37 protein-coding genes are annotated in these 42,987 nt (G+C 66.8%); 24 read left to right on the plus strand and 13 right to left on the minus strand.

Annotated features, from left to right (window positions below):
* The 3 genes from B1964_RS05195 to B1964_RS05205 form a co-directional block, all read right to left on the minus strand.
* Window positions 1–1,100 (minus strand): D-arabinono-1,4-lactone oxidase (locus B1964_RS05195; RefSeq protein WP_079929099.1); only part of this gene is annotated, 1,100 nt, incomplete at its 3' end.
* Entirely contained in the window at window positions 1,097–2,353 is a 1,257-nt protein-coding gene (locus B1964_RS05200) for an alanine racemase (RefSeq protein ID WP_079929100.1), read from the minus strand. The genes B1964_RS05200 and B1964_RS05195, both read right to left, overlap by 4 nt.
* Window positions 2,350–2,976 carry a TetR family transcriptional regulator gene (locus B1964_RS05205; protein ID WP_079929101.1) on the minus strand — a complete coding sequence of 209 codons (627 nt, stop codon included), beginning with the start codon at window positions 2,974–2,976 and terminating at the stop codon, window positions 2,350–2,352. Before B1964_RS05205 ends, B1964_RS05200 begins: the two co-directional genes overlap by 4 nt.
* Before the next feature lie 142 nt (window positions 2,977–3,118).
* On the opposite strand from B1964_RS05205, the gene B1964_RS05210 reads away from it, so the two are divergent.
* From B1964_RS05210 to B1964_RS05220, 3 genes are all read left to right on the plus strand, one after another.
* Window positions 3,119–4,300 carry an MBL fold metallo-hydrolase gene (locus tag B1964_RS05210; protein ID WP_079929102.1) on the plus strand — a complete coding sequence of 394 codons (1,182 nt, stop codon included), beginning with the start codon at window positions 3,119–3,121 and terminating at the stop codon, window positions 4,298–4,300.
* Window positions 4,297–6,810, plus strand: a complete 2,514-nt coding sequence (locus B1964_RS05215; RefSeq protein WP_079929129.1) for an HAD-IC family P-type ATPase — start codon at window positions 4,297–4,299, stop codon at window positions 6,808–6,810. The genes B1964_RS05210 and B1964_RS05215 overlap by 4 nt, the downstream gene beginning before the upstream one ends.
* A 90-nt stretch (window positions 6,811–6,900) precedes the next feature.
* On the plus strand, window positions 6,901–7,149 hold the full coding sequence (locus tag B1964_RS05220; RefSeq protein WP_014361220.1) for an antitoxin: 249 nt from the start codon (window positions 6,901–6,903) through the stop codon (window positions 7,147–7,149).
* Here B1964_RS05220 and B1964_RS05225 read toward each other — a convergent pair.
* Complete coding sequence (locus B1964_RS05225; RefSeq protein ID WP_139765633.1) at window positions 7,146–7,799, minus strand: DNA-3-methyladenine glycosylase; 654 nt, start codon at window positions 7,797–7,799, stop codon at window positions 7,146–7,148. The genes B1964_RS05220 and B1964_RS05225 overlap by 4 nt on opposite strands.
* A 21-nt stretch (window positions 7,800–7,820) precedes the next feature.
* Here B1964_RS05225 and B1964_RS05230 point away from each other — a divergent pair, with 21 nt between their 5' ends.
* From B1964_RS05230 to B1964_RS05250, 5 genes are all read left to right on the plus strand, one after another.
* On the plus strand, window positions 7,821–8,258 hold the full coding sequence (locus B1964_RS05230) for an SRPBCC family protein (protein WP_006368257.1): 438 nt from the start codon (window positions 7,821–7,823) through the stop codon (window positions 8,256–8,258).
* 107 nt (window positions 8,259–8,365) lie between these two features.
* Window positions 8,366–10,093, plus strand: a complete 1,728-nt coding sequence (locus B1964_RS05235) for a VWA domain-containing protein (protein WP_079929103.1) — start codon at window positions 8,366–8,368, stop codon at window positions 10,091–10,093.
* Window positions 10,094–10,200: 107 nt separating this feature from the next.
* A complete protein-coding gene (locus tag B1964_RS05240) occupies window positions 10,201–10,701 on the plus strand; it encodes an FMN-binding protein (RefSeq protein ID WP_079929104.1) in 501 nt (166 codons plus the stop codon).
* 4 nt (window positions 10,702–10,705) lie between these two features.
* A complete protein-coding gene (locus B1964_RS05245) occupies window positions 10,706–11,647 on the plus strand; it encodes an FAD:protein FMN transferase (protein WP_079929105.1) in 942 nt (313 codons plus the stop codon).
* On the plus strand, window positions 11,644–13,230 hold the full coding sequence (locus tag B1964_RS05250; RefSeq protein ID WP_079929106.1) for an FAD-dependent oxidoreductase: 1,587 nt from the start codon (window positions 11,644–11,646) through the stop codon (window positions 13,228–13,230). Before B1964_RS05245 ends, B1964_RS05250 begins: the two co-directional genes overlap by 4 nt.
* Window positions 13,231–13,278: 48 nt before the next feature.
* Here the strand turns inward: B1964_RS05250 and B1964_RS05255 are convergent, their stop codons facing one another.
* Complete coding sequence (locus tag B1964_RS05255; RefSeq protein WP_079929107.1) at window positions 13,279–14,169, minus strand: LysR substrate-binding domain-containing protein; 891 nt, start codon at window positions 14,167–14,169, stop codon at window positions 13,279–13,281.
* Between the two features lie 93 nt (window positions 14,170–14,262).
* Between B1964_RS05255 and B1964_RS05260 the strand changes: the two genes are divergently transcribed.
* From B1964_RS05260 to B1964_RS05275, 4 genes are read left to right on the plus strand one after another with little or no spacing between them, the layout of a single operon-like run.
* A complete protein-coding gene (locus B1964_RS05260; RefSeq protein ID WP_035727117.1) occupies window positions 14,263–15,504 on the plus strand; it encodes an acetyl-CoA C-acetyltransferase in 1,242 nt (413 codons plus the stop codon).
* Entirely contained in the window at window positions 15,501–16,277 is a 777-nt protein-coding gene (gene pcaD / locus B1964_RS05265; RefSeq protein WP_079929108.1) for a 3-oxoadipate enol-lactonase, read from the plus strand. Before B1964_RS05260 ends, pcaD begins: the two co-directional genes overlap by 4 nt.
* Window positions 16,274–17,056: a CoA transferase subunit A gene (locus tag B1964_RS05270; protein ID WP_079929109.1), complete on the plus strand. Its 783-nt coding sequence runs from the start codon at window positions 16,274–16,276 to the stop codon at window positions 17,054–17,056. Before pcaD ends, B1964_RS05270 begins: the two co-directional genes overlap by 4 nt.
* 52 nt (window positions 17,057–17,108) lie before the next feature.
* Entirely contained in the window at window positions 17,109–17,807 is a 699-nt protein-coding gene (locus tag B1964_RS05275; protein WP_006368266.1) for a CoA transferase subunit B, read from the plus strand.
* Here the strand turns inward: B1964_RS05275 and B1964_RS05280 are convergent.
* From B1964_RS05280 to benA, 5 genes are all read right to left on the minus strand, one after another.
* Window positions 17,753–20,275 carry a LuxR C-terminal-related transcriptional regulator gene (locus B1964_RS05280; RefSeq protein ID WP_079929110.1) on the minus strand — a complete coding sequence of 841 codons (2,523 nt, stop codon included), beginning with the start codon at window positions 20,273–20,275 and terminating at the stop codon, window positions 17,753–17,755. The two genes, B1964_RS05275 and B1964_RS05280, sit on opposite strands and share 55 nt — an antisense overlap.
* Window positions 20,276–20,502: 227 nt before the next feature.
* Window positions 20,503–22,161, minus strand: a complete 1,659-nt coding sequence (locus B1964_RS05285; RefSeq protein ID WP_079929111.1) for an HNH endonuclease signature motif containing protein — start codon at window positions 22,159–22,161, stop codon at window positions 20,503–20,505.
* 543 nt (window positions 22,162–22,704) lie between these two features.
* Window positions 22,705–25,479 (minus strand): benzoate 1,2-dioxygenase electron transfer component BenC, encoded by a 2,775-nt coding sequence (gene benC / locus B1964_RS05290; RefSeq protein WP_079929112.1) that lies wholly within the window; start codon window positions 25,477–25,479, stop codon window positions 22,705–22,707.
* A gap of 16 nt (window positions 25,480–25,495) precedes the next feature.
* Window positions 25,496–26,038 (minus strand): benzoate 1,2-dioxygenase small subunit, encoded by a 543-nt coding sequence (gene benB, locus B1964_RS05295; protein WP_079929113.1) that lies wholly within the window; start codon window positions 26,036–26,038, stop codon window positions 25,496–25,498.
* 50 nt (window positions 26,039–26,088) lie between these two features.
* Window positions 26,089–27,513 carry a benzoate 1,2-dioxygenase large subunit gene (benA, locus tag B1964_RS05300; protein ID WP_079929114.1) on the minus strand — a complete coding sequence of 475 codons (1,425 nt, stop codon included), beginning with the start codon at window positions 27,511–27,513 and terminating at the stop codon, window positions 26,089–26,091.
* Window positions 27,514–27,747: 234 nt separating this feature from the next.
* Between benA and B1964_RS05305 the strand changes: the two genes are divergently transcribed.
* The 6 genes from B1964_RS05305 to B1964_RS05330 all read left to right on the plus strand — a co-directional run bounded on the left by B1964_RS05305 (window position 27,748) and on the right by B1964_RS05330 (window position 33,214).
* Window positions 27,748–28,671 (plus strand): LysR substrate-binding domain-containing protein, encoded by a 924-nt coding sequence (locus tag B1964_RS05305; protein WP_079929115.1) that lies wholly within the window; start codon window positions 27,748–27,750, stop codon window positions 28,669–28,671.
* Window positions 28,668–29,771, plus strand: coding sequence for an enolase C-terminal domain-like protein (locus B1964_RS05310; RefSeq protein WP_079929116.1), 1,104 nt, complete (start codon window positions 28,668–28,670; stop codon window positions 29,769–29,771). Before B1964_RS05305 ends, B1964_RS05310 begins: the two co-directional genes overlap by 4 nt.
* A gap of 9 nt (window positions 29,772–29,780) precedes the next feature.
* Window positions 29,781–30,065 (plus strand): muconolactone Delta-isomerase, encoded by a 285-nt coding sequence (gene catC, locus B1964_RS05315; RefSeq protein ID WP_006368274.1) that lies wholly within the window; start codon window positions 29,781–29,783, stop codon window positions 30,063–30,065.
* Between the two features lie 70 nt (window positions 30,066–30,135).
* A complete protein-coding gene (gene catA / locus B1964_RS05320; RefSeq protein WP_079929117.1) occupies window positions 30,136–31,011 on the plus strand; it encodes a catechol 1,2-dioxygenase in 876 nt (291 codons plus the stop codon).
* A 45-nt stretch (window positions 31,012–31,056) separates the two neighbouring features.
* Window positions 31,057–32,640, plus strand: a complete 1,584-nt coding sequence (locus B1964_RS05325) for an ATP-binding protein (RefSeq protein WP_079929118.1) — start codon at window positions 31,057–31,059, stop codon at window positions 32,638–32,640.
* Window positions 32,641–32,671: 31 nt separating this feature from the next.
* A complete protein-coding gene (locus B1964_RS05330; RefSeq protein ID WP_079929119.1) occupies window positions 32,672–33,214 on the plus strand; it encodes a molybdenum cofactor biosysynthesis protein in 543 nt (180 codons plus the stop codon).
* 3 nt (window positions 33,215–33,217) lie between these two features.
* Here the strand turns inward: B1964_RS05330 and B1964_RS05335 are convergent, their stop codons facing one another.
* The gene (locus B1964_RS05335; RefSeq protein ID WP_079929120.1) at window positions 33,218–33,874 is read right to left on the minus strand and encodes a TetR/AcrR family transcriptional regulator; all 657 of its coding nucleotides are present in this window, start codon (window positions 33,872–33,874) and stop codon (window positions 33,218–33,220) included.
* Window positions 33,875–34,004: 130 nt separating this feature from the next.
* Here B1964_RS05335 and B1964_RS05340 point away from each other — a divergent pair, with 130 nt between their 5' ends.
* From B1964_RS05340 to B1964_RS05365, 6 genes are all read left to right on the plus strand, one after another.
* The gene (locus B1964_RS05340) at window positions 34,005–35,156 is read left to right on the plus strand and encodes a saccharopine dehydrogenase NADP-binding domain-containing protein (protein ID WP_079929121.1); all 1,152 of its coding nucleotides are present in this window, start codon (window positions 34,005–34,007) and stop codon (window positions 35,154–35,156) included.
* Window positions 35,156–36,697: a class I adenylate-forming enzyme family protein gene (locus B1964_RS05345; protein ID WP_079929122.1), complete on the plus strand. Its 1,542-nt coding sequence runs from the start codon at window positions 35,156–35,158 to the stop codon at window positions 36,695–36,697. Before B1964_RS05340 ends, B1964_RS05345 begins: the two co-directional genes overlap by 1 nt.
* 24 nt (window positions 36,698–36,721) lie before the next feature.
* Complete coding sequence (locus tag B1964_RS05350; RefSeq protein ID WP_079929123.1) at window positions 36,722–37,840, plus strand: Zn-dependent alcohol dehydrogenase; 1,119 nt, start codon at window positions 36,722–36,724, stop codon at window positions 37,838–37,840.
* A gap of 33 nt (window positions 37,841–37,873) precedes the next feature.
* Window positions 37,874–38,527 (plus strand): DUF1345 domain-containing protein, encoded by a 654-nt coding sequence (locus B1964_RS05355; protein WP_079929124.1) that lies wholly within the window; start codon window positions 37,874–37,876, stop codon window positions 38,525–38,527.
* Between the two features lie 129 nt (window positions 38,528–38,656).
* Window positions 38,657–39,343 (plus strand): transporter, encoded by a 687-nt coding sequence (locus tag B1964_RS05360; protein WP_079929125.1) that lies wholly within the window; start codon window positions 38,657–38,659, stop codon window positions 39,341–39,343.
* Between the two features lie 138 nt (window positions 39,344–39,481).
* Complete coding sequence (locus B1964_RS05365) at window positions 39,482–40,366, plus strand: NAD(P)-binding domain-containing protein (RefSeq protein WP_079929126.1); 885 nt, start codon at window positions 39,482–39,484, stop codon at window positions 40,364–40,366.
* A 131-nt stretch (window positions 40,367–40,497) separates the two neighbouring features.
* Here B1964_RS05365 and B1964_RS05370 read toward each other — a convergent pair whose 3' ends face one another.
* Complete coding sequence (locus B1964_RS05370; protein ID WP_079929127.1) at window positions 40,498–41,985, minus strand: MFS transporter; 1,488 nt, start codon at window positions 41,983–41,985, stop codon at window positions 40,498–40,500.
* Between the two features lie 78 nt (window positions 41,986–42,063).
* Window positions 42,064–42,987, minus strand: a 924-nt coding sequence (locus B1964_RS05375; RefSeq protein WP_079929128.1) for a helix-turn-helix domain-containing protein, incomplete at its 5' end; no start/stop codon positions are given.

Here is a 42,987-nt window from a genome sequence, read left to right on the forward strand (position 1 = left end):
TCGTCGTGGTGGTATCGGTGCACGGCGATGTACCCCCGTGGTCCACCGGATGCGGTCGAGAGCATCAGATCGTCGCCTGCGGCGGCGCGGACCTCGACGGGGAAGCTCACCCGATAGCGCTTGCGGTCGATCATCTTTCGCAGCTCGCGCAGTGCCGACGGGGTCGCCTCGAGCGGGACCGCGTACTCCATCTCCCGGAAGCGGACCGTGCGGGAGGAGACGAACACCTTGTCCGAACGGTCGGTGAACGTGCGGGCCGACAGCACTCGCCCGGACAGCTGACTCATCGCGGGAACCACTGCGGGCAGAAGGGAGCCGAGCGCGCACACGGCGCCGTACACGCGGTTGGAGAGGATCTCGTCATCGATGTAGCGGCGCACCGCGCCGGTACCCGACGGCTCGACCAGGCCGTCGAGTCGGGTGTTGGTCTTCGCCAGCGCGCAGTTGGTGTGCGGGAACCAGTAGAACTCGTGATGATCCTGTGTATCAACGCGTTCGAGGAAGCCGTCGATCGCGTCATCGGCGTCGAGCGGGTATTCCTCGGCCCGAATGGAGAACGCGGGAACGCACGCGATGGTCAGGTCGACGAGGATGCCGACCGCGCCGAGGCCCAACGCGACGGCGGCCAGGTCGGGATCGTCCTCGGACACGGTGACGACCTCACCGGTCCCCGACACGAGGGTCGCGCCGACGATCTGGGTGCTGATGCCGCCGAAAGCGATTCCGGTGCCGTGGGTTCCGGTCGAGGTGGCCCCGGAGATGGTTTGCCGGTCCACGTCGCCGAGGTTCGTCATGGCCAGACCGTGCTCACCGAGCAGGGCGGGTAGCTCGTGCAGATGGGTGCCCGCACGCAGCGTGACGCGCCGGGCGGCGGCGTCGACGTCGACGAGTCCGCGCAACCCGGACATGACCAATTGATGCTGCGGCGCCACCGCAATGGGGGAGAAGCTGTGGCCCGCCCCGACGGCCTTGACCGTCGAATGTGTCTGCGCGGCACGCTCGACCAGCGCGACGACGTCGTCGATCCGGGCGGGGGAGTGCACGGCGTCCGGTGTGCACTGCGCCGTCCCGCCCCAGTTGCGCCAACTCGCCACGGTCACAGGAAGCACTTCCCTTCTCCACGGTAGGTGGGTACCAGCTCGTGGACCCGGGCCGTCCCGTCGGCAGTTCGTGCGATCCGCGCGACTCGCGACGACCGTTCGCACACCTCGCCGGATTTGGTGTGACGGAACCAGACCCGATCCCCGATCCGCAGGTCCTCGGTTCCCGGTCCGTGCAGCGGCGTCTGCACCTCACCGGCCGCCTCGGTCGCCACATAGTGCAGCTCGCGGGGCCACACCGGGCGGGGCAGGCGATCGGGTGCCGGTGGGCCCGAGGCGATCCATCCGCCGCCGGCGCAGGTGACGAAGCCCGGCGCGGGAACACGCACCACGTCGAGCCCGAACGCGAGCGCCGGTGCGGGCCGGAAGCGACGGTAGGTGTCGAACAGGTGGCCGCCGAAAACCCCGCTGCCGGCGGCGATGTCGGTCACCGAGGTGTCCCGCGAGGTGGCCTCCAGGGAGCCGGTGCCGCCGGCGTTGACGATCTCCAGCGGTGCGATGTCGCGCAGCGCCGCCACGACTCGTCCACGGCGACGCCGGATCTCGGCCATGGAGGCACGCTGCATCAGACGCACGGCCCCGTTCTTCGCGCGTTTGCCGGGTACGTCGTCGCCGACCCCGGCGACCTGTGCCTCATACGACATCACGCCGACCAGATCGAAGCCGGGGCGATCGACGATCGAGCGACCGAGGGCAAGCGCGGCGTCGAGATCGTGGATGGGTGAACGCCGTACACCGAGATGCACTCGACCGCCGAGTACACGCAACGACGCGTCGAGGTCGATGGCGACACGGACGGCCGGACGGGAGCCGGGAGCCGCGATTGCATCGATCGCGTCGAGATGCGCCACGGAATCGACGAGCAACGTCACCCGCGCCGTGGCGATGTCGTCGGCGAGGAATTCGCCGATGGCGCTCGCACGCACCGTCGGGTATCCCATCAACACATCGGTGATACCGGATTCGGTTGCCAGCCAGCGTGCTTCGTCCAGGTCATAGGCCAGCACCCCGGCGAATCCCGGCCGGGCGACGAGGTCGGCGATGACCGAGCGAACCCGCAACGACTTGCTGGCCAAGCGGATGGGTACGCCACCGGCGCGGCGCAGCAGGTCGGCCACATTGTGTTCGAGCGCGGACGTGTCGAGGACCAGGGCGGGACTGTCGACTCCGGCCGCGGTGAGGGCCTCGGTGAAGCCCTCCCAGTACCGGCGCGGGTCGCGCTCCCACAGTCCCATGGGGGTGGCCGACGTCATGAAGCCTCGTCATCCGCAACGACAGCCGACATCGTCTGTCGGACAAGTGATTCCATGAGCGTGTTGACGACGGCGTCGTCGGCGGTGCTCAAGTAGATCAAGGTGATCGAGATCAACGCGCCGATCATCGCGGGCGCGATCTCGGTGGACGGGGTGACGAACCGAACACCGCAGCGCGCCGCCCCGGCGTCGAGGCCCGCGGCGGCGACGCCGTAGAGATCCTCGTACATCTTCTTGCCGTGACGCTGCAGCTCGGGATGGTTGTGCGCGTAGATGCCGAGCGAGATCGTGGCCTGCAGCCGACCCGGGTCGGCTTTGAGCATGGCATAGAACGCATCGAGCTGGTGGCGCATGGTGGTTTCCATCGCCTCCACCGCCGACCCGGCGACGACGTCGTCCTCGGCCTGGATCGTGTGCAGCATCTGATTGATGTCGGTGGGAACCGCCGTCTCCATCACCGCGCACAACAGGGCGGTGCGGGATTCGAAGGCGTAGTGGAAGCTCGCGAGTGGCATGTCGGCGTGCGCGCAGATCCGGCGGGTCGTCGCGCCCTCGACGCCGTGGTCGGCGATGACCCGATATGCGGCCTCGACGAGCGCTGCGCGCCGATCCGTGACGGACATCCGTGCCAACGAAATTTCACTTCCCGACCAGCGTGTGAACTCCGCACACGCGTGAACTTGGTTGCAGGCGAGAATGCTACCAAGCCGTGTCCCCCTTTTCCGGTACCACGACTTTCCGGCGGGCACGGTTACGCTGAGGATCGTGACAACGCCCATCGAAAAGACGCCCACCGACGTGTTGGGGCGGATGAAGACCTCGGTCAGCACGCTCGGCGTGCGCGCGGCAGGGGCGGCCGTCGACTCCTTGGCCTCGGCAGGACTGCCCGCGGCACGGGCGATCGGCGCCGACCCGGAATCGATCTGGCGGCACGTCGCAGGCTCGCCGAACCTGGTGGGCCGGACCTTCACCAACCCCGAACCGCCGTCGGCCGGGTCGGCGCCCGACCTGCGCGTCGCGCTCGACATGGCCCGACGCCCCGGACGTCCGACGACACCCATCCGGGTCGAGCGTCCGACGTTTCCCGACGACGCACGGGCACTCGCGGTCACCTGGCTCGGGCACGCCTCGGCCCTTGTCGAGATCGACGGTATGCGGGTGCTGACCGACCCGGTGTTCTCCCAGCGGTGTTCGCCGTCGCAGGTCATCGGTCCCGCCCGGATGCACCGCGCCCCGCTCCCGGCCGTCGACCTCCCGCCCCTCGACGTCGTGCTGATCAGCCACGACCACTACGACCATCTGGACATGGCGACCGTGCGCACGATCGCCGACACCCAGACCGCGGTCACCTTCGTCACCCCGCTCGGGGTCGCCGCACACCTGCTGTCGTGGGGTGTTCCGGCCGAACGCATCCGGCAGGCCGATCTCTGGGAGACCGTGGAGGTCACCGGTCGGACCGGTCATGTGAGCTTCACGTGCGGGCCGGCCCGGCATTTCTCGGGCCGCATGTTCGACCGCGACCTCACCCAGTGGGCGAGCTGGGCGATCGTCGGACCGACCCATCGCGTGTTCTTCTCCGGCGACACCGGCTACACCGAACGCTTCGAGGACCTCGGCGCGCAGCTCGGTCCGTTCGACCTCACGCTCATTGCGGTCGGCGCCTACGACACGCTGTGGCCCGACGTCCACGTCGACCCCGAGGAGGCCGTCGCGATCCACCGGATGGTCTCCGGGTCGGCGGGCACGGATGCCGTTCTCGTCCCCATCCATTGGGGCACGTTCTCCCTTGCCCGCCACCCGTGGGCCGAGCCGATCGCGCGACTGCTGCCCAGCGCCGGCCGCAACGCGACCACGGTGATGGTTCCGCAGCCCGGTGGCAGCATCGACCTCACCCGTCGGTCGGGGACCGGTCTCACCGATCCGCAGTGGTGGGAAGCCTCGGCGTGAGCGGACTGATCGACACCGGAGCCACCAATCCCGGACTGACCGCCGACGAGGTGGCCGAACGGGTCGCCGCCGGGCAGGTCAACTCGATGCCCGATCGCTCCGGGCGGAGCGTCGCCGACATCATCCGCGCCAACGTGTTCACCCGGATCAACGCGATCCTCGGTGTGCTGTTCGCCATCGTCGCGTTCACCGGCTCGTTCATCAACGGCCTCTTCGGTCTGCTCATCGTGGCCAACAGCGGCATCGGCATCATCCAGGAGATCCGCGCCAAACGCACCCTCGACCGGCTGGCCATCGTCGGTCAGACCCGACCCCGGGTACGCCGCGACGGGCAGGTGCACGAACTACCCCCCGCCGAGGTCGTCATCGACGACATCATCGAGGTCGGCGCGGGCGATCAGATCGTCGTCGACGGTGAGGTCGTCGAATCGCTGGTCCTCGACGTCGACGAATCGCTGCTCACCGGTGAGGCCGACGCCGTCGACAAGGCCGCGGGCGACAAGATCCTCTCCGGCAGCTTCGTGGTCTCCGGATCCGGCGCGTACCGGGCCACCAAGGTGGGCGCCGACGCCTACGCCTCGCAGCTGGCCGCCGAGGCGTCGAAGTTCACGCTGGTGTCCTCGGAGCTGATGTCCGGGATCAACGAGATCCTCAAGGTGATCACGTGGCTGCTCATCCCGGCCGGCGTCCTGACGATCGTCAACCAGCTGTTCATCAGCGGGAACGGGCTGCGTGCATCGCTGTTGGGCATGGTCGCCGCGCTGGTGCCGATGGTGCCCGAGGGACTGGTCCTGATGACCTCGATCGCGTTCGCCGTCGGCGTCGTCCGGCTCGGGCGCCGCCAATGCCTGGTCAACGAACTGCCCGCGATCGAGGGGCTCGCCCGCGTCAACGTCGTCTGCGCCGACAAGACCGGCACGCTCACCGAGAACGGCATGCGCCTGTCGGAGGTGCGTGGGGTCGGCGACGCCGCCGACACCACGTCGGTCGACGACGTCCTCGCCGCGCTCGCCGCCAACGACCGCAGCCCCAACGCGAGCGTGCTCGCGCTGGCCGAGGCCTACCCGCAGGCCCCGGACTGGCACCTCACCGCCATCGAACCGTTCACCTCCGCCAAGAAGTGGAGCGGCATGTCGTTCGCCGACGCCGCCGGTGTCGATCGCGGCAACTGGATTCTCGGTGCCCCCGATGTGCTCCTCGACCCGGACTCCGCGCCGGCCACGCTGGCCTCGGAGATCGGCGCCAACGGACTGCGGGTGTTGCTGCTCGGGCACACCGACGTCCCGGTCGACACCGACCCCGATGCCGCGCCCACCGAGAGCGGTTCGGCGACAACCGTTCCCGGGACGCTGACGCCGGTCGCGCTCGTCGTCCTCGAACAGCGGGTGCGTGACGACGCCCGCGATACCCTCGACTATTTCGCGTCCCAGCACGTCGAGGTGAAGGTGATCTCCGGCGACAATGCGCGCTCGGTGGGCGCGGTGGCCCAGTCGCTGGGTCTCGGTTCACCCGAGTCGGCCGTCGATGCGCGCACCCTGCCCGACGATCCCGTTGCGCTCGCCGACGTCGTCTCCGACGGCGTCATCTTCGGCCGGGTGCGCCCCGACCAGAAGCGTGCGATGGTCGCGGCGCTGCAGTCGCGCGCGGACACCGTGGCGATGACCGGTGACGGCGTCAACGACGTCCTCGCCCTCAAGGACGCCGACATCGGCGTGGCCATGGGATCGGGCAGTTCCGCGGCCCGGGCGGTCGCGCAGATCGTGTTGCTGGACAACAAATTCGCGACGCTGCCGTATGTGGTCGGCGAAGGCCGACGGGTGATCGGCAACATCGAGCGCGTATCGAACCTGTTTCTCACCAAGACCGTGTACGCGGTGCTGCTCGCGCTGTTCGTCGGCGTTGCCGGGGTGGCCGGCAAGATCTTCGGATTCGCCTCGCTCAGTTACCCTTTCCAGCCCATCCACGTCACCATTTCGGCATGGTTCACCATCGGTGTGCCGGCGTTCATCCTCTCCCTGGCCCCGAACAACGAGCGTGCCCGGACCGGTTTCGTCCGTCGGGTGCTGACCCAGGCGGTACCCAACGGCATCATCGTCGGGCTCGCCGCGTTCATCACCTACGTCATCGTCAATCCCGGCGGGACCGGGGTGGCGTTGGGTGGCGACAGCGTCGACCTCCCGCCCGCGCAGACCCAGGCGGCCACGGCCACCCTGATCTGCCTGATCGCCGTCGCCCTCTACGTCCTGGCCGTCGTCGCCCGGCCGTACACGTGGTGGAAGATCGTGCTGCTGGTCGCCTCCGTCGGCGCCTACGTGATCATCTTCGCCTGGCCGTGGACGCAGCACATGTTCAAACTGGATTCGTCGAACTGGGACATGAACGTGGTCGCGTTCATCGCCGCGGCCTGCGGCATCGCGGGTGTGGAGATCGTGTCGCGGCTGTTGCCGCGTCTGGTCGGGGATCGCGACTCGGAGCACATCGACGGCGCCGAGAGAGAATCGCTGGCATGAGCTCGATGCGGCACCTACACTCGGGGACCGCTTCGCCCGATCTGTACACCGTGTGACAGACGGTCATCACCCCACCACGAGGAGCTGGTCATGGATCTCAAGGGATTGGTCGACAAGGCCAAGGCCGCACTGCAGAAGAACCCGAGTCTGATCGACAAGGGCGGCGACGCCATCGACAAGGCGACCGGCGGCAAGTACGCCTCGCAGGTCGACAAGGCGCAGGACGCGGCCCGCAAGGCCGTCGGGGCCCAAAATCCGGAAACCCAGAATCCGGAAACTCAGAACCCGGAAGCACAGAAGCCGGATACCCCCAACCAGCCGCCGCAGAATCCCGCCTAATTTCCCACTGCGGCCCGCGGGTGTCGGCGATATGCCGACACCGTCGGGTCGTCGGTGAGCCAGAACCGCCACGCGAGGTCGGCATTGCGTCGCACACCCACCCGTGGGCCGGCGCTGATCGCTGCGCGGTCGACCTGATGGTCCGCGGGTAGCAGGGTGAGCGAGGTGCCGTCGGCGAGGTCGACGCCCAGATCGTCCATCGTGATCCCGAGCGCACGGGTCAGATTGCCCGGACCACGCGCCAGCGCCGACTCGGCGACCGGTGCCGCCCGACCGGCCGCTCGTCGACGATGTGCGCGTGCCGATCCGTCGAGTACCTCACCGGCGCGCAGCAGCACCGCCGATGCCAACCCGTCGGGCCCGGTCACCACATTCGCGCAGAAATGGCCGTGGATGCGGTACACGTAGAGCCGGTCGGGTGGGCCGTACATGATCTCCGAGCGCGCAGTGCGCACGAAGGCGTGCGACGCGGGATCGCGCGGTCCCGCATAGGCCTCGACCTCGGTGATCCGCAGGCTCACGTCGTGCCCGACGAGGATCGCGCCGAGCAGCGTTCGTGCCCCGACGGTGGGATCGGGATGGGCGATCGCCGCGGTCAGCCGGTCGCGCCCGGTCGGGCAAGGCTCGGGTCGTCGTCTGTGCACCTGCATCACCGGTTAGGCTTCCACACCATGGCGAAGACGAGCGACTCCATCGACCTCGAGCTGTCACCTGCAGACACCTGGACCGCGGCGTCGGATCTGTCGCGTTTCGACGAGTGGTTGGTGCTGCATGGTGGATGGCGTAGTCCGGTGCCGCAGCCGCACGAATTGCGCAAGGGACTTAAGGTGACCTCCATCGTGAAGGTGAAGGGCAATCCCGTGCGCATCGACTGGGTCGTCGACAAGTATGTCGAGGGCAGCGAGGTGCGGCTGAAGGGTTCGGGTAAGGGCGGGATCAAGGTGAAGCTCGACCTGTCGGTGGAGCCCCGTTCTTCGGGATCGACGATCACGTTCCTCGTCGACCTCGGTGGTCTCCCGTTGATGGGGCCGATCGGAATGGCGACGGCCAAGGTGGTCCACGGGGATCTGCACACATCGCTGACGACCTTCCAGCAGAAGTTCGGCTGAGTTCGACACCAACCGGGTTCGACACCAACCGGGTTCGACACCAACCGGGTTCGACAACCAACCGGATTCGACAACGCCGGGTTCAACAACACAGGGGGAGTGCGCACATGGGGCGGCACAGCAACGAGCCTGCGGATTCCGGGCGCGCTCCCGGCCGTCCGGGTGACGGTCAGTCCGGTGCTGCCACCGACTTCGGTTTCGAGCACCGCAAGGTGCGGTCGTCGCGTCGCGGCGCCCTGCTGTGGGGTCTCGGCGCACTGGTGGTCGTTGCCGCCCTCGTGACCGGATTCGTGGTGTGGCGCACCGTCGGTTCGGGTGCCTGTCACGGTGACCGGACGAGTGTGACCGTCGCCGCCGATCCGACGATCGCCTCGGCGTTGCGGGATTCCGCGGCCACGGTGTCGGCCAACAGTTGTTACGACTACTCGGTCGACTCGGTGGCCGGGTCGGCCGCCCCGGGTCTGTTGACCAGTGGTGATCAGCGCCCCGATCTGTGGGTGCCGGATTCGCAATTGCAGGCTCGCCGCGTCATCACCCAGGTCCGTCAGGAACTCGATCTCACCTCACCGTCGTTGGTGTCCACCCCCACCGTCGTCGTCGGCAAGAACGTGCCGCAGCTGACCAGTTGGGAGCAGGTCATGAAGCTGCCCGATCTGCGCGCGGGCAGCCCGGTGGACACCAGCAGCGGCGACGCACCGATCGTCGGCGCACTCGCCGAGGTCAATGCCAACAAGCTCACCGAGGATCAACTACTCGAGGGCATGACGGTACTTGCGGTGCAGCAGAACAACGTTCGTCTGACCAACGACAGCGAGGGCACGCGCCTCAATCTGGCGAACGCCTCCGAGGTGCCGGCGGTGACGACCGAACAGCAGTACGTGATGTTCATGCGCACCCATCCGGGATCGCAGCTGAAGTTCGCGATTCCCGCCGACGGCACTGTGCTGCTGGACTACCCGTTGGTGAACACCGCCGGTTCGGCGCGCAAGGGCGACGCCGACGACGCGGGCAAGGCGCTGGCCGCCGGTATCGCGGGCGATGCCGCACAACCGTTGGCCGACGCGGCATTTCGTCTGCCGAACGGCAAGCCGGCCGGTGGCGATCACCCGTACGGCACTGGTCAGCCGGTGCAGGTGCTCACGCTGCGCGATCCCGCCGAGGTCGACAAGGCACTGCGGCAGTGGCAGGTGCTCGGCGTGCCGATCCGCACGCTCGTCGTCGAGGACACCTCCGGATCGATGCAGCAGCGCGTCGGTTCCGAGACCCGGGCGCAGTTGTTGATCGACGCGTCGTTGCAGGGACTGAAGCTCTTCCCGAACAACGCCGAGATCGGCGGTTGGGCGTTCAGCCAGAACCGCGGCCCGGGCGGCCAGGACTGGGTGTCGCTGTCCGACATCCGTCGGCTCGACGCGCCCGCGGCCAACGGAAAGACCCACCGTGACGAACTCGCCGCCGCGGTGACGCAGGGGCTGGCGCCGCAGAACCTCGGCGGGGCGACGGGTCTCTACGACACCACCCTCGCCGCATTCAAGCAGGTCCAGAGCACCTACGATCCGACCTACTCCAACAGCGTCATCATCATGACCGACGGCGAGAACGAGGATCCCGGCAGCATCAGCCTCGACGAGCTGATCACCGAGCTCAAGAAGCTCGAGGATCCGGCGCGGCCGGTACTCGTGCTCACCATCGGCATCTCCTCCGACGCCGACACCGACGCTTTGAAGCAGATCGCCGACGCGACCGGCGGTACCTCGTATGTCGCCAAGACCGCCGACGACATCTCGTCGGTGTTCGTCAACGCCATCCAGGCGCGCGTGGCGGCCGCCGGACGCTGATCCGCCGGCATGAATCCGGCAGGTGGCTGCGAAGTTTCTTGGGATACCCTAAGACATCGGCCTCGGGGGAGGCGCGCCACGGTGATCGTGCCCCAGAATGGGGAACCATGACCCGATCAATCCGGACCATGGTCCGCAAAGATGAGTTCGTGACCGTGACCCGCGCGACCGGGGTGGCTGCCGCCGTCGCCGCCGTGGGCCTGGCGACCGCCGCATGCGGTTCCGACGACGCGACGGCCTCCGACGCCACCCAGAGTACGGGCGCGGCGGCCTCGGCCACCTCGGCGACCGGTTCCGCAGGCGGCTCCGGCGAGTACAAGAGCGGCACCTACAGCGCGACCGGGCATTACGTCTCCCCGGGCGGCCCGCAGCAGATCGGTGTGACCGTCACGCTCGACAATGCGACGATCACCAAGGTCGATCTCGATCGCAGTCATACCCGCGGAACGTCAGCGGAGTTCCAGGCGAAGTTCGCCGGCGGGATCAACTCCGAGGTGGTCGGCAAGAACATCGACGATCTCGACGTGCACAAGGTGTCCGGATCGTCACTGACCTCCGGTGGCTTCAATGACGCCATCGCCCAGATCAAGTCGCAGGCGCGCGCCTGATCCGGTGCGTACCGACCCGTTGAGTACCGACTGGGGTTTCGAGGCGCTCGGCACGGTCTGGGAGATCACCACCGACCGGCCGCTCTCGGACCGTGCGCGTGCCGCGGTGGGTGCCGAACTCGATCGCATCGACCGGTTCTGGTCACGCTTCCGTCCGGACTCGACGGTCGCCGAGATGTCCCGCACGGCCGGCCGATACCGCCTCGCCCGCGAGGATCGATGTCTGCTGGAGTGGTATCGCGAGCTCTACGACGCCACCGGTGGTGCCCTCACCCCGCTGGTCGGGCAGATCCTCGACGACGCCGGATACGACGCCGACTACTCGTTGACCCCCGATCGCACCGTGCCCGCGCCCGCGTGGGACGACGTCATCGACTGGGACGGTACCGAATTGGTGGTCCACACCCCAGTCCTGCTCGACGTCGGGGCAGCCGGCAAGGGCTTCGCCGTCGACCGGGTGGCGTCGATCGTCGCCGACCACACCGAGCGCTACCTCGTCGACGCCGGCGGGGACATGGTGATCTCACCGCGCGACGAACCGGTGCGGATCGCCCTCGAACATCCCCTCGACCCGACCAAGGCGATCGGACTCGTCGGACTGTCCGGGGGTGCACTGTGCGGGTCTGCGGCCAACCGTCGCGTGTGGGGCGACTGGCACCACATCGTCGACCCGACGACGGCTGCTCCCACCCGTGAGGTCATGGCCACCTGGGTGGTCGCGCGGGACGCGATGACCGCCGACGGCCTGGCCACCGCGCTGTTCTTCACGGCAGCAACGGAATTGAGCAGTCTCGGAGCGCGTCGCTGGTGGGCGCCGGCACTGTCGGTCGGCTCCGACATCGCCGGGTTCCGGTTCACCGGCACCGACCTACCCGACCATGTGACGATTCGCGGCAACGGAGTCGTCGAGCACACCTCGATCCCCGGATTGGAGCTGTTCGTATGACGAGTCTGGCACCGCGCAGCAGTCTGTCACCGCGATGGCTGACCATGCATCGCGCGGTGCTACTCGCGCTGCTCGTACTGGCCGTCGTGTCGTTCATTGTCGCTACCGCCGACAGCGATTTCGCGTACACCCCAGAACAATTGCTGGTGTCACTGGTGATCGCGCTGGCCGTCACGGGCGCCGGAACCTACCTGTGCGCGGCGCTGGTGCGGGTACCGCCGGGTGCGGATTCGTGGGCGATCACGGCGTTGATCCTGTTCTTCCTCATGCCTGGTGTGTCCGATGCGGCCTCGGCGGTGTCGATGGTGATCGCCGCGGGCGCTGCGGCGATCAGCAAATACGTGGTGGTGTGGCGTCGCCGGTTGATCCTCAACCCGGCCGTCGTCGGAGCGATCGCCGCATACGCGGTCTCCTATGCCGGGGTGACTATCGGTGGGGTGCCGCTGAGTTCGCCGTTCTGGTGGGTGGCCGCAGAGCCGCTGTTCTATCCGATGCTCATCATCGGAATCCTGTTGGTGACCGCGTTGCGCGAATGGTGGCTCGTCGCGATCTTCCTGCTGGCGTCGCTGGCCACCGTCGGAGTGCTGCAGGTGACGCAGGGCGGTCAGGACCTGCAGTTCGTGTTCGTCTCGTCGCCCACACTGTTCCTCGCGGCCGTCATGCTGCCCGAGCCGTTGACCTCGCCGACATCGCGAATCCACCGCGCCGTGTACGCGATCATCGTTGCGGTGCTGATGAATTGGCAGCAGACCTTCGAGATCACCGACGCCTATTCGCTGGAGTTCGTGCCGCAGATCGCTCTCGGCATCGGATGTCTCTACGCATTCGTGGTCCGGTTGGTCGCCCAGCGCGGTGCGGGGCGGGTGGTGCTCGACACGCAGGTCGACCGGATCGCCGAGAACACCTATCGGGTTCGCGCGCAGACGACCTCGCCGTTGCGGTTCGCGCCCGGTCAGTGGGCGATGATATCGGCGCCACGGTGGTCGGCGCCGTTGTGGCAGCGCACCCGGCGCGTGTTCTCCTACGCCGAGGCGCCGGGGGAGAACCCGGCCGAGTTCGCGTTCACCGTGCCGTCGGCGCAGGTCTCCACCTTCAAGTCCGACCTCATCGAATCCCGGCGGAGCCGGCTGTATCTCGACGCCACCGGCGGCGATTTCACCCTCGAGCGCCGGGTCGGCCGGCACCCACTGGTGCTCTTGGCCGCCGGCATCGGCATCACCCCGTACCGATCGATGCTGCGCACTCTGACGCTCGGTGACGGCCGCCCCGACCTGTCGTGGCTGACGGTCGTCCACGTCGTCGGTGCCGCCGAGCGGACGGTGTACGACGACGATCTCGACATCCTGCGGGCCGCCGGCGCGCGGGTCGAGATCATCGCGGACGCAGGGCTGACCGCGGGTATCGCCGAACCCGCGGCGATGGTCGACCTTGCCGGGCGTGCGGTGCACTCCGGGGATGCGCACTATCTCGTGTCGGGCAATCCCGCGTTCGTGCGCACCACCGCCGCCACCATTCGCCGCACCGACACCACAACCCGCTGGGCGTTCTGGCGGATTCGCACCGACGCATTCCTGGGTTATTGAGTTCCTGGGGCTATTGAGTCCTGGGTTATTGACGGGCCCGGGCAGCGCTCATCCCGGCGCCTGCGCCAGGCGATGCAACACCGTCACCACCTCGTCGACCACCGGTGAGGGCACCTGGGCGGGTCGTGCGGCGACGAGTTCGACGCTGGTGTGTGGGATGAGGTCGGCGTAGCGCACGCCGGCGATGTCGAGGGCGGCGGTAGGTGCGGGCACGATCGCCACCCCCAACCCGGCGGCCACGAGTGTGACCAGCGTCGAGGTCTCGGCGACCTCGTGGCGGATACGTGGGACGAACCCCGCGTCGGCCCACAGACTCGAGATCACCGAGTTCATCACCGAGCGGCCGTGTCCGGCGTGGGCGATCAGGTCGTCGGTCGCCAGGTCGGCGACGGACAGCTCTGTGCGGTCGGCGAGTCGGTGGCTGTCGGGGAGTGCGACGATCAGCCGGTCGGAACGGATCGGTTCGATCACCGCGTCGGTCCCGGTGACGGGCGGTCGTAGCAGCGCGAGGTCGATCCGTCGCTCTTCGAGTGCGGAGAGCAGTTCGGGCGCCAGCATCTCGCCGCGGACCGCGACCTCCACGCCGGGGAGTTCGTCGCGCAGTGTGCGGACGAGTTGCGGGAGCAGTGAGTAGGTGGCCGAGCCGACACACCCGATCGTCAGGTGTCCTTCCTGGCCTTCTGCGATGCGTCGCGCCTGGGCGCCGGCGGATTCGACGGCGTCGAGGATCGCGACGACCTGCGTCAGATACGCGGTCCCGGCGGGGGTCAGTTCGACGCGGCGGGTTGAGCGGGTCAGCAACTCGACGCCGAGTTCGGCCTCGACCTGCCGGATCTGTGCCGACAGAGGCGGCTGGGCGATGTGGAGTCGTTGCGCGGCCCGGCCGAAGTGCAACTCCTCGGCGACCGCGCGGAAGTATCGCAGGTGACGCAGTTCCATGGATGCCAGTCTACGACTTTTGATACTTCACAGCTCTCAATAGCGGCGATTTTGGTACTTCAGAATATTAGCGGTGCGGCCTAGCCTCGGAGTATGAGTTCTGGCACCTCGACTTCTTCCGACACCGATGTGGTCATCTGCTCCCCGCTGCGCACCCCGGTGGGCCGGATGGGTGGCGCGCTGGCGCCGCTGACCGTCACCGACCTGGCGACGACACTGCTACGCGAACTCGCCACGCGGACCGGCCTCGGAGAGGGCGATGTCGACGACGTCATCCTCGGACAGGGCTATGCCAACGGTGAGTCACCCGCCATCGGACGCATGGCCGCCCTCGACGCCGGTCTCGGTATCGGCGTGCCCGGCATGCAGGTGGACCGCCGATGTGGCTCGGGACTGCAGGCCATCCTCAATGGTGCCGCCCAGATCGCCTCCGGGGGAGCCGAATTGGTCATCGCCGGCGGTGCCGAATCGATGTCGAATGTCGAGCACTATGCGCTCGGCCTGCGGACTGGGGTGCGTCAGGGCGGCGTCGAGCTGATGGACCGCCTCGATCGCGGTCGCCTCACCGCGGGCGGACAGTCGCACCCGGTGCCCGGTGGAATGATCGAGACCGCCGAGAACCTGCGCAAGAAATACTCGCTGAGCCGCACCGAGCAGGACGAACTCGCGGTGCGCTCCCACGAAAGGGCCATCGCCGCACACGACGCCGGGCGCTTCGCCGACGAACTCGTGCCCGTCACCATCCCCGGGCGTCGCGGAAAACCCGACACCGTCGTCGACCGCGACGAGCACCCGCGTGCCGACGCCGACCTCGCGAGCCTGTCGAAACTGCGCGCCATCCGTTCCCGCATCGACCCCGACTCGACGGTCACCGCCGGTAACGCGTCCGGGCAGAACGACGGTGCGGCGATGTGCGTCGTCACCACCCGCGCCGGTGCCGAGAAGCGCGGTCTCACACCGCTTCTGGCGCTGCGTTCCTGGGCCGTCACCGGCTGCGCCCCCGAGGAGATGGGAATCGGACCGGTCGGCGCCACCGCCGCGGCGCTGGCCCGCGCCGGCCTGACCCTCGCCGACATGGATCTGATCGAGCTCAATGAAGCCTTCGCCGCACAGGTGCTCGCCGTTCTCGCCGAATGGGAGATCGACCCGACCGACGAACGCCTGAACCCCAACGGTTCCGGGATCTCGCTGGGACATCCGATCGGCGCGACCGGCGCCCGCATCCTGGCGACCGCGGCGTACGAGGCGCGGCGTCGAGACGCCCGCCACGTTCTGGAAACCATGTGTATCGGCGGCGGTCAGGGACTGGCCGCGGTGTTCGAGGTGATCCGATGAGCGCGGTCGAGGTCGCATCGTATGTGAGTGGGCCCGCCGACGCCCCGGTCGTCGTGTTGTCGAACTCGCTGGGCTCCGACCACCGGATGTGGGATGCCCAGGTCCCCGAACTCGAGAAGACCTTCCGAGTGGTGCGCTATGACACCCGGGGACACGGGGCGTCGCCGGTTCCGCAGGGGCCGTACGGGATCGACGACCTCGTCGACGATCTCGTCGCCCTGCTCGACCGCCTGGGCGTCGAGCGAGCGGCCATCGTGGGTCTCTCCCTTGGCGGGATGACCGCGATGCGGGTCGCCGTGCGCAACCCGGATCGTGTGCGCAGCCTCGGATTGCTGTGTACCTCACCGTATCTGGGGCCGGCGGCCGGCTGGACGGACCGCGCCGCGGTGGTCCGCGACGGTGGATCGGTCGCCGTCGCCGATGGCGTACTCAGCCGCTGGTTCAGTCCGGGATTCCTTGCCGACGAGGCGAATTCGGACCGATTGGCCTACTACCGGGACATGATCGCCGCCACGCCGGCCGAGGGGTATGCGGGATGTTGCGAGGCCATCGCCGCGATGGATCAACGCGACGAGATCTCCGCGATCACCGCGCCGACCCTCGCGATCGCCGGCGCCGACGACCCGGCCACCCCGCCGCAGATGCTCGCCGACATCGTCGACGCCGTCGCCGACGGCACGCTGCTCGTCGTCGACGACGCGGCGCACCTGGCCAACGCCGAACAGCCCGCCATCATCACTGCCGCCCTCATCGAACATCTGGAGAAGTCATGAGCATCAACAAGGTTGCCGCGTCCGCCGCCGAGGCAGTCGCCGACATTCCCGACGGCGCGAGTCTCGCGGTCGGCGGATTCGGGCTCTCCGGAATCCCCAAGTTCCTCATCGACGCGCTGCTCGCCCAGGGTGCCGGAAACCTCACCATCGTCAGCAACAACTGTGGCGTCGACGGCGCCGGCCTCGGACTCCTGTTGGAGGCCAGACGGATCGACACGGTGATCGCCTCTTACATCGGAGAGAACAAGGAATTCGGCCGTCAGTTCCTCGCCGGTGAGGTCACCGTCGAGCTCACCCCACAGGGGACGCTGGCCGAACGGATGCGCGCCGGCGGCAGCGGGATCGGCGCGTTCTTCACCCCGACCGGCGTCGGCACCCTCGTCGCCGACGGTGGTCTGCCGTGGCGATACAACTCCGACGGCTCGGTCGCGCTGGCGTCGCCGGCCAAGGAGGTCCGCACCTTCAACGGTCAGGAGATGGTGCTCGAGGAGTCCATCGTCACCGACTACGCGCTGGTGCGCGCCGCCGTCGTCGACACGGCGGGCAACTGCTGCTTCCACGCCGCCGCCCGCAACTTCAATCCGCCCGCCGCGATGTCGGGGCGCATCACCATCGTCGAAGCCGAGAAGGTGGTGGAGGTCGGTGAACTCGGCCCCGATCAGATCCACCTGCCGGGGATCTTCGTCAAACGGATCGTCGCGCTCACCCCGGAACAGGCCGCCGACAAGGGAATCGAGCACCGCACCATCCGTGAGCGGCCTGCGGCCGTCTCGGCGTGATCTCCCGACCTGCCCGATCGACTGTCACCCAACACTTTCCGAGGAGAACACCATGACCTGGACCCGCACCGAGATGGCTGCCCGCGCGGCACGTGAGTTGCGTCCCGGCGACTACGTCAATCTGGGGATCGGGCTGCCGACGCTCATCCCCGATCACATGCCCGCCGATTCCGACATCGTGCTGCACGCCGAGAACGGCATCCTCGGGGTGGGGCCGTTCCCGTACGACGACGAGGTCGATCCCGATCTCATCAACGCGGGCAAGCAAACCGTGTCGGTGCTGCCCGGCGCGTCGTATTTCGATTCCGCCACCAGCTTCTCGATGATCCGCGGCGGTCACGTCGACGTCGCGGTCCTCGGTGGCATGCAGGTGTCGGCGAACGGTGATCTGGCCAACTGGATGGTGCCCGGGGCCATGGTCAAGGGCATCGGCGGTGCCATGGATCTTGTCAACGGCGCCGGACAGGTCATCGTGCTGATGGAGCACGTCAGCAAGAAGGGTGACCCGAAGCTCGTCGCGGAGTGTTCGTTGCCGCTGACCGGCAAGGCCGTGGTGAGCAGGGTGATCACCGATCTCGGTGTCTTCGACGTCACCGGAACGGGATTCGACGTCGTCGAATTGGCCCCGGGGGTGGAGTTCTCCGATGTGGAGGCGAAGACCGGTGCGACCGTTGTCGACAAAACCGACCTCAATGGTCAGGATCGCGACGCCGCCAACTCCGACCTCGACCGCAGCCCGAGCTTGGCGTAGATGCGGGTGAGGTGGTACTGCACGGTCTTGGGTGAAATGTACAGTTCGGCAGCCACTTCCCGGTTCGACAGTCCGCGCGCGACGAGGGTCGCGACGGCCTCTTCCTGAGGGGTCAGGTCGGTGACGTCACGCTCGGTGCGGTGGGAGGCGCCGGCATGGCCGGTGTGCACCCCGCCCGCCTTCAGCTCCCGATCACACCGCTCGACATACGTTGTCGCACCGAGGGAATGGTAGATCTCGCGCGCGGTGGCCATGACGGTGTCGGCGGCTCGGCGTTTGCCTGCACGTCGTAGCGTCTGGCCGTAGGCGAAGTTCACGCGCGCAAGGTCGTAACGCAGCGGCAGGCCCTCCAACAGCTCCAGTGACCGCTCGAATGTCCTTCGAGCGCCGTGGATGTCGCCGGTGGAACCGAGGAGCCGGGCCCGGGCATAGCCGAGTCTTGCTGCCGCCGATCGATGGCCGCGCGCCGCGGTACGTTTCTCGAACGGTGTGAGCAGGGCGTCGGCCTCGTCGAGCCGGCCGTCGACGACGAGCGCGTTGGCGAGGACGTCGACCCACGGCCACCATCCGGGCTCGACGAGAGCGGGGGTGTCTTTGGCCATCTGCCGCAAGGGTTCGAGCGTGCGGATCACCTTGCCGTAATCGGCAGCGGCCTCGGCGAGTTGCGCTCGAGCGAGCAGCATCGGTATCCGCATGATCTCGTAGTCGCCCGCCGGTGCCGCCGCCCGGTCGGCCGCGTCGTGGGCGGATGACCAGTCTCCGCGGAGCGAATGAATCTGCGCCGCAGTCCAGTTCAGCAGGGGTGTGGCCAGCTCGATGCCCCCGCGGTCGGCGAGTTCGCGCCCCCGCTCCACGGTGACGAGCGCGGTGTCCCAATCGCCCGTGAGGAACTCGACGCGAGCGAGCCACGCCAACGACCAGAGAGAGATCCGGTTGGAGCCGCCGAGAGCGGCCATGGAGACCGCGGTCTCCAGATGGCTTCGGGCGCTGCCGATGTCGTCGATGCCGAGTTCGAGCCAGCCGCGGCCCATGGAGACGCGCTGCGCCTGAGGTCCGAAACGCACGCGTTCGGCGAGGTCGGTGTACGAGGCGACGGCGCCGGTCGTATCTCCCGACCACGCCTGTCCGAGACCGCGGATGACCGCGGCCTCGATTCCGGCGGGGGAGTTGTCGCCGGCCATCTCGATGGCCCGATCGGCCCAGTCGACGAGTTCGTCCCCGCGGCAGCGAACGAGATTGTGCAGGACGAAGCGCTGCGCGATCAGTGCAGCAACGTCGGGTTCGCGCTCGAAACTGACTATTCCCCAAGCGCGTTCGAGTCGGAGGTGCGCTTCAGCAGACCGGCCACGCAGGATGGCGAGATATGCCAGGGTGGCGTTGCGCAGCGCGGTCTCTCGCAGGCTCTCCACGATCGGCACATACGACGCCGCGCTCACACAGTCACCTGCGGCCAGCAATGCATCCACCGACAGGGTGGTGCGTTGGTCACTGCGAAGCCGATCCGAGGTCAGACGACCGGCTTGTCGATAGAGTTCGGCGGCCGCTGCCCACTCGCCGTCGGTGGCGCGGGACTGGGCGAGCGCGTCGAGTTCGTCGGCGAGCGCGGCGTCTGGCACCGGGGTGGCGGCGACACGATGATTGAGCCTGTGCACCGGATCGGTCACCAGATCGGCTGCGCGGCGGTGCATCTCGCCGACACGACGGATTCCCATCACCTCGAGCACTGCGGCCTGTATCAGCGGTCCGGCGACCCGGGGATGCGCGTCGGCCGGTACCAGAGCGGCCGGAGCCTGGACGAGCCCGGTGCGCAGGGCGTCGTCGAGTGCGCCCAGCGGATCGGTGATATCTGCCAATTCGATTGCCACGCCCAGGGACTCGTTCTCGTGGAGAATGCATAGGGCTTCGATGAGTCGGCGGGCGGGCGTGGGGCATGCCTCGAGTTCTTCGCGGACCGAGTTGACGATGTATCCGGGCGCGGGAAGTGCGATGCCCGCCTGTGACCAGGCCCGCCCCGGCAGTTCGTCCAGCAGACTCAGAATGTCGCGCGGATTGCCTCCGGTGTGGTGGGTGAGCGTGTCGACAACCGTCGGATGAACCACGCGTGCGCGGGCCGTCGCCAGGGCGGCCACCGCGTCGCGATCCAGCCCGGCGAGTGGCATCACATCGGGCAGGAATGACATCAGTGCCGGCGTTTCATGCGTGGCGGTGAGAAGGACGAGGTGCGCATCGTCATTCTCACCGATGACCTCGGTGAGTTCCGTTGCGTCGAGATTGTCGGCGTCGTCGATCGTGCGAATCGACAGGTCCTGTTGCGCAGCGAGTTGCGCGACGCGACGCAGCAGCGTGCTCTTGCCGATGCCGGCCGCGCCGGTGACCAGGAGGTAGGACGTCTGTGTCAGCTGAGCTGCGCGCTCGAGGATCTCGCCGACCTCGCGATCACGACCGATACAACCGGCCTCGATGATCATCCCCACATCCTAGTTGCGTCCCTTCCGGAGGAGCGGGTGTTTCACCCAGGGGCCTTGGCACCCTTCCCCGACTACCGGGCCGCCCCTCCCCCCCGATGGTCGAGGACCTTCCCCCCCTGGGTGGTCGAGGTGCGCCCATTTTCTGGTGGTCGAGGTGCGACGAGCGCCAGCGAGGAGCCTCGAGACCTCTTGCACCACAGCTGGTTCCACCCCACGGCGGAACCCTGTCACCGCGGGTAGGTGACAATCACCTGCCCCGTCCGCCGGTTCCGCCACTGCACCCGCCGATCGGTGTAGAGCGTCGGCACCCACTCCGCGAGGTGTTTGCGTTGGTGATCAGCCCAACACAGCGGGATCAGATCACCGAGCACCGTCCACCCTCCGGCCTCGGGGTCGGCATGGTTGAACGGCCGCCAATGATCGAGGTCGCACAGGTGTGAGGGCATGCCGCAGTAGGGGTATCGGCACCAGGGGTCGTTGGCCAGCACCTCAGCGCGCAAGGTGGCGCTGGGTGCATAGGTCAATGCCCCAGGTGGTGGCACGGTGTGACCGCCGTGTCCGGTGGGATCCGCGGGCGGGGCTTGCGGTCGGTCGGAGATCTGCGGGATGAGTGGTCCAGCCGTGCGTGCGGATTCGGGGTAGTGGATGGTTTTCGCTATCTCGGACAGGGTGGCCGCGTAGTCGGGGTCGATGGGCCCGTATCCCTGCAACCGGGGCACCAGCACACCGTCGGGGTCCTTCAACACCGTCAGGACGGGTGCACCGGGTACGACCAGGGCCCGCCCGAACGCCACCGGCACCTCATCCGGCGTCGGCTGATCCAGGGGGTCGGGGATCTCGGGTTCGGCGACCGGCTCGACCAACTCCACCAACTCGACTGCGGGAGCGTCGGCGTCGGCGGGTTCGGGTAGCAGGTCGTCCCACGCTGCCGCGTCCTCGGCGTCAGCGGGTGTCTCGGCCGACCCATTGCTGTCGGTGCCGCCTCCTCGTCTTGGGCAGTCATCTTGTCCGCATTCGCAGTCGAGGTGCGCTCCCGGCACACCGGTGATCTCCCCGAGGGCGATCACCCGCAGTGGCCCGAGACGACGCGGGTCCTTGCGGCAGGTGCGTTCCTCGATCAGCGCCTCGATCTGGGTTGTGAGGAACACCCCGTAATGGGCGGGGACGACCGCATCGAGAGCGGAGTGCCCGGCAACGTCGGGGGTGATGGTGACGTTTCCCACCAGGTCGGTGATGGTGTCGCGGTCCTCGATAACGCTGTCGGGGTTCATCGAGATCAGTGCGGCGTCGAGTTGTTGCGAGAGCACCGGGTCGGTCGTCGCCCGAGACCCGTAGTCCAGGACGATCTCCTCGAACGACATCTCGGACTCGTCACCGGTATCGATGCTGTCGCTGTCGCTGTCGCTGTCGCTGTCGCTGTCGCTGTCGCTGTCGCTGTCGCTGTCGCTGTCGCTGTCGGTCTCGGTGTCGGTGTCGGTGTCCGCGCCACGCTGTGCAGCGCGCGCCATAATCGAGGCCCGATTCGTCGAGAGCTCCCCATTCAAATAGGCGGCACGGATGAGCGGGAACTTCTCCAACAGCTCCGCCAACGCCACCCAACTCCCGGCTTTGCTGCGAGAGACCTTGAACTGCAACGACACTTCGGCGCGCGCGAGTTTGTCGGCGTGCTCGATCACCGAACCCCACACACCGGTCTCGGGCCGCCCGGCCAGATGCTCGCGATACACCTGCTCTGCCAATGCGGCGGCTGCCAGGACCGTCCGGGCCTCGTACTTGCGGGACTCGCGCAGCAGATCCGGGCCGGTATCGATGAGCTCGTCCCGCGACATCGACGTGATTGCGGCGGCGTCGGCATCCGGATCGGTGAACGTCAACGTGGTCGACATCAGATACCCCCTCCCGCGATCGGACGTGATGAGAACAAGTGTACGAAGGGGTACCGACAAAACCGGCGCGATGATCGCCAGGCTGGAGAAATCCGTGGACAACTTTTTCTACTCATCGACCGGGCGTCGAATTACGTCGACCGGGCGCTCTGTTGCGTCGAGTGGGTAGTGGATGTGGTTGCGATGCTTGTCATCTCGCCGGGTCTCGAGGCTCGCCGCACGCGGCTCGCACCTCGACCATCGGGAAAAACGGTCGAGTGTCGGCGGTGGAAGCGCTCTACCATCCGGGGGAAGGGTCGACCATCGGTCAGGAAATGCGCCGTCGTTCTACCCTGGACCTTTCCATCCGATGGTCGAGGTGCCGAGGAGCGATAGCGACGAGCCTCGAGACCCCTCTCACCGATCAGTTTCCGCACCACCCGTCGAACCGAACCAGCACCGGCGCAGGCAGTCTCGAGGCTCGCACCTCGACCACCGGGGGAAGGATAAACGCCGGAGGGTGGAAGGGATCGATGACCCGGGGGAGATCTCGACCCGGCGGGGCTACCCCTGATCTCCGCCGGCGACCGGTAGGACCGATCCGGTGATGTAGGAGGCTTCGTCGGAGGCGAGGAAGCAGATGGCGGCGGCCTGCTCGTCGAGGGTGCCGTACCGTTTCAGCAGCGACGAGGACACTGTTTGCTCGATGTGCGCGTCGAACCACTGTTGCTGTGTCTCGCTCTGCGGGGTGGGCGTGCCACGGGAGACCCGCCGCGGCGGGGCCTCCGTGCCGCCAGGAGCGGTGGCCACCACACGAATGCCGTTGTCGGCGTACTCCATTGCCAGCGACGCGGTGATCGCGTTGATGCCGCCTTTGGCTGCCGAGTACGGGATGCGATGGATGCCGCGGGTCGCCGCCGACGACACGTTGACGATCACACCCGATCCGTGGGCCACCATCGAGGGTAGAACGGCACGGCACGCGTAGAGCGTCGTCATCAGGGACCGATCGATCTCGGCGCGGATCTGTTCGTCGGTGAACTCGACGAACGGTTTGAAGTTGATCGCACCGCCCACGTTGTTGATCAACACATCGACCCGGCCGTATGTCTCGATCGCGGTGGCGACGACAGATGCTGCGCCGTCATAGGTTTCGAGATCGGCGATGCTTTTGACGGCCTGGCCGCCGAGGTCGGTGACGTCGGAGACGATTTCGTTGACGAATTCCGAGCGATCAGCACACACGACCCGACCACCTTCGGCGACGATGCGCCGCGCGGTGTGCGCGCCGATACCCTGCGCGGCTCCGGTCACGATCACCACTTTGCCGGCGAAACGACCCGGGGTGATGAAACGTGGCCGCCGCGAGGCCATCTCGTCGGCCATGGCACGTCGCATCGTCTGCTTGGACCGCTCGGCATGTGCGGAGATCAATCCGCGGGCCCGGTCGCGGTTGCCCGACGCGAACGCCTCGACGATGTCGATGTGGTCCTGCGCGCACAACGGATGACACCACGTCGCATTGCGCAGCACCTCACCCATCCGGCCCTTGACGCCGAGCGCCTGGTAGGCGGCGAGCAGGTGATCGTTGCCGGTGAGCCCGAACAGGTAATCGTGGAAGGCGGCGTTGGTCTCGGTGTATTCGGCGGCATCGACGAACGAATCACCCTTGACGTAGGGCAGTGTCGCCTCGGCGAGCAGCCGGTAGCCGGCCAATTGGCGGCTGGTCATCCTGCCGAGAGTCAGCTCCAGCGCACCGAGTTCGAGCGCTGCGCGCGCCTCGAACAGCGCATCGGATTCGTGGATACCCGGGTGTTCCTCGCCGATTTCGTAGCCCTGCTCGGTGACGGTCGGCACGGTCTCGACGACGGGTTCCGTCTCGGCTACCGTCGCGGTCGCGGTCTCGGCCTCCGCGAAGACCGTCTGCCCGGCGATGCCCCGGGCATCGCTCGCGGCGAGCAGGTCGCCGCCATCCGGGTCGAGAGCGACGCCGGCCCCGTGCGCAGTCCACACCTGCTGGCCGGCGATACGCGCGATGGCGCCGTCGTCGACGAGTGGGGCGGCGTGTTGTACGTGAGATCCGATGTCGCGCGGTGCGAGCACCTGTTGCCCGGCGATGCCACGGGCGTCGCGGGCGGGGATCACCGGGTCCTCGTCGACAGCCACAGCGATCGACGAGATGTTTTGCACGGCAGAGTCATCGCTGCCATCGATGGAGATGCTCTCCTTCGCGGCTGCGGGTACCGCAAGCGCGAACTTCTCGTAGTAGAAGCCGACCGGCTCGATACCCGCGTCGGCCACATGGGCGCGGACGGACTCGACCATCGGCGGCGGCCCACACAGGTAGATCGCAACATCCCCGTCGTAGAGATGTTCGGGCCGGATCAGGGTCATCACATAACCCTTGTTCACCGCCGAGCTGTTCGGGTCGGAAACACAATGATCCCAGGTGAATCCCGACAACTCCCGCGCGAAGTACTCGATCTCGTCGAGCGCGACCAGGTCGGTGTCGGTGGAGACGCCGTAGATGAGATGCACTTTGCGGGCGCTGTTGTCGTCGTGCATCTTTCGCAGCATCGACAGGATCGGCGCGAGACCGGTGCCGCCGGCCAGGAGAAGTACCGGCCGGGTGGCCTCGCGCAGGAAGAACGAGCCGTGCGGCCCGGTGAAGGTGATCTCGTCACCACGCTGCGCCCGGTCGGTCAGATAGTCCGACATCGCGCCGCCCGGCGTGAGCTTCACCATGAAGATCAGCCGTTCCTCGTGTGGCCCGTTGGCGAACGAATAGGACCGCCGCAGCGGCTGACCGGTCCCGTTGCCATCGGCGTCGAGTGCCTCGGTGACCGGTACGGCAATGTTGACATACTGCCCCGGCAGGAATGCGAGATCGCCACGGTTACCGATCTCGATACCCACGCGCATCGTCGATTCCGACAACCGCTCGAGGCTGACGATGGTGCCGGTGAAATCGCCCGCGGCGGTCTTGGCGGTGTCGGAGGTCGCGGCGATCTGCAGAACGAGATCGGACTGTGGCTTCATGCAGCACGGAAGCGCATAGCCGTCCGCGCTCTCGGCCGCCGACAGCGCATCGTCGATGTAGGTGCCGCCGTCGTACGCGCCGGATTCGCAGAATGCCTTGCAGGTTCCGCAGGCACCGTCGCGGCAGTCGAGTGGGATGTTGATCCGCTGACGGTAGGAGGCGTCGGCGACGGTCTGATCCTCGCGGCAGGTGACGAACCGGGTGACCCCGTCCTCGAAGGTCAATGCCACCTGGTGGGTGGGAGCCTGCGCGCCGGTCGGGGGACTCGCCGACGTCGTCTGGTCAGTGGTGAGAGTCATGGTGGCACCGGCCTTCTCAGAAGTGGTAGACGTCCACCACGTGGTGGATGTAGTCGTTCTTGAGCACGACGGTCTTCCGGCGGATCAACGGCGACTCACCGGAGAAGTCGACGGTGTAGAACGAGGTGCCGTAGTACGGGTCGACCGTGTGATACCGGAAATACATGGTGTGCCAATTGAATCGGACGTCGACGATATCGCCGCGCCGCTCGATGACCTCGACGTTGCTGATGTTGTGACTGGTGCGCGGCTCGGGAAGCGAGGTGGCCGAGGAGCGTTCGGTGCGAATCCGGAACACCCGATCTTCGAGGCCGCCCTTGTTGGCGTAGTAGATGAGTGAGATGTCGCGCTGCGGGTCCTCCACCAGACGGTCATCGTCGTCCCACGCAGGCATCCAGTAGACGACGTCGTCGGCGTAGCACTCGAGCCACTTCTCGAACTCGCGGTCGTCGAGGTAGCGGGCCTCGCGGTAGAGGAACTGCTCGATCATGTTCTGGGTGATCAGCGTGGTGCCGGTCTGGGTGGATGGAGACGGGGTGGACAGGGATTCTGTGGTCATTGGGATCTGCCTTCTGCGAACGAAAGTGGGCTGGGAGTTCGGCTCGTCGCTCACGCCTGACGCGTGGCGGCCTCTTCTCCGGCGACGGCGGCACGCATGGTCTCCAGCCAGTAGCCGTGCTGGACGGGATAGAGCCCTTCGTCCTCGTTCTTCTTTCCCGCCGAGACGATCTCGGTCATGCCCAGGCTCTGCGCCACCGGGTCGGGGCCCGAGAGCCAGTGTTGCGCACCGCGGCTCATGTCGTTCCACGGGGCGGCAGTGGCGCGGAAGGTCAACTGGCAGGAGCGGAACTCCTCGAGATCGTCCGGGGTCGCCATGCCGGAGGCATTGAAGAAGTCCTCGTACTGACGGATGCGATGCGCGCGGGCGGCATCACTCTCGCCCTTGGGCGCGATGCAGTAGATCGTCACTTCGGTCTTGTCCGGCGCGATCGGCCGGAAGTGGCGGATCTGCGTCGAGAACTGGTCCATCAGATACACATTCGGGTACAGGCACAGATTGCGTGACCCCTTCACCATGAACTCGCCCTTGGCGTCGCCGAACTTCGCCTTGAGCTCATCCATCTTGTCCCACAGCGGACGGTCCTGCGGGTTGGCCGCCCACGTCCACAGGCACAGGTGTCCGTGCGGGAACGACCAGTACCCGCCACCGGACTTGCCCCAACCGCCGGCGTCGAGGGCCTTGGTGTCGTTCTTGGATTCGCCGGTGTTGCGCCGTGAGGTCGTCGCCGCGTAGTTCCAGTGGGTGGCCGTGACGTGGTAGCCGTCGGCGCCGTTCTCCGCCTGCACCTTCCAGTTGCCGTCGTAGGTGTAGGTCGACGAGCCGCGCAGCACCTCGAGGCCCTCGGGTGACTGATCGACGAGCATGTCGATGACGGTGCGGGTGTCGCCGAGATGCTCCTCGAGTGGCAGCACGTCGGGATTGAGGCTGCCGAACAGGAAACCGCGATAGTTGCCGAACTTCGCCACCTTGGTCAGATTGTGAGAACCGTTGACGTTGAACGTGTCCGGGTAGCCGGCGTCGTCGGGATCCTTCACCTTGAGCAGGGTGCCGTCGTTGCGGAAGGTCCACCCGTGGAACGGGCACGTCAGCGTCATCCGGTTGTCGGTCTTGCGGCGGCAGATCATCGCCCCGCGGTGTGCGCACGCGTTGATCAGGCAGTGCAGCTCGCCGTCCTTGCTGCGGGTGATCATCACCGGTTGGCGGCCGATGTAGGTGGTGAAGTAGTCGCCGGGGTTGGCGACCTGGCTCTCGTGGGCCAGATAGATCCAGTTCCCCTCGAAGATGTGGCGCATCTCGAGCTCGAAGATCTCCTCGTCGGTGAAGATGCGTCGGTTCGCCCGGTAGATGCCGGCGTCGCGATCGTCGATGACGGCCTCGGACAATACCGAGCGGACGTGCTCCGACGGTGCCGCGGGAACAACGGTCGAGAACGCCTCGGGAGTCGAGTGGTCGGGCCGATCGGTGACGGTCATGGCTACCTCCTGGATGTGGGCTGTGTTTCGACTCTCGCAGCACGTGTCACCCATCACACCGGCATTAACCCCAGTCCTGACCAGGCATCCGATTGATAAACAAGTCCGCTCAATCGAGGAAATACGTGTCCTTGTCTCGTATGGATCGCGGATCTACCGTGATTGATACGTGGTGTCGATCACATACGTCCGATTGATCAGGTTCGTTCACTCGAGATAGGGAAGGAGGACGACGTGGAGCTCCGTCACCTCAGGTATTTCGCCGCAGTCGCGGAGACCTGCCACTTCGGTCAGGCGGCCGCGATGCTGCACGTCGCCCAGCCGGCGCTGTCGTACGCGATCCGCCAGCTCGAATCCGAGCTCGATGTCACCCTCTTCGCCCGCACCACACGCCAGGTCGCGTTGACCCCGGCAGGGGAGTACCTGCAGAGCGAGGCCACGCGCATCCTCGACGATGTCGATGCGGCCATGGAAGGTGTACGGCGCATCGCGGCCGGACGCAGCGGTCTGGTGCGTCTGGGACTGACCGGCATCGCCGCGTTCTCACACCTGCCGCGTATCGCGCGCGCGGTCAAGCAGGCCCTGCCGGATGTGGAGCTGCAGATCTCCTCGGACATGCTCACCCCGATGCAGTGCGCGGCACTGCAGTCGGGCGAGATCGACCTCGGTGTGTTGCGCCCACCGGTGGTCGGTGACGGCATCGAACTGCGCACCATCGACGTCGAGTCGGTGGTCCTGGTGGTCTCCGCCGATCACCGCCTCGCCGTCGAACCCGTCATCGCCACCACTGATCTGCGTAACGAGCCGTTTGTCATGTACGACAGCCGTGACTCCGCGGTCAACGACGCGACGCTGCGCGCTTGCCGCCGAGCCGGTTTCGTGCCGCAACGTGCGCATGAGGCGTCGGGCACTCCGGTCCTGCTCGCGCTGGTCGCGGCGGGTCTCGGAGTCGCCGTGTTGCCGGCCTCGGTCCGCGCACTTCCCATGGAGGGCTTGGTGATCCGCGATCTCGCCGACGCCGGCAGCACCGAGGTCGCCCTGGCCTGGAACGCCGGTGAGATCAACCCCGTCGTCGAATCGGTGGCCCGGGTCATCAGCAACGCCTTCGACCTGTCCGCCGTGCTTCCCTCGTCCGCCCCGCTGGGAGAGAAACTGTGAAAATCATCGAGATCGAGGCGATTCCGTTCGCCATCCCCTACCGCAAACCCCTGCGGTTCGCCTCCGGCGAGGTGTCGGTCGCCGAGCACGTCCTGGTTCGCGTCCACACCGACGACGGGATCGTCGGCGTCGCCGAGGCACCCCCGCGTCCGTTCACCTACGGCGAGACCCAGCGCGGGATCGTCGCCGTCATCGAGACCGTCTTCGCCCCGCAACTGGCCGGGCTCACGTTGCTCGACCGCGAGATGATGGTCGCCCGCCTCAACCGGACCATCGGCAATCCCACCGCGAAAGCCGCTGTGGACATGGCGATCTGGGACGCATTGGGCAAGACCCTGCAGATGCCGGTGACCGACCTGCTCGGCCGCTACACCGATCGCCTGCGGGTCAGTCACATGCTCGGCTTCGATGAGCCGGCCACCATGGTCGCCGAGGCGGAGAAGATGCGCGAGAACTACGGGATCGCGACCTTCAAGGTCAAGGTCGGGCGCCGACCGATCGGCCTCGACACCGCAGTCGTCCGCGCACTGCGTGAGGGATTCGGCGACGAGATCGAACTCTACGTCGACGGCAACCGCGGCTGGTCGTCGTCGGAGTCGTTGCGCGCCATGAAAGACATGGCCGACCTCGATCTGCTCTTCGCCGAGGAACTGTGCCCCGCCGACGACGTCGTCGGCCGGCGTTGGCTCGTCGAGCACCTCGACGTCCCGGTCATCGCCGACGAGTCGGTGCCCACCGCCGCCGATGTCACCCGCGAGATCCTCGGCGGCTCGGCCACCGCGATCAGCATCAAGACCGCCCGCACCGGCTTCACGTGGTCCCGGCGGGTACATCACCTCGCCGAGGGACTCGGCATCGACGTGGTGATGGGCAATCAGATCGACGGTCAGGTCGGCACCGCCTGCACCTTGGCGTTCGGCGCAGCCCACGAACTGACCTCCCGCTACGCAGGCGAACTGTCGAACTTCCTCGACATGAGCGACGACCTGCTCGCCGAACCGCTACAGATCCGGGACGGCTACCTGCACACCAGCCCGAACGCCGGCATCGGCATCGAGATCGACCCCGACAAACTCGCCCGCTACCGAGTCGACCGATAGGAGACGCGCATGCTCTATCACGTCCGGATGGACGTCAACATCCCCCACGATCTCGACCCCGAGGTGCGGGCCGATACCGTGGCGCGTGAAAAGGCGTATTCACAAGAGCTGCAACGGTCGGGCAAGTGGCCGCACATCTGGCGGATCGTCGGCGAGTACTCCAACTACTCGATCTTCGACGTGGCCGACCACGACGAGTTGCACACGATCTTGTCCGGACTCCCGCTCTTCGCCTACATGGACATCTCGGTGACCCCGCTGGCCACCCACCCCTCTGACATCAACGCGGGTTGATCACGTAAACCCAACAATCCCAACACCATCCAGCCCTATCAGCCCAGCCCATCAACAAGGAGTACCCATCATGACCGACACCAGCTTCGACACCGAGGTCAACGCCAAGGCCGCCGAATCCGGCGCGAACGCGTCGGCGCGTTTCGCCGAGCGCATGGCCACCGCGGGCGGCCGCTCCGGCGTCATCGACACCGCACGCGTGAATTATCTTGCCAGCAAGGTGATCAAGGGAATCAACGACATCGTCCTCGAGGACAAGGTGTCCTACGAGGAGTACAACGCGCTCAAGGCGTGGCTGATCAAGGTCGGCGCCGACGGCGAGTGGCCGCTGTTCCTCGACGTGTGGATCGAGCACTCGGTGGAGGAGGTCGCCAACGAGCACCGCGAGGGCAGCAAGGGCACCATCGAGGGCCCCTACTACATCGAGGGATCACCCGAGTTGCCGTGGAACGGAACCATTCCCATGCGCGACGACGAGCCCGGCGATCCGCTGGTCTTCGCCGGGCAGGTGCGCGCCGTCGACGGCGCCCCGCTCGCCGGTGCCCGCCTGGAATTGTGGCACGCCGATGACCTCGGTTTCTACTCGCAGTTCGCCCCGGGCCTGCCCGAGTGGAACCTGCGCGGCACCTGGATCGCCAACGAGGACGGGCGTTTCGAGATCCACACGCTGCGTCCGGCGCCGTACATGATCCCCACCGACGGTGCATGCGGCCAGCTCATCGCCGCCGCCGGCTGGCACGCCTGGCGTCCGGCTCACCTGCACTTCAAGGTCAGCGCGCCCGGCCATCAGCTGATCACCTCGCAGCTGTACTTCCCCGGCGACCCGCACAACGGCGACGACATCGCCTCGGCGGTCAAGCCCGAACTGATGCTCGACGTCAAGGACAACCCGAACGGCGAGGGCTACGTCACCGAATACGATTTCGTCCTCGATCCCGAGGCCTGACCGCAGGCAATAGGACCGACCTCACCAGAAGCGAAGGAGTCCACCGTGCTCGTCGCACCCACCGCCGTCGTCGCGGCCACCTCGTCACCGGACCTCACAGCGGTACGCGCACAAGCGGGTTCGTGGCGGTCGGCCGAGATCGGGATCACCGACCGCGATCTCACCGACGCGGCGCTCGCCGATCTCGTCGACACCGCCGGTGGTGCGGGCGAGGACTCCTTCGCCAGGGCGGTCACCGCGATCATCTCGGCCCGCGCCGGTAGCTTCCCGCGCATCCCGCACATCGACGCGGCGACCGAGATCTTCCGAACCTTCCTGCGCCACGACCTCATCGACGGCTGGCTCTACGTCCGTGAATCCGACGGATATCTGCATCCGTACCTCGTCATGGACCTGACGCTCGAACATGCCGACCGCACCCACGGTCCGCGGATCAAGTTCACCATGGAGGCCGACAACGCCACGGTGAAGCGTCCGTCGCGTAAACCCAAGGTGCTCTACTTCGAGGAGACCGAGGTGGTCGGCAAGACCCCCGGTGACGTCCTGGCCGCCGGCGGTGCCTACAAGGAAACCCCGGAACTCAAGGCGGAGTATCAGACTCGCCGTGAGCAGTATCAGCGGATCATCGACGACGGGTTCGGTAAGCAGTACCGCTACACCGGCCGGGTGATCCGCACCGACGACTACCGGGCGCCCAACAAGCGGGAGAACCGCAAGGTGGTCCACGACGTCGCACCGAGCGAGATCGCGGCGCTGCGCATGGTGGCGCCGTCGATCCTGTTCGGTTCCGACGAGTACGGGCCGGTCCCGGTGATCACCGCGGTCCGCGTGTTCGATTTGGGCGCACAGGATTTCCTCGACGTCAACACCGGCGACCTCGTCGACTACGCCTACGATGCGCATCTGCAGGACAAGCTGGTGCTGCCCGACGATCAGCGAGAACTCCTCAACATCCTCACCACCGACATCTCGGTGTTCACCGGCGACATCATCGACGGGAAATCGGCGGGCAACGTGATCCTCGCCAAGGGGCGTCCCGGCGTCGGCAAGACACTGACCGCCGAGGTGTACGCCGAGGTCACCGCACGTCCGCTGTACTCGATCCACTCCGGATCACTGGGTGTGACACCGGAATTGGTGCGCAAGAATCTCGAGGTGATCTTCGACCGCGCCAAGCGGTGGGATGCGGTGTTGCTGCTCGACGAGGCCGACGTCTTCGTCATGGAACGCGGAATGGACCTGTCGCAGAACGCGATCGTCGCCGAGTTCCTACGCACCCTCGAGTACTTCGACGGATTGCTGTTCCTCACCACCAACCGGATCGACGGCGTCGACGAGGCGATCCTCGCCCGGTGTGCCGCGGTCATCGAATACCAGCCGCCCGGACCCAAGGACGCCCGCCAGGTGTGGCAGATCCTCGCCGCGGGCAACGACGTCATCCTCGGGGAGGATCTACTCGACGACCTCGTCGGCGGCTTCCCCGACATCACCCCGCGCGACATCAAGATGCTGTTGCGACTCGCGTTACGGATGGCCAGACATCGCGGGGTCGATCTCGATGCCTCGGTGTTCGCCGGCAGCGCGGTGTTCCGCGGGTTGCACTACATCTCGCCGGAGGATCGGCGGTAGCGCATATCTCGGTGCGCCTACGCTGGGTGGGGTGCGATACCACGTCGAGATCGAGTCGCTGGTCGTGTCACCCCGACACGCCTACTTCGGCCGGCCAAAGGACGGCCCCGCCGACGACGTGGCGACCCACTCCCCCGATCACGTCGATGTGGTCGCCGACAAAGGGATTCGCGGCGACCGATTCTTCGGCGTGCGCGCCCACACCGAGGCCGCGGTGACCTTCCTCGCGATCGAGGCGTGGCAGGCCGCGGCCGGCGACGCCGACCCGGTGCTGGCCCGGCGCAACATCGTCGTGCGCGGCCTCGAACTCGATCCGCTACGCGGCGTGGAATTCGAGGTCGACACCGGCGACGGCCCCATCCGGTTCCGCGGTGGCCGGCCGGCACATCCGTGTTCCTGGATGGACACCATGGCCGGCGACGGCGTGCGCAAGGCTCTCATCGGGCGCGGCGGACTGCGCGCCCAGCCGCTGACCTCGGGGGTCCTGCGGGTTGGACCGGCGGTGATCACCGCCGACGTCGACCTGGACGCGGCCCGCGCCGCCGATCAGGTCCGGCGCGCGCAGCCGCTCTGAGTCTTACTCCGCGAGCATTCGCCGGACGAGGTGCCAGTGGATGTCGGCGACCTCATCCGGGCTGAACGGGCCGGCGGTGTCGTACCAGATCGCGACGCGATCGCACATGGCGAGGATTGCCATCGTCACGATATCGACCTGCGGCGCAGGAAGTCTCGGTGCATATGCAGCCACTCGCCGGCTGAGCATCGCCAGATAGTCGCGTTGCTGGGACAGCAGTCGTTCGTAGTCCTCGTGTGAAACGAAGTCGCCGGCGGACGCGGTGTCGAGGAGCATGTCGGCGACGCGGGCGAGGTGGACGTTCTCGATCTGGTAGAGGACATGTCGGCGAACCGTGTCGCGCAGTTCGTCTTCCGGCGTTCCATCCGCGACCGCGCCGGCGTTCTCGGTGAAATCGGCCAGCACGCGGGAGACGGCTTCGGTGAGAATCTCCTCCTTCGAGCGGAAGTGGCTGTAGAGACCGGGCGCCTTGATCCCCGCTGCCTCGGCGACCTCCCGCACGGTGCACGCACCGAATCCACTTGTCGCGACGATCGTGACCGCCGCCGCCAGAATCCGCTCCCGTCCGACGCTGTGATCGAAGACCCGACCGAGGCTGGCGATCTCGTCGGCGCGGCGCTCGGCGGTGGATGCGATGTCTTTTTCTCTGGCGGATCGCATGGCCGCAACAGTACCGCGACCGTTGCCGCGGCCCGATGGGCCGGCGAACCGGAGAGCGCCGGTCTTGACGGCGAGGGTATACCCAGCTAGGTTAACGAATATTCGTTCGCCAGAAGCAGGGAGCCATGAGATGGTGACAGTGGGAATCGTCGGCGTCGGCCAAATGGGCAGTGCCGCCCTGCGAATACTGTTGGAGCAGTTGCCGGATGCACGATTCGAGGCGATGGACAGGTCGCCCGAGGCGATCGCCGGGGCCGAGGCTCTCGATCAGCAACGTGTGAGCGGTCGGCTCGTCGACGTCTCGTCGGAGTCCGTCGATCTCTCGGGGCTCGACCTGGTGCTCAACATGTCCGGTCCGTTCTTCGCCGGTTCGGGAAGCCTCGCCCAGGACGCGCTGCGTTCGGGCACCACCTACATCGACATCGGCGACGACCTCGAGGCGACCGACAGCATCCTGGCACTCAACGCACAAGCGGAAACTGCGGGCGTCGCACTCATCACGGGTGCGGGCTGGTCGCCGGGTGTGACGAACTGGTGCGCAGCCCGACTCCTCGACGAGCATCCCGACGCCGACGGCGTCAACGTCGTGTGGGCGACGCACGAACGCAACCCTGGCGGACTCGCGCCTCTCCGGCACATGCTGCACATGGCGGTCAGCCCCTGTCCGGTGTGGTCCGACGGTCGGTGGACCGACTCCCCGGGTTTCGTTCCGGCGACCGCGGCTGAATTCGACTTCCCCGAACCGCTCGGTCGTATCGAGGCCTATGACACCGCTCATCCGGAGCCGCGCACGCTGGCCCGGTCCTACCCACGCCTGAGGAACGCGAGGTGCAAGGGGTCCTTGCGGCCGGCATGGGCCAACGCGGCCTTCTCCACGCTGGGCCGCATCGGGTTCGGCTACCACGACCTCGCGGTCGACGTCGCCGGACACGACGTCGAACCGGCGGAGTTCCTGTGGAAGATGATGTGGGCCCGCCATCATGCCGCAGCCAGGGGTGACGAGGGCCGGGCGCTGACGGCGTTGATGGTTCAGGTGTTTCGCGGCGCCGACACCGATGTCCTCGGTTCGCTGGCCGTACTCGATGATGCGCCGATGTCGCGCGGCACCGGTCTGGGCGCCGCGGTCGCCGCCCTCGCCGCGTTACGCGAGCCGCCGGCAGCCGGTGCCTGGGGCCCGGAGATACTGCCGTGGCAGTTCACGCTGAGCGAGTACGAGCGGATCGGCTTGGCGCTGGGCGGTTTCGGCCCCGGCATCCAGACTCCTGCCGCCTCGGTGTCGTGATGAGCTCCCCGCTGTCGAATGGGCCCAGCCTGTCGGAACGCAACCTGTCGGAACACAGTCTGTCGGGTGCCGTTGCCACCTGGGCCTGCGTACGCCCCGACGCCATTGCGGTGCAGTGCGCCGACGACGCGGTCACGTGGTCCGAACTCGACGACACGATGAACCGGTTCGCGGCGCAACTGCGCACGCGCGGAGTGGGTGTCGGCGACCGCGTCGTGCTTATCGGCGAGAACAGCCTGGAATGGGTCGTTGCGTTCCTCGCCTGCCAGCGGGCACGGGCCGTCGTCGTCCCGATGAACACCAGGCTCGGGGTCAGCCAAATAGAGCAGCAGATCCGTGCGGTGGAAGCGAAACTCGTTGTGTGCGAGTCCCGTGCATCGGTCCCGCACGCCGAGGGGGTGGAGTGTGTCGAGTTGCGCGCGATGGTCACCTCGGCCCGCCACGGAAGTCGGCCGGAGGAGGACATCGGCGAGAGCGAGGTCGCCGACGACGCGCCCGCGCTGATCAGTTTCACCTCGGGGACCACGGGCACGCCCAAGGGTGCGGTGGTGTCGGGATCTGCCCTTGCCGCCTACGCCCGCGAATTCGCGAGCTTCTTCGGCACCGGGCCCGACGACAGCACCCTGGTGATCGTTCCGATCTTCCACAACACCGGATTCGCCGATCAGCTCGCGCACATGATCGCCGCGGGCGCCACCACGCGGCTCCTGCGACGCTACCGCACCGACGACGCGGCACACGAGCTCATCGCTCGTCCGGTCACCTTCCTTGCCGCGGTGCCGAGCATGCTCCGGATGCTGATGCTGCACAACGACGCCGACGCGATCTTCGCGGGAATCCGCACCGTCATGTACGGCGGCAGCGCGATCCCCGAAGCATGGGTGCACGAACTCCGGCGGCGATGGCCGGACCTGGCGCTCGTGCACGCCTACGGCCTGAGTGAATTCACCTCTGTGTGCACCGTGTTGCCGAGCGAACTCGTCTCCACCGCAGCCGAATCCGCAGGCAGGCCACTGCCCGGCGTTGCGCTGCGTGTCGTCCGCGAGGGACGCGACGTCGAGCCGGGGGAATCCGGAGAGGTGTGGGTGTGCGGGCCGACCCGCATGCTCGGCTACTGGAACCAACCCGAGCTGACCGCGGCGAAGTTCGATGGCTCGTGGCTGCGGACCGGGGATGTGGGGCATGTCGATGCCGATGGCCTGCTCTGGCTCCACGGCCGGGTGGACGACGTGATCAACCGCGGCGGCGAGAAGATCATGCCGGCCTTCGTCGAGTCGCACATCGCTCGGCATCCCGCGGTGGCCGCCGTGTGCGTCTTCGGCTACCCGGACGAAATCCTGCGCGAGCGAGTCGCTGCCGCGATCGAACCGCGCGACGGCGCGGTCGTCGACACCGACGAGATCCGGGAGTCGATGCGAGACGTGGTGCCCGACTATGCGATCCCGGATCGATGGATCATCCATGACAGTCTGCCGCTCACCGCATCCGGCAAGGTCGATCGTCGGGCTCTGCGCGCAGATTACCTTCGTCGATCCCAATAGTGAACCATGACAGAGAGAAACGCCATGACCATAGAATTCGAGGCAGCCGTCTTCAGGGCTCCGAACGCGCCACTCGCCATTGAGTCGGTGTCGATACCGTCCACCCCGCCGCCGGGCGAGGTGCTGGTGCGTATGAAGGCGAGTGGACTGTGCCACAGTGACCTTCACGTGATCGTAGGAGAGTGGGACGGCGTTCCGACGCCGATGATCCTCGGCCACGAAGGAGCGGGCGTCGTCGATGCCATCGGTGACGGCGTCACCGCGCTGGGGGTCGGTGACCACGTTGTACTGTCCTGGACGCCCTCGTGCGGACGATGCCGCTACTGCATCAGTGGACGGCCGGTGCTGTGTGACGTGGCCGCCGAGCACTCGGCGAACCACGTCTCCTTCGACGGCGGCACGCGCATCACATCGTCGAAAGGGGAGCCGGTGTACAGCTTCGCCGGCCTCGGGACGTTCGGTGAGTACGCGATGTTGCCCCAGTCGGCCGCCATCGCCGTCGACCCGGCCGCCCCGTTCGAGCAGTCGGCGCTCGTCGGCTGCGCCGTCACCACCGGAATCGGCGCCGCGGTCAACACCGCCGAGGTCCGTCCGACCGACACGGTGCTCGTCATCGGATGCGGCGGAGTGGGTCTCAACGCCGTTCAGGGTGCTCGGCTCGTCGGCGCCCGCCGCATCATCGCCGCAGACATATCCGACCGAAAGCTGGATCAGGCCAAGGCCTTCGGTGCCCACGACGTGATCAACACAGCGACGGAGGATCTCGCCGAGCAGATCACGCGGATCACCGGCGGGCGTGGCGTCGAGGTGGCGGTCGAGGCGATCGGCCTACCGCAGACCATCGAGGCGGCCTACGGTGTGCTCGCCCGTGGCGGACGAGCCGTCGTCGCCGGCCAGGTCGCCGATGGCGTGACGGTGTCCATCGACCCGTTCGTGATGTCCGATCAGGAACTGTCACTCGTTGGATCCAACTACGGGTCCAGCCGGCCCGACATCGACTTCCCCAACCTCGTCGACCACTATCTTCACCGACGAATCGACCTCGATTCACTGGTGACCCGCGTGATCGGGTTGGACGAGATCAACGACGGCTTCGAAGAGATGAAGCGCGGCAACGGTATTCGCACGGTGATCAAGTACTGATCGTTGTAGTACTGATCGTTGTAGGCTTGCGTCATGGCGGCAGGGGCGGGTCCACGACCACACAATCGTGTGATCGATCATTGCGCAAGCGTCACCGACCTCGTGCTCATCATTGGATCGCTCGTCGGCGTCGTGCTGGGTACCACAACGGCTCTCGCTGCCTGGGTGACGATCGCCGCCGCCTACCTGGTGGTGAATGCTGCCATCATGCGGTACCGGCTGGCCCACCACCTCATCGATGGCCGCGCCGGTGTCCTCGACACCCTGTCGTGGGTGTTCCCCTCGGTGGCCGGGTTGGCCGGTGCCAATGTGGCGTTTCTCGCGCTCGTCGGTCACGCCGACGACGGAGTGGACGGATTCTCGAGCCTGGCCGTTCTCGGCGTCGTCGGCATCCCACTTTCCTGGCTGCTCCTTCATGTCGGTTTTGCCGGCATCTACGAATCAGTCGTACAGCGTGCGCACGGGAGTACTTTGCCGCTCGGATTTCCCGACGAATCCGATCCGGGCCCTGTCGAGTTCCTGTATTTCGCACTCACCATCGGGGCGACATTCGCGACCTCCGACGTCGAGGTGCGGACGCGGTCCATGCGGCTTCTCGTCGCCACGCACAGCGTTATCGGCTTCTTCTACAACGCTTTCGTCGTCGCCGCGGCGTTCCAGGTACTCCAGCGGCTCGCAGAGGGGTAAGCACAGAATCACGACAGCTCGCACCACGTGTGCGCTGAAATAGGTGCGAACTGTCGTGGTGACCGGAGTCACCAATTGGCGAGAGTGGATTCACCACAATCACCGCTCACCTCATGAGAGATCAGTGAAATGAAAGATGCACTCTTCCTGCTGTCCGATGTCTGGCTCATCGTCGTCGGCTTCGTGTTCGGATGGAAATTCATCCGCAACTACGGCAACCATCTGCTGGGTATCGAATGGCTGGTTGTCGGGGTGTCGGCCACGAACTTCTTCATCGGGTCCCTGCTGGGCTCGACAGGTGGCCTCCCACTGCAGATCTCGTTCTTCCTCGACGCGTTCTCCCGATCGTTCGGCTTCACACTGATCCTCATCCTGGGCCTCATGGCCGTCACCCATCGGTACCGGCCGCCACTTGTCGTCGAGGTCGGTGCATTCGGGCTCACCATCGTGGCCGCGCTTTTTCTCCGGCACTTCCACGACGACATGCTCCACGTCGGCCCCGCAACGTTCTATCTCGTGATGAATCTGCTCACCACTTTGTTCTTGGCGTACTTCGTTCTGCGCCTGTGGAATATCGGATGCCGACGTCTGGCCGCGCTGGCCGGCGTGGTCACGATTGCGGCGACGGCGATTGCCGTCACCTACGACTTTTTCCCCTTTCCCTTCGACGACGCCAATCGGACGTTCTTCTACACCGCAGCCTTGACCACCTGGGGAGTGCAGGGCATCACCTACTACTTCGCCTACCGCGCGCTGGACACCCACAATCATGCGGTCGACGCGTCACACGCCGGGATGAACCGGGTGACCGCGTGAGCTGATCGACCTCGGCACAGCGCTGAGGACACCGCGGCCCGATACTCGTCCGCGGTGTCGATCACTGTGCGCGTCAAGCATTTCGGGCCTATTCCCCCAGACGGCCCGGCACTCCTCTCCGAACAGAAAGCGCCACCAATGACCATCGAGTCCTCCTGTCATACTTCCTCCACCGTTGCTGTCCTCGGAACGGGGAACATGGGTTCCGCCATCGCCCGCGCACTCCGGGCCGCCGGCCGGACGGTGGTGGTGTGGAACCGCACGCCCGAACGCGCTCACGCCCTGGCCGCCGACGGTGCGAGGGTGGCTGCGGCCGTCGATGACGCGGTGCAGGCCGCATCGGTCACGATCACCTGCCTGAGTTCCTCCGACAACGTGCGGACGGTGTTGGCCGACGTCGCTCCCGACATCCTTGCCGGTCACACGGTCATCAACGTCACCAGCGGCACACCCGACGACGCGCAGCAGCTGAGCGACCTGGCGTGCAGCGCAGGCATCGGCTATCTCGACGGCGTCATCGCTGCCTACCCGCATCAGATCGGCACCGCCGACGCGCGGATCATGATCTCCGGCGACTCCGCACTGTGGGAAACCCACCGCGACACCATCATCGCGGTCGCCGGCAGCTCCACCCATGTGGGCGACGACGTCACCGCCGCCAATGTGATCGATGCGGGCCTCACCGGGGCGTTCTACATGTCCGCTCTCGTCTCGTTCGTCGAAGCAGTCCGCTACATGAACGCCGCCGGCGTCTCGAGCGACGCGGTGGCCGAGCTCGTCGGCTACGCCACCGGCGTGCTGGAGCAGCAGATGTTGGCCGCGCTGAGACACATCGACGACCGCGACTTCGAGACCGATCAGGCGACGATCAGCGTTTTCGCGAACGCGGCGGCGGCGTTTGCCGGCGCGATGAGCCACGACGGCGAGGCGCCCATGATCCAGGCGACGGCCGGTGTGTTCCGTCGCGGGGTCGAGGCCGGCATGGGTGGCAACGACATGTCCGCCCTCTACCTGCTTGAGTGAGCCTGGATCGCGAAACATGGCGGCTGCCGACATTTTTCGGCACAGTCACGCGCTGGACAGAGTACATCGCCCGCGGCGTATCGGTCGATACGCCGCGGGCGATGGCCGTGTTCACCAAAGCCGTGAAAGGCTCAGGAGATCGCAGAATTCGCTACCGAGCCGGTCATGGCGCCGTGTCGGCGCATCGTCGAGATCCCGACTGCGAGGACGATGAGCACTGCCAGACCGATGGCGATCACATAGCTCACGCCGAACAGACCCTCGGTCGCCACCTCGACGTCGGTACCCGGGATGGCGATGGTGGACGAACCCAGCACACACGTGATGAGCGCCGATCCGAAGGCGAACCCGATCGCCATTGCCGTGCCGACCATCGAACCCGCCATTCCGGCCTCTCGCTCGTCGACGGCGTTCTGGACCAGCGCAAAACATGCGGAATATACTATGGCGCAGCCGAACCCGATGATGGCGGCGGCAACGAGGTAACTCCACTCACGATCATGGGTGACCACCAGCAGAGCCAGACCGACGGCGCTGAGAACCGCTCCCGAGACCAACACCGACGGTCCTCGTCCGGCGGCAAGCGGACGCTCGGCCACCACGCCGCCAATCAGGAAGGTGATTGCGAACGGCACCATCAGTTCACCGGTCTGCAGTGCGTTCAAGCCCAGGCCGTATGCGTCTGCGGCCGGCAGGTTGGCCGGGTCGGTTTGCGCGAACGTGCTCACCAGCACGAGAAAGGCCGCATTGATGGCTGCGATCAGTGCGATGACGACGGACGAGACGACAGCGTACGGCGCGGTGAAGAGCACCGGATCGAACACCGGATTCGACGATCGTCGCTGCGATCGCACCCACCCCGCTGCCGCGATGAGAGCCACCGCCAGCGTCGCGAGCGCGCCCCACCCCCAGACCAGGCCCTGTGTCATCGCCAGCAGCGCCAGTCCGACCCACACGATCAACCACACCGTGCCGACGATCGCCACACCGCCCCCGGCCTTGTCTGCGGGTGCCGATCGCGGAATCACCACGAATGAGGCGAGTGTCGTCAGGGCGAAGCACGCGGCGAGGATGGCGAAGAAGTCGCGCAACGACAAATGCTCGACGATGAAACCGCCGCCGATCATGCCGACGACGATGCCGACACCCGTCGCGATGACCAGCACGGCAACCGAGATGGCCAGGCCGGCCTCACCCAACGCACGGCGGAGAAATCCGAGCGGGAGCAACTGCGCGGCCCCGCCGAATCCCATGACCGCGGCGCCGATGAGGATCGCGGGGTAGGAGTCGCCCACGGCCGCGGCCACCGCGCCGACGGTGAGCGCGAGGCACGCGATGACCGCGGTGCTGCGGTCCCCGATGACATCCGACAGCTTGGGCAGGACCACGAAACCCGCTCCGCCGCCGAGGGTGAGCAAGGTGAAGATCCACGTGACCGCCGACACCGAGGTGACCTGATAGTGCGCCTGGAGGACGGGCAGCAGCGGCGGCAGGAGGAAGGTCACCGCGTTGGTCAAGACCACGATGAGCGCCGCGACACCTATGAGCAGTAGTCGGCGCGATTGGTGGGCGATGTGTGCGTCGGCGAGTTCGCCGGGCACGACGAGGTGCTCAGACATGACATTTCCTTGAGGAGAGATGAGCTTGAGAAGAGAAGAGATGGTGAAGCCAACGACGGGGTCACCGTCATGGTGAGCTCAGGCGGTACCGCGTCGTACACGCAAGAGGGTGAGGGCTGCCGTCACCTCGGTGGGGTTCTGCGCGAAGGGCTTCGGGAGTAGCTCGTCGACGCGGGCCAGGCGACGGTCGATGGTGTTGCGATGGGTGTACAGCCTCTCGGCGGAACTCGTGCGGTTCAGACCTTCAGCGACGTAGGTGAGCAGTGTCTGGTGAAGGACCGGACTCGCGTCGAGGAGATCGCCGAGCACATCGGCGACGAACCGGTCGGCGGCGGCGACGTCGATGGACAGGAGGTCGACGAGGTGCACATCCTCGTAGCGGACGATGGGGAGCCGAGAATCCAGGCGGATCAGGAGCCGTTGTGCCGCAGCCGCATCCATGTGTGTGCGTCGGAATCCGGCGACGCCTTTCGACGGCCTGCCGAGTGCCACGCGCACGCGGCGCCGACCCCGGAGACGGTCCGCGAGCGCTGTGAGCGATGGCGTTGCAGCCGCCGGAATCCACAGCCACATTGCCGTTGTACCCGCCACCACGGTGAGACGCCGAGTGGAGTCGCACGCGCGCATCACTTGTTCTGCGGCACGTTCGAGAGACCCGATGTCGTCCTCGGAGTCGACCCAGATGACCACTCCGATGTGGGATCCGGTGAGGGCGTACCCCAACTGTTCCTCGGCGCGGGCCGAGGCGATGTCAGCGCCCTGGAGCAGCAGCTCGACCGTGGCGTACCGCTGCAACTGGGAGCCGCCGGCGAGTTCCTCTCGGGTCTGCCGGACGTATTCGGCCAGTTCCGCGATCGCGTCGTCGGTGTGCGTGGTGAGAATGTTCCCGGAGATCTCGCACAGTTCGTGAAGCTTCTCGAGATCGTCGGTGACCTCGAAACACGCACTCAGCCACCATTTCCAGCAGATTCGTTCGACCGACCGCCAGGCCGCGACGTCATC

The organism is Gordonia sp. i37 (assembly GCF_002043085.1).
In the GTDB taxonomy this organism is placed as follows: Bacteria; Actinomycetota; Actinomycetes; order Mycobacteriales; family Mycobacteriaceae; genus Gordonia; species Gordonia polyisoprenivorans.

Bases quoted from the DNA above. Each gene is read 5' to 3' on its own strand.
- B1964_RS05200 (WP_079929100.1), bottom strand. From the start codon at position 2,353: ATGACGTCGGCCACCCCCATGGGACTGTGGGAGCGCGACCCGCGCCGG.
- B1964_RS05205 (WP_079929101.1), bottom strand. From the start codon at position 2,976: ATGTCCGTCACGGATCGGCGCGCAGCGCTCGTCGAGGCCGCATATCGG.
- B1964_RS05220 (WP_014361220.1), top strand. From the start codon at position 6,901: ATGGATCTCAAGGGATTGGTCGACAAGGCCAAGGCCGCACTGCAGAAG.
- B1964_RS05225 (WP_139765633.1), bottom strand. From the start codon at position 7,799: ATGCAGGTGCACAGACGACGACCCGAGCCTTGCCCGACCGGGCGCGAC.
- B1964_RS05230 (WP_006368257.1), top strand. From the start codon at position 7,821: ATGGCGAAGACGAGCGACTCCATCGACCTCGAGCTGTCACCTGCAGAC.
- B1964_RS05235 (WP_079929103.1), top strand. From the start codon at position 8,366: ATGGGGCGGCACAGCAACGAGCCTGCGGATTCCGGGCGCGCTCCCGGC.
- B1964_RS05240 (WP_079929104.1), top strand. From the start codon at position 10,201: ATGACCCGATCAATCCGGACCATGGTCCGCAAAGATGAGTTCGTGACC.
- B1964_RS05250 (WP_079929106.1), top strand. From the start codon at position 11,644: ATGACGAGTCTGGCACCGCGCAGCAGTCTGTCACCGCGATGGCTGACC.
- B1964_RS05255 (WP_079929107.1), bottom strand. From the start codon at position 14,169: ATGGAACTGCGTCACCTGCGATACTTCCGCGCGGTCGCCGAGGAGTTG.
- B1964_RS05260 (WP_035727117.1), top strand. From the start codon at position 14,263: ATGAGTTCTGGCACCTCGACTTCTTCCGACACCGATGTGGTCATCTGC.
- pcaD (WP_079929108.1), top strand. From the start codon at position 15,501: ATGAGCGCGGTCGAGGTCGCATCGTATGTGAGTGGGCCCGCCGACGCC.
- B1964_RS05270 (WP_079929109.1), top strand. From the start codon at position 16,274: ATGAGCATCAACAAGGTTGCCGCGTCCGCCGCCGAGGCAGTCGCCGAC.
- B1964_RS05275 (WP_006368266.1), top strand. From the start codon at position 17,109: ATGACCTGGACCCGCACCGAGATGGCTGCCCGCGCGGCACGTGAGTTG.
- B1964_RS05280 (WP_079929110.1), bottom strand. From the start codon at position 20,275: ATGATCATCGAGGCCGGTTGTATCGGTCGTGATCGCGAGGTCGGCGAG.
- B1964_RS05285 (WP_079929111.1), bottom strand. From the start codon at position 22,161: ATGTCGACCACGTTGACGTTCACCGATCCGGATGCCGACGCCGCCGCA.
- benC (WP_079929112.1), bottom strand. From the start codon at position 25,479: ATGACTCTCACCACTGACCAGACGACGTCGGCGAGTCCCCCGACCGGC.
- benB (WP_079929113.1), bottom strand. From the start codon at position 26,038: ATGACCACAGAATCCCTGTCCACCCCGTCTCCATCCACCCAGACCGGC.
- benA (WP_079929114.1), bottom strand. From the start codon at position 27,513: ATGACCGTCACCGATCGGCCCGACCACTCGACTCCCGAGGCGTTCTCG.
- catC (WP_006368274.1), top strand. From the start codon at position 29,781: ATGCTCTATCACGTCCGGATGGACGTCAACATCCCCCACGATCTCGAC.
- catA (WP_079929117.1), top strand. From the start codon at position 30,136: ATGACCGACACCAGCTTCGACACCGAGGTCAACGCCAAGGCCGCCGAA.
- B1964_RS05335 (WP_079929120.1), bottom strand. From the start codon at position 33,874: ATGCGATCCGCCAGAGAAAAAGACATCGCATCCACCGCCGAGCGCCGC.
- B1964_RS05340 (WP_079929121.1), top strand. From the start codon at position 34,005: ATGGTGACAGTGGGAATCGTCGGCGTCGGCCAAATGGGCAGTGCCGCC.
- B1964_RS05345 (WP_079929122.1), top strand. From the start codon at position 35,156: ATGAGCTCCCCGCTGTCGAATGGGCCCAGCCTGTCGGAACGCAACCTG.
- B1964_RS05350 (WP_079929123.1), top strand. From the start codon at position 36,722: ATGACCATAGAATTCGAGGCAGCCGTCTTCAGGGCTCCGAACGCGCCA.
- B1964_RS05355 (WP_079929124.1), top strand. From the start codon at position 37,874: ATGGCGGCAGGGGCGGGTCCACGACCACACAATCGTGTGATCGATCAT.
- B1964_RS05360 (WP_079929125.1), top strand. From the start codon at position 38,657: ATGAAAGATGCACTCTTCCTGCTGTCCGATGTCTGGCTCATCGTCGTC.
- B1964_RS05365 (WP_079929126.1), top strand. From the start codon at position 39,482: ATGACCATCGAGTCCTCCTGTCATACTTCCTCCACCGTTGCTGTCCTC.
- B1964_RS05370 (WP_079929127.1), bottom strand. From the start codon at position 41,985: ATGTCTGAGCACCTCGTCGTGCCCGGCGAACTCGCCGACGCACACATC.